Annotated in this window: 43 protein-coding genes (1 of these 43 cut by a window edge); 7 read left to right on the top strand and 36 right to left on the bottom strand. The window is 27.7% G+C overall.

What is annotated here, in order from left to right; all coding sequences use genetic code 11:
* The 26 genes from uvrC to ACY1IQ_RS07830 all read right to left on the bottom strand — a co-directional run.
* On the bottom strand, window positions 1-1,103 hold the 5' portion of the coding sequence (uvrC, locus tag ACY1IQ_RS07705) for an excinuclease ABC subunit UvrC (RefSeq protein WP_461613398.1). 772 nt of this gene lie to the left of the window's left edge; the window shows 1,103 of its 1,875 coding nt (coding positions 1-1,103); it begins with the start codon at window positions 1,101-1,103; the stop codon falls past the left edge of the window.
* A gap of 247 nt (window positions 1,104-1,350) precedes the next feature.
* The gene (locus ACY1IQ_RS07710) at window positions 1,351-1,953 is read right to left on the bottom strand and encodes a metal-dependent hydrolase (RefSeq protein WP_461613399.1); all 603 of its coding nucleotides are present in this window, start codon (window positions 1,951-1,953) and stop codon (window positions 1,351-1,353) included.
* Window positions 1,954-2,159: 206 nt separating this feature from the next.
* The gene (locus ACY1IQ_RS07715) at window positions 2,160-3,584 is read right to left on the bottom strand and encodes a peptidoglycan D,D-transpeptidase FtsI family protein (protein WP_461613400.1); all 1,425 of its coding nucleotides are present in this window, start codon (window positions 3,582-3,584) and stop codon (window positions 2,160-2,162) included.
* Complete coding sequence (locus tag ACY1IQ_RS07720; protein WP_461613401.1) at window positions 3,577-4,896, bottom strand: FtsW/RodA/SpoVE family cell cycle protein; 1,320 nt, start codon at window positions 4,894-4,896, stop codon at window positions 3,577-3,579. The genes ACY1IQ_RS07715 and ACY1IQ_RS07720 overlap by 8 nt, the downstream gene beginning before the upstream one ends.
* Window positions 4,897-4,918: 22 nt before the next feature.
* Window positions 4,919-5,353, bottom strand: coding sequence for an FHA domain-containing protein (locus ACY1IQ_RS07725; protein WP_461613402.1), 435 nt, complete (start codon window positions 5,351-5,353; stop codon window positions 4,919-4,921).
* 63 nt (window positions 5,354-5,416) lie between these two features.
* Window positions 5,417-8,239, bottom strand: a complete 2,823-nt coding sequence (gene uvrA, locus ACY1IQ_RS07730) for an excinuclease ABC subunit UvrA (protein WP_461613403.1) — start codon at window positions 8,237-8,239, stop codon at window positions 5,417-5,419.
* Between the two features lie 19 nt (window positions 8,240-8,258).
* Window positions 8,259-10,226, bottom strand: a complete 1,968-nt coding sequence (uvrB, locus tag ACY1IQ_RS07735) for an excinuclease ABC subunit UvrB (protein ID WP_461613404.1) — start codon at window positions 10,224-10,226, stop codon at window positions 8,259-8,261.
* Window positions 10,227-10,238: 12 nt separating this feature from the next.
* Window positions 10,239-11,525: a PDZ domain-containing protein gene (locus ACY1IQ_RS07740; RefSeq protein ID WP_461613405.1), complete on the bottom strand. Its 1,287-nt coding sequence runs from the start codon at window positions 11,523-11,525 to the stop codon at window positions 10,239-10,241.
* A gap of 422 nt (window positions 11,526-11,947) precedes the next feature.
* Window positions 11,948-13,216, bottom strand: a complete 1,269-nt coding sequence (locus tag ACY1IQ_RS07745; RefSeq protein ID WP_461613406.1) for a S41 family peptidase — start codon at window positions 13,214-13,216, stop codon at window positions 11,948-11,950.
* 293 nt (window positions 13,217-13,509) lie between these two features.
* Entirely contained in the window at window positions 13,510-14,400 is an 891-nt protein-coding gene (ftsX, locus tag ACY1IQ_RS07750) for a permease-like cell division protein FtsX (protein WP_461613407.1), read from the bottom strand.
* Window positions 14,390-15,076, bottom strand: a complete 687-nt coding sequence (gene ftsE / locus ACY1IQ_RS07755; protein WP_039636472.1) for a cell division ATP-binding protein FtsE — start codon at window positions 15,074-15,076, stop codon at window positions 14,390-14,392. The genes ftsX and ftsE overlap by 11 nt, the downstream gene beginning before the upstream one ends.
* Before the next feature lie 534 nt (window positions 15,077-15,610).
* Window positions 15,611-16,000: a hypothetical protein gene (locus tag ACY1IQ_RS07760; RefSeq protein WP_461613408.1), complete on the bottom strand. Its 390-nt coding sequence runs from the start codon at window positions 15,998-16,000 to the stop codon at window positions 15,611-15,613.
* Between the two features lie 1,519 nt (window positions 16,001-17,519).
* Window positions 17,520-18,461: a transketolase family protein gene (locus tag ACY1IQ_RS07765; RefSeq protein WP_461613440.1), complete on the bottom strand. Its 942-nt coding sequence runs from the start codon at window positions 18,459-18,461 to the stop codon at window positions 17,520-17,522.
* Window positions 18,458-19,285 (bottom strand): transketolase, encoded by an 828-nt coding sequence (locus tag ACY1IQ_RS07770; RefSeq protein ID WP_461613409.1) that lies wholly within the window; start codon window positions 19,283-19,285, stop codon window positions 18,458-18,460. The genes ACY1IQ_RS07765 and ACY1IQ_RS07770 overlap by 4 nt, the downstream gene beginning before the upstream one ends.
* Before the next feature lie 151 nt (window positions 19,286-19,436).
* Window positions 19,437-19,805 carry a type II toxin-antitoxin system PemK/MazF family toxin gene (locus ACY1IQ_RS07775; protein WP_039636465.1) on the bottom strand — a complete coding sequence of 123 codons (369 nt, stop codon included), beginning with the start codon at window positions 19,803-19,805 and terminating at the stop codon, window positions 19,437-19,439.
* A 16-nt stretch (window positions 19,806-19,821) separates the two neighbouring features.
* Window positions 19,822-20,085, bottom strand: a complete 264-nt coding sequence (locus ACY1IQ_RS07780) for a CopG family transcriptional regulator (RefSeq protein WP_461613410.1) — start codon at window positions 20,083-20,085, stop codon at window positions 19,822-19,824.
* Window positions 20,086-20,230: 145 nt separating this feature from the next.
* Window positions 20,231-21,394, bottom strand: coding sequence for an alanine racemase (gene alr / locus ACY1IQ_RS07785; RefSeq protein WP_461613441.1), 1,164 nt, complete (start codon window positions 21,392-21,394; stop codon window positions 20,231-20,233).
* A 68-nt stretch (window positions 21,395-21,462) separates the two neighbouring features.
* Window positions 21,463-22,089 carry a germination lipoprotein GerS-related protein gene (locus tag ACY1IQ_RS07790; protein ID WP_461613411.1) on the bottom strand — a complete coding sequence of 209 codons (627 nt, stop codon included), beginning with the start codon at window positions 22,087-22,089 and terminating at the stop codon, window positions 21,463-21,465.
* A gap of 95 nt (window positions 22,090-22,184) precedes the next feature.
* Complete coding sequence (locus ACY1IQ_RS07795) at window positions 22,185-23,090, bottom strand: NAD(P)H-hydrate dehydratase (RefSeq protein WP_461613412.1); 906 nt, start codon at window positions 23,088-23,090, stop codon at window positions 22,185-22,187.
* Window positions 23,080-23,466 (bottom strand): holo-ACP synthase, encoded by a 387-nt coding sequence (gene acpS / locus ACY1IQ_RS07800; protein WP_461613413.1) that lies wholly within the window; start codon window positions 23,464-23,466, stop codon window positions 23,080-23,082. Before acpS ends, ACY1IQ_RS07795 begins: the two co-directional genes overlap by 11 nt.
* Window positions 23,467-23,909: 443 nt before the next feature.
* Window positions 23,910-24,290 carry a DUF6514 family protein gene (locus ACY1IQ_RS07805; RefSeq protein WP_461613414.1) on the bottom strand — a complete coding sequence of 127 codons (381 nt, stop codon included), beginning with the start codon at window positions 24,288-24,290 and terminating at the stop codon, window positions 23,910-23,912.
* 589 nt (window positions 24,291-24,879) lie between these two features.
* Window positions 24,880-26,115, bottom strand: a complete 1,236-nt coding sequence (locus ACY1IQ_RS07810; protein WP_461613415.1) for a hypothetical protein — start codon at window positions 26,113-26,115, stop codon at window positions 24,880-24,882.
* Window positions 26,115-27,242: a DUF58 domain-containing protein gene (locus ACY1IQ_RS07815; protein ID WP_461613416.1), complete on the bottom strand. Its 1,128-nt coding sequence runs from the start codon at window positions 27,240-27,242 to the stop codon at window positions 26,115-26,117. The genes ACY1IQ_RS07810 and ACY1IQ_RS07815 overlap by 1 nt, the downstream gene beginning before the upstream one ends.
* 10 nt (window positions 27,243-27,252) lie before the next feature.
* Window positions 27,253-28,203, bottom strand: coding sequence for an AAA family ATPase (locus ACY1IQ_RS07820; protein WP_461613417.1), 951 nt, complete (start codon window positions 28,201-28,203; stop codon window positions 27,253-27,255).
* A gap of 292 nt (window positions 28,204-28,495) precedes the next feature.
* A complete protein-coding gene (locus ACY1IQ_RS07825; RefSeq protein ID WP_461613418.1) occupies window positions 28,496-29,644 on the bottom strand; it encodes a glycerate kinase family protein in 1,149 nt (382 codons plus the stop codon).
* Window positions 29,645-29,661: 17 nt separating this feature from the next.
* Window positions 29,662-30,915, bottom strand: a complete 1,254-nt coding sequence (locus tag ACY1IQ_RS07830; protein WP_461613419.1) for a GntP family permease — start codon at window positions 30,913-30,915, stop codon at window positions 29,662-29,664.
* A gap of 341 nt (window positions 30,916-31,256) precedes the next feature.
* Between ACY1IQ_RS07830 and ACY1IQ_RS07835 the strand changes: the two genes are divergently transcribed.
* Complete coding sequence (locus ACY1IQ_RS07835; protein WP_461613420.1) at window positions 31,257-33,809, top strand: FAD-dependent oxidoreductase; 2,553 nt, start codon at window positions 31,257-31,259, stop codon at window positions 33,807-33,809.
* Between the two features lie 210 nt (window positions 33,810-34,019).
* Here the strand turns inward: ACY1IQ_RS07835 and ACY1IQ_RS07840 are convergent, their stop codons facing one another.
* The gene (locus ACY1IQ_RS07840; protein WP_461613421.1) at window positions 34,020-34,361 is read right to left on the bottom strand and encodes a single-stranded DNA-binding protein; all 342 of its coding nucleotides are present in this window, start codon (window positions 34,359-34,361) and stop codon (window positions 34,020-34,022) included.
* Window positions 34,362-35,597: 1,236 nt separating this feature from the next.
* Entirely contained in the window at window positions 35,598-37,655 is a 2,058-nt protein-coding gene (locus ACY1IQ_RS07845) for a PAS domain-containing sensor histidine kinase (RefSeq protein WP_461613422.1), read from the bottom strand.
* 248 nt (window positions 37,656-37,903) lie between these two features.
* Here ACY1IQ_RS07845 and ACY1IQ_RS07850 point away from each other — a divergent pair, with 248 nt between their 5' ends.
* Window positions 37,904-38,920 carry an LCP family protein gene (locus ACY1IQ_RS07850; protein WP_461613423.1) on the top strand — a complete coding sequence of 339 codons (1,017 nt, stop codon included), beginning with the start codon at window positions 37,904-37,906 and terminating at the stop codon, window positions 38,918-38,920.
* 179 nt (window positions 38,921-39,099) lie between these two features.
* Here ACY1IQ_RS07850 and ACY1IQ_RS07855 read toward each other — a convergent pair whose 3' ends face one another.
* The 4 genes from ACY1IQ_RS07855 to ACY1IQ_RS07870 all read right to left on the bottom strand — a co-directional run bounded on the left by ACY1IQ_RS07855 (window position 39,100) and on the right by ACY1IQ_RS07870 (window position 42,257).
* Window positions 39,100-39,285: a hypothetical protein gene (locus tag ACY1IQ_RS07855; protein WP_461613424.1), complete on the bottom strand. Its 186-nt coding sequence runs from the start codon at window positions 39,283-39,285 to the stop codon at window positions 39,100-39,102.
* 76 nt (window positions 39,286-39,361) lie between these two features.
* A complete protein-coding gene (gene galU, locus ACY1IQ_RS07860; RefSeq protein WP_461613425.1) occupies window positions 39,362-40,228 on the bottom strand; it encodes a UTP--glucose-1-phosphate uridylyltransferase GalU in 867 nt (288 codons plus the stop codon).
* Between the two features lie 18 nt (window positions 40,229-40,246).
* Window positions 40,247-41,182: a type I phosphomannose isomerase catalytic subunit gene (locus tag ACY1IQ_RS07865; RefSeq protein ID WP_461613426.1), complete on the bottom strand. Its 936-nt coding sequence runs from the start codon at window positions 41,180-41,182 to the stop codon at window positions 40,247-40,249.
* 238 nt (window positions 41,183-41,420) lie between these two features.
* The gene (locus tag ACY1IQ_RS07870; protein ID WP_461613427.1) at window positions 41,421-42,257 is read right to left on the bottom strand and encodes a YihY/virulence factor BrkB family protein; all 837 of its coding nucleotides are present in this window, start codon (window positions 42,255-42,257) and stop codon (window positions 41,421-41,423) included.
* Window positions 42,258-42,749: 492 nt separating this feature from the next.
* Between ACY1IQ_RS07870 and ACY1IQ_RS07875 the strand changes: the two genes are divergently transcribed.
* The 4 genes from ACY1IQ_RS07875 to ACY1IQ_RS07890 all read left to right on the top strand — a co-directional run bounded on the left by ACY1IQ_RS07875 (window position 42,750) and on the right by ACY1IQ_RS07890 (window position 47,334).
* Window positions 42,750-43,556 (top strand): nitrilase-related carbon-nitrogen hydrolase, encoded by an 807-nt coding sequence (locus tag ACY1IQ_RS07875; RefSeq protein WP_461613428.1) that lies wholly within the window; start codon window positions 42,750-42,752, stop codon window positions 43,554-43,556.
* A 269-nt stretch (window positions 43,557-43,825) separates the two neighbouring features.
* Window positions 43,826-45,211, top strand: coding sequence for a radical SAM protein (locus ACY1IQ_RS07880; protein WP_461613429.1), 1,386 nt, complete (start codon window positions 43,826-43,828; stop codon window positions 45,209-45,211).
* A 602-nt stretch (window positions 45,212-45,813) separates the two neighbouring features.
* Entirely contained in the window at window positions 45,814-45,990 is a 177-nt protein-coding gene (locus ACY1IQ_RS07885; protein ID WP_291567874.1) for an HTH domain-containing protein, read from the top strand.
* Between the two features lie 348 nt (window positions 45,991-46,338).
* Window positions 46,339-47,334, top strand: a complete 996-nt coding sequence (locus tag ACY1IQ_RS07890; protein ID WP_461613430.1) for a phage lytic cycle repressor MrpR family protein — start codon at window positions 46,339-46,341, stop codon at window positions 47,332-47,334.
* A gap of 178 nt (window positions 47,335-47,512) precedes the next feature.
* On the opposite strand, the gene ACY1IQ_RS07895 is transcribed toward ACY1IQ_RS07890, so the two are convergent.
* Genes ACY1IQ_RS07895 through ACY1IQ_RS07905 form a run of 3 tightly spaced genes read right to left on the bottom strand, consistent with a single transcriptional unit; the run spans window position 47,513 to window position 49,743 of the window.
* Window positions 47,513-48,487 (bottom strand): hypothetical protein, encoded by a 975-nt coding sequence (locus ACY1IQ_RS07895; RefSeq protein WP_461613431.1) that lies wholly within the window; start codon window positions 48,485-48,487, stop codon window positions 47,513-47,515.
* The gene (locus ACY1IQ_RS07900; protein ID WP_461613432.1) at window positions 48,477-49,361 is read right to left on the bottom strand and encodes an ABC transporter ATP-binding protein; all 885 of its coding nucleotides are present in this window, start codon (window positions 49,359-49,361) and stop codon (window positions 48,477-48,479) included. The genes ACY1IQ_RS07895 and ACY1IQ_RS07900 overlap by 11 nt, the downstream gene beginning before the upstream one ends.
* Complete coding sequence (locus tag ACY1IQ_RS07905) at window positions 49,345-49,743, bottom strand: GntR family transcriptional regulator (protein WP_461613433.1); 399 nt, start codon at window positions 49,741-49,743, stop codon at window positions 49,345-49,347. The genes ACY1IQ_RS07900 and ACY1IQ_RS07905 overlap by 17 nt, the downstream gene beginning before the upstream one ends.
* Before the next feature lie 330 nt (window positions 49,744-50,073).
* Here ACY1IQ_RS07905 and ACY1IQ_RS07910 point away from each other — a divergent pair, with 330 nt between their 5' ends.
* Window positions 50,074-50,931, top strand: coding sequence for a 4Fe-4S binding protein (locus tag ACY1IQ_RS07910; RefSeq protein ID WP_461613434.1), 858 nt, complete (start codon window positions 50,074-50,076; stop codon window positions 50,929-50,931).
* Between the two features lie 73 nt (window positions 50,932-51,004).
* Here the strand turns inward: ACY1IQ_RS07910 and ACY1IQ_RS07915 are convergent, their stop codons facing one another.
* Complete coding sequence (locus tag ACY1IQ_RS07915) at window positions 51,005-51,223, bottom strand: hypothetical protein (protein ID WP_461613435.1); 219 nt, start codon at window positions 51,221-51,223, stop codon at window positions 51,005-51,007.
* Between the last annotated feature and the right edge of the window lie 90 nt (window positions 51,224-51,313).

The following is a 51,313-nucleotide window of genomic DNA, read 5'->3' on the forward strand; positions in this document are numbered from 1 at the left end:
ATTTTAAACATTTCTAAATCATGACTTGCATTTTTTTGAACCATGTCTAAAACTTTTTTCTTTTCACCTTTAATAGGCACTTTAATACTTACCTTATATTCTTTTTTCATAGAAAGATATTCCTCTAATACTTCACTATCTTCAATATGAGAAACATAAATCTGTTTAGGAATAAAAGCAGTTCCACCATAGAAACTTTTCATAAAATTACCTATAACCTCTCCTGGTTCTTCACTACCTGTATCATCTAATATAAAATGCTCTCTTCCTAAAATCTTTCCATCTCTTAAGAAAAAGATCTGAACACAACTATCTTTTTCATCCTGTGATATAGCAATAAAATCCTCGTTTTCAAAATGCACACTTATAATTTTTTGTTTTTCATTTATCTTTTCAATAGCTAAAAGCTTATCTCTAAGAGAAGCCGCTTTCTCAAAATCTAAGTTCATTGAAGCCTCTTCCATCTCTGTCTTTATCTTATTCACAATTTCTTTATCTTTGCCCGTTAATAAGTCTATAACATCATCTACAATCTTTCTATACTCCTCTTTAGAAATAAGCTTATCACAAGGAGCCTTACAAAGATTTATATGATAATTAAGACAAGGTCTTGAAGATACTCCATCTTTCTTTATAATTCTTTTGCAAGTTCTAAGCGGAAAAACTTTTTTAATTAAATCATAGGTTGTATATACTGCTGTAGCATCCGTATATGGTCCAAAATATTTTGCACCATCATTGCTCATATTTCTAGTGACAATAACTCGTGGAAAATCTTCATTTGTTGTTATTTTAATTAATGGAAAGTTCTTATCGTCTTTTAATAAAATATTATATCTAGGACTATATTTTTTAATTAAATTACACTCTAGTATTAAAGCTTCTATTTCTGAATCTGTAACAATATATTCAAATTCCGCAATATGCTTAACCATAGCCTTAACCTTTTCACTATGATTTTTAGAACTTTGAAAATATTGTCTTACTCTATTCTTTAAATTTTTAGCCTTCCCAACATAAATTACCTCTCCAAGAGAATTTTTCATTAAATATACTCCAGGACTATTAGGTAAATTTTTAAGATGGAATTGAAAGTCGAACATATTATCACCTCTTTAAGAAAATGCAAAATGCACAGTTCACAATGCACAATTAAGGATGAAATTATTTTTAGACAAAATAATTTCTTTAATATATTTTTTTGATTAGCAATACAATTGCTAATTGTGTGGTGAACACTGTTTGTCGCTACAGTTAATCAACTATAAATTTCTCAGCTTATGCTGAGAAATATCCTTAATTGTGAATTGTGCATCGTGAATTGTGAATTGAATTATCTCTACATCTTAGTTAAAAGAATTTAGGTAAGCTTAAAGATACATAAATAATGCTCAATAATATAACTATATTTTCAGTGACCTTTCCCCTAAAAGAATTGGTACTAAAAGCTAAGGGAAATTTAAACTTTTTATTATTTATTGGATATAAAACAGGTATACCTTGTTTTGTACACATATCACAAATTAAATGAGATCCATAAGTTGCTAAAAAATAGTAATATGTTTTTCCAAGATCATATGCAGTGCAGAAGGTTGCTAAAATTCCTGTAAAAATTAACATACCAAAAACACTATGAGTAAAACCTGTTCTATGAGTGGATAATCCTAAGAGAATTAAGGTTATTCCTATTACCTTCAATATTGGATCACTTTTATAAAAACTATCTATGTACAATGCTAACGTACCTAAAAAACAATAAAATATAACCTTTGTAGCATTATTTCTAAAAGGTAGTACATATTTATTGAAAAAACTTTTAGGATGGTCTGCATCAGGAAGCAATGCTCCTAATATGGAAAACACTAGACTTATTAATACATATTTCCCCGGCAATCTTTGACTTAAGAAAACAAAAACGCTTGCTCCTACACTTATGTGAGCTTTTCCCGTCATAACATCACCCCTTTAAATTTAAGAATCTAAAAATAACTATATATGGATACACAGTCTTAAAATAATGGAGAATTGAGAATTGACAGTTGACAATTCTCAATTGATTAAAGTTGTAAATTAAAATATTTAAAGGTAGCCACATTTAGCTATAAATTATTTTTTAAGATAGTTTATCTATATTATATACTTAATTCTTTAGAAAAATATTATTGATTAAAATAAGCACTTAAAATATCTTTAGCTACATCTGCTGCATTTCTGCCATAACCTTCGCCCTCTTCTAAAATTATAGCAAAAGCAATTTTAGGATTCTCATAAGGTGCAAAGCCTATAAACCAACTATGAGGAGTTTTATCTCCACTATCATGATCAGCTGTACCAGTTTTTCCACTAACCTGTACATTCCATAAATTAGCATTTTGTGCAGTACCTTGAGTTACAACAGATCTCATATACTTCTTTAATTTATTTGCATTTTCATTAGAAACTATATTCCCAACTTCTTTAGGTTCAATTTTAGAAACACTCTTTCCTTCTGAATTTACAATTTCTTTTACTATATTAGGTTCCATCATCACTCCATCATTTGCAATAGTGCTTGCTACTAAAGCCATTTGCATAGGACTTGCTAATACTCCACTTTGACCTATTCCACTTTGTGCTATATTCCCTGCCTCATATTTTTTATAAGTAGGAAATCTGCTATCTTCTAATATCAAAGTTCTTGATGGAATTTCTTTATTGAAATAAAATTTCTCTGCTGTAGATTTTAGTGCATCATTTCCCATTTCCATAGCAAGAGTACCAAAAACTACATTACTTGAATAAGTAAATGCCTGTTCTAAATTTATATTTCCTAAAGCATTTCCATTATAGTTTTCTAAAGAAGTAGTTTCATTAAAATATATTTTACCATTATCCTCAAAAGTCCTATTCTCAACTCCAGACATATTTTCTAGCGCTGCTAATGCAGTTACTGCTTTAAAGGTAGAACCTGGTGGATATAGTCCTGCTGTAGCTCTATTTAGAAATGGTGTTTCCTTATCTTTTGTCAAAGTATCCCATTGTTCAGCCAAATTATTAGGATCAAAAGTAGGCTTTGAAACCATAGCTAAAACCTCTCCTGTAGCTGGATCTAAAGCTACTACTGAGCCTTTGTAATTTCCCAATGCATCAAAAGCAATTCTTTGAAGATTTGAATCCAGTGTAGTCACAACACTATCACCAATTCTTGTTTCATTGGAATTAAGATTAAAATAATCCTTTATGGGCTTATTTTCCTTACCGCTTAATACCTTATCAAACTTTTTTTCTAATCCACTCATTCCATAGACTACATCATAATATCCTAACACATGAGCAAATTTTTCTCCTCCAACATACTCTCTAGTTTGTTCAAATTCACCTGTCTTTTCTCCTTTTGTAAGTGCATTCATATCTCTATCAAATATAGTTCCTCTTAAAACTTTATTTCGTTCTGCTTGCTGTCTATTATTAAAAACGCTTTCTATAAATTTATCACTTTTAAAGAGATATAAATAGTTTATATAGGATATGATAGCTATAAAAAACACCAGAAAAACTAATAAAACTGTTTTAATGCTTTTTGATATATTCTTATTACTACTCATAATTATTTCCATCCTCTGAAATTTTTTGAATTATACCGAGAGAAAAATATGTTATTAATAAAGATGTTCCCCCATAACTCACTAGTGGAAGCGTAATTCCTGTAAGTGGAATAGCTCCAGTAACTCCTCCAACTATAACCAATGCTTGAGAAGCTATCATTGTACTATATCCTACTGCTAAAAGCCTTGAAAATTTATCTTTAACATAAATTGCTGCCCTCATACATCTATAAAATAGTAAAAAGTATAGCATTAATATTGCTATTCCTATCAACATTCCCATTTCTTCACATATAGCAGAAAATATAAAATCCGTAGTTACAACTGGTACAAACTTAGGATATCCAAGTCCTAAACCGGTTCCAAATATACCACCTTCTGCCATAGAAATTAATCCTTGTACTAATTGAAGTCCTTCAGCATATCCATATTTCCAAGGATCCCTCCATATCATTACCCTAACTTTAACATGTCTAAATAAAAAATATCCTGCAATTGCTCCTAACACGAATAATCCCAAAGAAATTATTACATATTTCTTCTTTGAAGTAGCTATATATAACATAGTTACAGAAATTCCAAAAAAGATTAAGGCTGAACCCAAATCTGTTTGAAGCAGCATAAACACTAAGCATATCATAACAACTACTGCTGGTTCTAATAGGCTTAATATGTTATTAATAGTTACATTCTCCTTGTTACCTTCCTTCATAAAAATATTCTTTATATATTTTGGTGCTTCCCCATAATCTTTTAACGAAGAAGCTAAATAAGCAACAAGAGTAACTTTTCCAAACTCTGACGGCTGAAAACCAAAACCACCAATAAACACCCAGTTTTTAGCTCCACCTATTTCACTACCTAATAGTGTACCCATAGACATAAATACAAGTGTTACAATAAGATAAAAATATTTATAGTTACTAAAACTCTTTAAATCCGGAAGTATAACTACAGTTAAAATAAAAGTAGCTATTCCCAAAGTAAAAGATATCATTTGCTTTGCTGCCAAAAATGTTCTTGTACCATCTTCTATTACTCTTCCCCCAGATATAGGAAGATCTAATCTATAAAGCATAGCAATACCAATTACAGCTAATACATTTGAAAATAATAATATATATTTATCCCCATCTGGAAAAAATTTTTTTATTATAAAATGTGAATAAGCTAAAAGACCACACATTACTCCACCCATAACCAATGATCCTTTATCATAATTAGGAGAAATAAGAGTTACATTAACAAAAAGTATAATAGTTAACAGGTATGTAAGTCTTAAAACTCTTTTTTCTTCTCTTAAGCTATTCATGCCTTTCTCCTTTCATAACTCACTATTGGAGAACCTTAAATATAGAAGAGCCTACTTTAATTCTATCTCCTCTTCTTAAGGTTACTTTACTAGCTATTTTTACATCATTTACAAAGGTACCGTTAGTACTACCTAAATCCTCTAATATATACTCATTATTTCTCATATATATTTTCAAATGATGTGAAGAAACATATCTATCACTTAAAATAACCATATTATCCTCACTTCTTCCAATAGTAAGGTAATCATTTATTGGTATTACACCTCCATCTTGAAGTTCATAATTTTGTCCCTTATCCATAATTTCAAGACCAAATTTTACTGCATTAGATTTTTTAGGTCTTCTTTTTCCTTCATTTTTCATATCATTATACATAATCTTAAGGGCATAAACTATAATACAATATACTATTATGATGATTACAACTTTGAATATTAAACTTACATTTGCCATAAGACGTTAAACTCCTTCAAAAGTATAGAATTGTGACTAGCAATCTATGCTAGTCACAATTAATTATATCATTTTTTTAAGATATTGTCCTGTGTAAGAATTACTACAATTACAGATGTCCATAGGACTTCCTGTACATAGAATAGTTCCCCCTTTATCTCCACCTTCAGGACCTAAATCAATAATATAATCTGAACATTTAATTACATCTAAATTATGCTCAATTACTACTACTGTATTCCCACCTTCTACTAACCTTTGAAGTATAGATATAAGTTTATTAACATCATCTATATGAAGTCCTGTAGTAGGTTCATCTAAGATATAAAGAGTTTTCCCTGTACTTCTTTTTGATAGCTCATAGGCTAATTTTATTCTTTGCGCTTCTCCACCAGATAAAGTAGTAGAAGGTTGCCCTAACTTAATATATCCTAATCCAACATCCATTAGCGTTTGCATCTTAGTAGATATCCTAGGAATATTTTCGAAAAACTTTAGCGCTTCTTCAACTGTCATCTCTAACACATCATCTATATTTTTCCCCTTATATTTAACTTCTAATGTTTCTCTATTGTATCTTTTTCCCTTACATACTTCACAAGGTACATAAACATCAGATAAAAATTGCATTTCTATTTTAATTATTCCATCTCCTCTACAAGCTTCACATCTGCCACCTTTTACATTAAAGCTAAAACGTCCTGGCTTATATCCTCTCATTTTAGCTTCAGGTGTTACTGCAAATACTTCTCTTATTAAATCAAAAACACCAGTATAAGTAGCAGGATTACTTCTTGGAGTTCTTCCTATTGGACTTTGATCAATATTAATTATCTTATCTATTTGTTCATGCCCTAAAATTTCCTTATGTAATCCTGGAATTTTTTTAGAATTATTTATTATCTTATTAAGTCCTTTATAAAGTATTTCATTTACAAGAGTACTTTTACCTGAACCTGAAACTCCAGTTACAGATGTAAATACACCTAGCGGAAAATCTACAGAAACATTTTTTAAATTATTTTGCTTACCACCTATAATTTTAATAAATCTTCCATCTGCTTTTCTATATTCATCAGGCAGTTCTATTTTCTTTTTACCACTTAAATATTGTCCTGTAATAGAATTTTCACAATTCATAATATCTTCAATAGTACCAGAAGCTATTATCTCGCCACCATGTTCACCTGCTCTAGGCCCTATATCTACAATATGATCTGCTGCTTTCATAGTATCCTCATCATGTTCAACAACCACTAAAGTATTACCTAAATCTCTAAGATGTTCTAAAGTTTTAATCAACTTATCATTATCTCTTTGATGAAGTCCTATGCTTGGTTCGTCTAATATATATAGTACCCCCATTAAACTAGATCCAATTTGAGTTGCAAGTCTTATTCTTTGAGCTTCTCCTCCAGATAGTGTTCCAGCAGAACGAGTTAAATTTAAATAATCTAATCCTACATCTTTTAAAAAATTTAATCTATTTCTTATTTCTTTTAATATTTGAGCAGCTATTATCATATTTTTTTCTGAAAGTTTTAAGCTATCTAAATATGATATCTCATCTAGTATAGACATAGAAGAAAATTCATGTATATTTTTTTCTCCTACAGTAACAGACAAGGCTTCTTTGCTTAATCTTGCCCCCTTACATTTTGGACATGGATTATCACTCATATATTGCTCTATTTCTCTTTTTATGTAGTCTGAACTAGTTTCAAAATATCTTCTTTTTAAATTGTTTATAACCCCTTCATAGGCATGATTATAAACACCTGTTTTAAACTCTTTAGTATATTCTACTTTAATTCTATGTCCTTCTGTTCCATATAATAACACCTTTATAACTTCTTCTGGTAATTCTTCTATAGGCGTATCTAATGAAAACTTATATTCTTTTGATAGTGCTTTTAATACGGAAAATGTCCATGACTCTTCTTTTAAACTGCCTTCTCCAAAAGTTATAATAGCTCCATCCATGATACTCTTACTTCTATCAGGAATAACTAAATTCTCATCTATCTCCATAAGTGTTCCTAATCCATCACAGTTATCACATTTTCCAAAAGGTGAATTAAATGAAAACATTCTTGGAGATAACTCCCCTATACTTATACCACAATCTGCACAGGCAAAATGTTCACTGAATAATATATCCTCACCATCAATTATATTGGCAATAACTAATCCTTCTCCAAGTTTTAGCGCTGTTTCCAAAGAATCATTTAGTCTAGCTTCTATTCCATCTTTAATTACTAGCCTATCAATCACAATTTCAATAGTATGCTTTTTATTTTTTTCAAGCTTAATTTCATCCTCAATTAAATCTACTAAATTTCCATCAATTCTAGCTCTTACGTAACCATTCTTTTTGATGTTCTCTAGTATTTTCACATGTTCTCCCTTTTTTCCTCTAACAATAGGTGACAGGATTTGAAGTTTTGTTCTTTCTTCTAAACTCATAATTCTATCCACTATTTGATCCACAGTTTGTTGAGTAATTTCTTTACCACATTTAGGACAATGTGGAGTACCTACTCTTGCATATAATAATCTTAAATAATCATATATTTCTGTAACGGTACCTACTGTAGAACGAGGATTTCTACTTGTGGTCTTTTGGTCGATAGATATAGCTGGAGATAGTCCTTCTATATATTCAACCTCTGGTTTATTCATTTGTCCTAAAAATTGTCTTGCATAAGCTGAAAGAGATTCTACATATCTTCTTTGACCTTCTGCATACAATGTATCAAAAGCAAGAGAAGATTTACCTGAACCTGATAAGCCGGTAAAAACTACAAATTTATCTCTTGGTATTTCTAAATCAACATTCTTTAAATTATGAACTTTTGCTCCTTTTATAAAAATTTTATCTCTCATAATTTACTCCTTTTTAACTTTAAATTTCTTTTCTTAATTTAATAATTTCATCTCTAAGCTGTGCAGCTCTTTCAAATTGTAGGTCTTTTGCAGCTTGTTTCATTTCTTCTTCTAATTTGTTAATATAAGAAGTTAAATCTATTCCTCTATCTTTGTCATCACTAGTATATTCTACTGTTTCTTCCGCTACAGTTGAAATTTCTAATATTTCTCTTATATCTTTCATTACAGTTCTAGGAGTAATATTATGTTTTTCATTATACTCCATTTGTATTTTTCTTCTTCTATTTGTTTCTCCTATAGCTTTTTCCATAGAGTTAGTTATATTGTCACCATACATTATAACCTTACTTTCAGAGTTTCTTGCTGCCCTCCCTATAGTCTGAATCAAAGAAGTTTCTGAACGTAAGAAGCCTTCCTTATCCGCGTCTAATATGGCAACTAAAGCTACTTCTGGAATATCCAATCCTTCTCTTAAAAGATTAATTCCAACTAAAACATCAACTTCACCTTTCCTTAAATCTCTTATAATCTTCATTCTTTCAATGGTATCTATATCTGAGTGAAGATATGTAACTTTAACACCTAAGTCCTTAAAATATTTAGTCAAATCCTCTGCCATCTTCTTTGTAAGAGTTGTAACTAATACCCTAAAACCTTTATCTATGGTATTCCTAATTTCACTATATAAATCATCTATTTGACCTTTTATAGGCCTAACAATAACTTCAGGATCTAAAAGTCCCGTAGGTCTTATAATCTGCTCTGCCACATTTTCTGAATGTTCAGCTTCATATTTTGAAGGAGTAGCGCTAACAAATACAACTTGGTTTAAAATCTTTTCAAATTCCTCAAACTGTAATGGCCTATTATCATAAGCAGAAGGTAATCTAAAACCATATTCTACAAGAGAAGTTTTTCTTGATTTATCTCCACCATACATAGCTCTTATTTGGGGTAAAGTAACATGACTTTCATCTATAAATAACAAGAAATCATCCGGAAAATAATGTAATAAAGTTTGTGGTGGCGTACCCTTAGCTCTTCCATCTAATATTCTTGAATAGTTTTCTATACCAGTGCAATATCCAACTTCTCTTATCATTTCAATATCAAAGTTAGTTCTTTGCTTTAATCTTTGTGCTTCTAAAAGTTTGTCTTGATCTTTAAGCTCTTCTAATCTCACTTCTAATTCTTGTTCAATTTGAGATATAGCTAATTCTAATTTATCTTTTGAGGTGGCAAAGTGAGAAGCAGGGAAAATAGAGATATGTTTTCTACCAGCTATTATTTCTCCTGTTAATACATCAAATTCTCTAATTCTATCTACTTCATCTCCAAAAAATTCTACTCTAATACCCTTATTAGTGGATGATGCTGGAAATATATCTAAGACATCACCTCTAACTCTAAAAGTACCTCTTACAAAATTAATATCATTTCTTTCATATTGAATATCTACAAGTTGTCTAATTATTTCATTTCTTTCTTTTTCCATACCTTCTCTAATGGAAACAGTAAGTTTTTTATACTCTTCTGGATTACCTAATCCATAAATACAAGATACTGACGCAACTACTATAACATCTCTTCTTTCTAAAAGAGCAGATGTAGCAGAGTGTCTTAATTTATCAATTTCATCATTTATACTAGCATCTTTTTCTATATATGTATCGGTTTGAGCAACATAAGCCTCTGGTTGATAATAATCATAGTAAGATACAAAGTATTCAACAGCATTTTCAGGAAAAAATTCCTTAAATTCTGAACAAAGTTGTGCAGCTAAAGTTTTGTTATGTGCTAATACCAAGGTAGGTTTTTGAACTTTTTCTATTATATTAGCCATAGTAAAAGTTTTCCCTGAACCAGTAACCCCTAATAAAGTTTGAAATTTCTTACTTTCTATTATTCCATCAGATAAACTTTCAATAGCCTGTGGTTGGTCACCCATAGGTTTAAACTTAGAATGTATTTTAAATTCATTCATTTTCTCACCTCACTAATCATCAGAATCTTTTTTATTTTTTATCTTATTAAGAATTTCTTCAAAACTTTTTTCTACTTTCATTATTTTCTTTTTATTAGGGAAATCTCTAGGTACAATTACTACTCCCATTCTACTACCACTTTCAATTCTATTTTTATTAAATTCCACAATTTCCCCTGTTCTTCTCTTAATTTTAATCCATAGTGTAGAAGGTATCTGTTCCATAAATTGAAATATATCTTCATCATTTATCATTTTTATATCATTTATTTCTAATATCATATCCCCAGATTTTAATCCCATTTCACTTCCTAATGAACTAGGTGCTACATCTAATATCATTATTCCTTCGTCATTACTAACATAAATAGGTTTACCTTTAAGTTCTTTTTTTCTATCAAATACCGCAATCGCTTCATGAGCAAAAGGCATAAATAATAATAGTGCTATTTGATATATGAATCCAAAATTCCCCAAAGGAGATAGTATTATTAATGCTAATCCAAAAACTGAAATTAAAGTACCTGAAAATAAAGTTTTTTCTTTTTTACTTCTAGTAAAGGTAGAAGAATTGTATCCTACTACTGCATATATAGGTAGTAAACCTAAGGCTACAGTCTCAAAAAGTAGCTTGTTCACATTATGATTTAATATAGGCCACCAATTAGGTGCTATTACTTGACTTCCACCATTAGACGCAACAGTTTCCATTACCATTAGTACTATTGGTAATGCCCAATATCTTTTAAAAGCAAAACCTCCAATAATAGTATTATTTCTATTTCCAAACACCGGAATAGACCCTCTTTTGCCATCTAATATAACTAATATTCCTTCTACAAAATGCATAACACCAACTAAAGCAATTAAATTTACTATGTCTACATTAAAAATATTTAATGTGGGTATATTTAACATTTTAGATAGTAACGTAAATATTAATGAAAAAATTCCTAGTACTGCTCCTGAGTAAGATAAACATATAAATCTAGGATTAAATATCATTAAAATCATAGAAACCATGAAGATAATATAGACATTAGAATTTATATCAAAAGCAACTCCTAAGTATACTATTAATATACTTGCTATAGTTCCTCCAAAAATACCCATAACAATTTGTGATATAGTAAGCTCAAAAGCAGAAGTACTATTTTTCCCCATTATCATCTGCTCAATTCTTGCTGTTTTCTTATTTTGAATATAAAATATAAAGCTTAGTACAACTAGAACCAAAGCATGAGTTGGATTAACTATAGCATAGGATACTTTACTTAGCGTGTATTTTAATAACTCCATTCTTATAAGTCCCCCCATTATTAGTTATAAATACTTTTAAAATTGATATTAGGCATATAAAAGAAAATAATTAATTAAAGATGAGTCATATATTTTGCATCAAAGAAAGAGATATATTTTCACCATAACTACATTATGATAAAATTCTAATTATTCAATATTATGAATATAGATACTCATACTGAACAGTTGTTTTTTTAAATGCCTTACTTATATAAATTGTAGTTTTATTAGTTCCTTCAATTAGCAGCCGAGAATTAAAAATTTAAAATTAATTTTTCTATATTTGGAATTGAATATTTTAATCATTAGTATAATTTAGAATATATCTAATGTATATAAATTTAGTATCTGCCTACAAAAGGCAGATACTAATATTGTAACTCTTAATAAATCACCATTTTGAAATTTATAATGAACAATTACCTAACTTTTTCTTTAGCAATTTCTAATGCTTTCATGAATTGTGGATCATTGCTTCTATCATAAGGTCTTTCCCTTAATTCATCTGGATATTTTACTTCCACATCAGGTTTAATTCCTAATCCATGAATATTTTTTCCATTAGGTGTGAAATATTTAGAAATGGTAACCTTTAGTGCTGTGCCATCACCAAATCCATCTCTTTCTCTATAGAAGGTAGTTTGAACTACACCTTTTCCAAAGCTTTTTTCTCCAACTAAAGTAGCATATCCATAGTCTTGAAGTGCACCTATAAATATTTCTGAAGCACTTGCTGTACCACCATCAATAAGTACTGTTATAGGTAATCCTATATGATTTCCACCTACAGAATTATAGTCTTTTCTATTACCATTCTTATCTTCTGTGTAAACTATATTCTTACCCTTTGGAACAAATTGTGAAGTCATTTCTACTGTCTGATCTAAAAGTCCTCCTGGGTTTTCTCTTAAATCAACAATCAGACTCTTCATATCATTTTTTGTCAAATCTGCTAATGCATTAGAAAAGTTTTCAGAAGTATGTTCATCAAACATTGACACTTGAATATAACCTACACTATCTTCAATCATTTCATGTCTTACTGTTACCAGTTGAATTTCTTGGCGTACTATATTAAAATCCATCTTACCCTTTTCTTCTCTAGAAACTGTAAGTTTAACTTCTTCTCCTTCTTTTCCCTTCATCATGGAAGTTGCTTTTTCTAAGTCTTTTCCTGCAACTACATTACCATTGACAACTTCAATAATATCTCCTGGTAATATACCTGCTTGTTTTGCAGGCGAATTTTCGAAAGTAGTAATTACAACTATTTTATTTTCTTTAACACCTATTTGAATACCAAGTCCTACATAACTACCTGCTGTTTGAGTAGCAAAATCCTTAAATTCCTTTTCATCCATAAAAGTAGTATATGGATCTTTTACTGCCTCTACCATTCCCTTAGCAGCGCCTTCTACAAGTGCTTTATCATCAACTTCACCTATATAATATTTATCTATTTTATCTTTAACTGTATACAGCTTCTCAAAGGCCAATATATTTTCAAAGGTTTTTCTACTTACTAATACCTTTCCATTTGGTAGATTAAAAGATATAACATTTGTTAATACTGCTGTTATAATATTTGTTATAATTAAAAGTATAACGGTGTATGTAATATACTTCCTTTTAGTCTTCTTTTCTTTCTTCTGCCATTCAAAATTAAAATCTTTATTTTCATTACTCATTTAACTCACCTCTCAATTTAATACATATATATTATTTATGTAAATACCTAATAATTATAACATTTTTCAATAAAAATTTATCTCTTAATCATTTTCTCATAAGAACATATGTTTTGCAATGAATTTTTTAGCCACATAAAAAGAAAATAATCTGTCAAAAATTATGACAAAAAATATTCAACCATACTTACTAATTATTCTTTAAATATGCCTTAAACCAATAATTTTTTATAGATTAAAACAAGGCATGACATTATATTCTATCTTATAACGCCATGCCCAAAATTCTTCTATTAAACCTTTAAGAATTTTCTCATTGATATTATACTTGCAAGAGAACCAATTACCATTCCTCCAAGTAAAAATTCCCAAATTGTTACTTTTAATATATAACTTTTCGATACTAGGTTAAAACCTAATAGCATATCTGCAGCCTTTGTTTGTGCAAATCCATATAATCCATATAGTATTATAACAGAAATTAGAGCACCTAATATTCCTAAAAGTATACCTTCTATTATAAATGGCCACCTAATAAACCAATCTGTAGCACCTACGTATTTCATTATTCCAATTTCTCGTTTTCTTGAAAAAACTGTTATTTTTATAGTATTTCCTATTAAGAATAATGAAACTAAAACAAATACTAAAGCAGCAATTCCACCTATCATAGTTGCAGAATCAGTAAGCTTAGTTACCTGATCAATAAGCTGTCTGGCATCTTTAATTTTTTCTATTCCTGGAGCACCTTTAATCTTTACTAAAACATCATCTACTGCCTTAGGATTATCAACTCTAACTATGTAAGAACTTGGAAAAGGATTTTTCTTGTTAAATCCTGCTACTAACGCACCACTGTCATCTTGTAATTGTTCTTTCATCTTTTCCAGTGCTTGTTCCTTAGTCTCTAATTTAACTTCTAAAACACCATCTACTCCTTCTATTGTCTTCTTTAGTTTATCCTTATCTTCATTTTTTATATCATCTTTTAAATAAACTCTTGCTTCAACTTTTGAACCTAATTGATTTACTGCCTTATTAACATTTACTAAAGTTAATGAAACCACTCCTAGTATAAATAATGTAGCTGCAACAGTAGCTGCTGAAGCAATACTTAAAGTTTTATTTCTTTTTATACTTTTAAAAGCATCCTTTACAAAGTACTTAATAGAATCAAATCTCATATCCGTATTTACCCCTTTCTTCATCTCTTGCTACAGTTCCTTTTTCTATGGCAATAACTCTCTTCTTCATACTATCAACTATATCTTTAGCATGTGTAGCCATAACTACTGTAGTTCCTGCTCTATTGATATCACTAATAATATCCATAATTTCTAATGAAGTATCTGGGTCAAGGTTTCCTGTAGGCTCGTCCGCAATTAAAAGAGCTGGACTATTTACTATTGCTCTAGCTATTGAAATTCTTTGCTGCTCTCCACCTGAAAGTTCATGAGGGAAAGACTTATGTTTCTTAGAAAGCCCAACCATTGATAGAACCATAGGAACTTTTTTATGTATTTCTCTTTCACTTGCACCAATAACTCTTAGCGCAAAAGCAACATTCTCATATACATTAAGAGTTGGTATTAATCTAAAATCTTGGAATACCACTCCAATTTTTCTTCTATAATAAGGAATTTGTCTATGACTTAATTTAGTTAAATCTGTACCAGTGACAATTACGCTTCCTGCAGTAGGATCTACTTCTTTTAATAGCATTTTAATAAATGTAGATTTTCCAGCACCACTTGGACCAACTAAAAAAACAAACTCTCCCTTATTTATTTCTATATTCAAATTTGATAATGCAAGTACATTATTGTTATATACCTTAGTTACATTCTTAAATTCTATCATTTTTTTTCCTCACTCTCTTTGTAGCATTACTATTCCTTTCTCATGTACTAATTAAGTTAGAAATATTATAACATATTTTTTCCTCATAATATTAATAATAACAAAAAACTCGAAAAAAATATCGAAAAAAATAAAAAAACTAATGGAAGCATCATAATAATATTCCATTAATTTATAATAATTACATATAACTATATGTTTTGAAAATTTAATTCTATGATACCATAATTATAAACAAATAAAAATAAGTAATTTATGGAATAACCTGTATATATTTGTATGATACATATAAGATATAATTGTTTAAATTATATAAACTATGTTTTTTCCATGAATTTTGCGTTTTTCTTTATATGAAAAATACCATTTTACATGTTTCATTAGTGTCTTGCCTTAGATTCATTTCTTTATTAATTTTAAATTTAAATTAAAAACTTCCTAAAAACAAAAAACTGATGACGTTTCATTTTCGTCAACAGTTTTAACTAGTTAAATAATTATAATCATTTCTACATTAATATTTATTTTAATATATTAAGCTATATACCATAAAATTATATCTATTATTAATGAATAGCATAACATAAAGAAACATATTGATATTATTGAACCTATTAAATTAAAAAATTTATAATAATTTCTCCATTGATTTTGATAATTTAAAGGTTGCATATGTTGAGGCTTCATAAATGCCACAGCCCCTATAAATAAACCAAAACAAGACATCCAAATACCTATATTCACTGTACCTCTAAATAAGTTATAAATATTTATAGGCAAATCTTTTACTAAACAATATATTAGCCCTAAAACTGCTCCTAATATTAATGGAATTAAATATATTTTAAGTGAAATCTTAAAACTTGTAAAAATATCTTCAAATACTAATTGAGTCTTTGAACTTTGTTTTGTTTCATATTTCATCATTTATCACTCCCTTATTTAATTCGCAATGCACAGTTCAATATTATAGAATTTTATTAACAAAAGTCGAAATTTTAGAGCTAATTTACTTTTAAAGTTATCCAGCTACTTCTTATAAAGAACTCACAATGTATTGTTAGTAAAAAATCAATTTTCACCCTGTTATTAATTTTTCATTCTCAATCTTCCATTATTTTAAGTTGTGCATTGTCTTAAATTATGTATTGAAATGCTATGAAAAATAGCTATCTTAAACTATACATTAGCTTTTTAAATATTGTATTTATATATCAATATAAACATAATTTTTGATTATTCATTATTATAACATCTCTCCTCTAAAAAATCATTATTTTCTGTAAAATCTAGCTACAGAAGCTTGAAATACATTTTTCTTAAAAATATAAAAAAGTATATAAACTTAAAATTTAGTTTATATACTTTTTTATATTTTTTTATATTCTATATTTATATTCATATTTCTATTTCCTTTATCTTTCAATAGATTCTGATAAACCTTTAGCTGAAACAAATCCACCAAAAAGAATTACTTGAAAATTTATTTTTATCGTATTTATTACTTTTTATAATAAATTTCTCCTAACTTTAAAACTTTATTATTTGATTCTATCAACTTCTTCTGCTAAGTCTCTGCCATTAACTAATCCAGCAATAACTATTACTCCTAAAACTGTTTTTATTGTATTTATTAATTTCTTCATATAATCATCTCCCTAAAATTTATTTGTTAATTCATATTTATTAATCTTATATTTTAATTATAATGTATTAGTTAATATGAAGCCATTTAACATACACAAAGCTGCATATTAATATTACATTACTGTAATTTTCAATAATAATTTCTCCTTTGATTATCTAGTATATTAATACCCAAATACTTAATATTACTAATAATTTTAAATATTTCCTTTAAACCTCTTTCTATATTATCTATAATAAAGTCTATGTAATATTAAGATGTCTAAATAAATCTCAATTCTGACAAAAAATAAATAAAGAGTATATAAGCTAATTAAAAACTTTATATACTCTTACATTTTTATATGAAACCTTATGTTGTATTTTATTTTACAATTCATATTTTTATCCTCTTCACTAATACTTTATTCTTCAATTGATTTAGCTAACTCTTTTCCTGAAACAAATCCACCAATTATAAATGTTTTTAAAATTATTTTTATCATATCCATTAGTTTTTTCATAATTTTCCCTCCATATCTAAATTTTTATTTTTAATTATTTTTACTTCAACCTTATGATTTAATTATAAATTTTTGACACTAGCATAGCCATTTAACTATCTTACAAATTCACCTACTAATCTTACATTACTGTAATTTTAAAAAAATAAATAACAATAATGGATTATTTAATCATTTAAATCTCAAAATTTAGATAATACTAATCTAAGAACATAATTTAACTTTAATATATTGCCTTATTTTCTGCATAAAAAAACTTCACAAATATTACTTTGTGAAGCTTTCTATAATTTCTATTTTAATTCTAATCCTTTTTTAACTGATTTAACAATATCTGTTGCTGTTAGACCATAAGCTTTTAATAAATCTGCTGGTTTACCACTTTCACCAAATGTATCTTTAACTCCAACTCTAAGTACTGGAACTGGATGATTTGAAGTTACAACTTCACATACTGCTGAACCTAATCCACCAATCACATTATGCTCTTCTGCTGTTATTATTAGCCCTGTTTCTCTAGCAGCACTAGTTATAGCTTCTTTATCAATAGGTTTAATTGTATGTATGTTTATAACTTTTGCTTTTATTCCTTCTTCGCTTAAAGTATTTGCAGCTTCTAGAGCAGCATCTACCATTATTCCTGTAGCAATAATAGCAACATCTTTTCCTTCTCTTAATGTAACAGCTTTTCCTATTTCAAATTTATAATCAGTATTTGCATTTACTGCTGGAACCGCGCTTCTTCCAAGTCTTACGTAGCATGGTCCTTGATATTTTGTAACTGCTTCAATAGCTGCTTCTGTTTCAATAGCATCACTTGGACTTATAACTACCATGTTTGGTATACTTCTCATTAATGCTATATCTTCTATAGCTTGATGAGATGCTCCATCTTCTCCTACTGTTAATCCTGCATGAGTTGCACATATCTTAACATTTAACTTTGGATAGCATATTGAATTTCTTATTTGCTCAAATCCTCTTCCTGCTGCAAACATTGCAAAAGTACTTACAAAAGGAATTTTACCGCAACTTGCAAGTCCTGCTGCTACTGACATCATATTTGCTTCAGCTATTCCCATATTTAAAAATCTTTCAGGGCAAACTTTCTTAAAATCAGCTGTTTTTGTAGATTTTGATAAATCAGCATCTAAAACTACTATATTTTCATTTTCTTGACCTATTCTTGCAAGCGCTTTTCCATATGCTTCTCTTGTTGCTATTTTAGTCATTATGCTTCCCCTCCTATTTCTCTTAATGCTAAATCGCATTGCTCTTTATTAGGGGCAGATCCATGCCATCCCGCTTGGTTTTCCATAAATGATACGCCTTTACCCTTAATTGTTTTACATACTACCACTGTAGGTTTATTTGTTACTTTTTTAGCTTCTTCTATGGAGTTTTTAATAGCCACTAAATCATGTCCATCCTCTAATACTATTACATTCCAACCAAAAGCAGCAAATTTATCCGCTATTGGATTTGGGTTCATAACTTCAGATATATCTCCATCTATTTGAAGTCCATTATAATCAACAAAGGCTGTTAAGTTTCCCAACTTATAGTGTGCAGCACTCATAGCCGCTTCCCACACTTGACCTTCTTGAAGTTCTCCATCGCCTAAAAGAGTATATACTCTATATTCACTGTTATCTAGTTTTCCAGCCAATGCCATACCTACTGCTGTAGAAATACCTTGACCTAATGAACCTGTTGACATATCAACACCTGGAACATAGTTCATATTTGGATGTCCTTGAAGTATTGAACCTATCTTTCTTAATTTCATAAGTTCAGATTTTTCAAAAAATCCCTTTTCAGCTAATGTACTATATAAAACTGGTGCTGCATGCCCTTTGGAAAGTACAAATCTATCTCTCTTTGGATTTTTAGGGTTACTTGGGTCTACATTCATCTCATTAAAATATAATGTAGTTAAAATTTCAACTGCTGATAATGAACCACCTGGATGTCCTGAAGCTGACTCAGTTAACATTGTAACTATGTCTTTTCTTATCTCTTTAGCAATGTCTTTTAATTGGTCTAGTGTTCTTTCCATGCCTCTACCTCCTAGATTATCTTCTATAAACTATTATAACAATTTTATACTTTTTAACAACACTTACTTTAGACAATTCAAAATTCACAATCCCAAATTATTGAATAATATAGTTAATAAAGGAGTTGTGATTTTCACAACTCCTATATATTTAGTTATTTTTATTTTTATGCTTTAAATCTAAACTAAGCATTAAAGATGTATCAACTTTTTCCATATCATCTTTTGTCATATGACCTATTTTTTCTTTAAGTCTTCTTTTATCTAATGTTCTTATTTGTTCTAGCAAAACTACCGAGTCTTTATTTAATCCATACTCCTCAGAAGAAATTTCTACATGAGTTGGAAGTTTTGCCTTATTTATCTGAGAAGTAATAGCTGCGACAATTACTGTAGGGCTATATCGATTTCCAATATCATTTTGAATAATAATTACCGGTCTTACCCCACCTTGTTCCGATCCAACAACTGGACTTAAATCAGCGTAAAATATATCTCCTCTTTTCACAACAGTTGTCATTAGGCAATTCACTCTCCTAAAGCCTAGATTCATATTCTATGAAGTCACAAACATCTTGTTCCAAACCAAATTCTGCTATTTCTAAATTTAGTTCAGCCATAGATAAATATCCTTGCTTCATAGTCTCTATAAAATCGATGGAGTTTTCCTCCTCTATATATAGTATTATGGCTTCATCAATAAATTCACTATTTTTTTTATAATCTGCATTTAAACTTTTACTAATCTTTCCCAAAAGTGTTTTGGAGAGGTTCACACTTAATTTCTTTGAATCTGACATGGAAATTTAATACCTCCTATATAACTAATAACAACCATTATGTACAGTTTTAATTATAATTCAACAACTGTCAAGATGTCAAAGAAATTATGGGCTTTTTTCTACTTTCTACAACATTTTTTTACTTTTTCTGATAGTCTAAAAATTATACATAATTCCTAACTTTTATTACTTTACCACCTTTTATGTAAACTCTGGGCACTCTCTTGTTTATAGCACAAACAATTTCATAATTTATAGTACCTAAAAGTTCTGCTACATTATCAGCAGTAAATTTATTGTTATGGTCGTCTTCACCTATTAGTATAACCTCATTTCCAAGTTCTACACCATCAATGTTCGTTATATCTATCATACATTGATCCATACATATAGTACCAACTACTGGTGCAAATTTCCCATTAACAATAACTTTTGCTTTTCCGAAAAGTAATCTTGTATAACCATCAGCATATCCTACAGGAAGAGTAGCAATAACACTTTCTCTTTCCGTTTTGAATCTTCTACCATAACTTATATGTTCTCCTGGTGGTAAAGTTTTTATATGAATAATATTCGATTTTAATGACATTACTGGTTTTAACTTTATTTTATCTTTTACTACTTCATTTGATGGATAATATCCATATAATATAATTCCTGGTCTTACCGCCTCAAAATGAGTTTCTGGTAAATCAATGATTGCTGCACTATTTCCAATATGTCTATTATTAATTTTTATATTTAAATTTTTAAGTTTGCTGTAAAAGTCGTCAAAACGTTTCACCTGTAACTTAGTATATTCCTTGTCCCCTTCATCAGCTGATGAAAAATGTGAAAACAACCCCTCTATTTCTACGTTAGATAATTGACTAATTTTATAAATTTCATCAATACTTTTGTCATTTGGTAAGAATCCTATACGTCCCATACCTGTGTCCACTGCAATATGAATCTTGGCTATTTTATTTTTCTTACGAGCCATATTAGATAGCTCCTTGGCAAATTCATAGTTAATTACGGTCTGCTCAATATCATATCTTAATAAATTATCTATTAAATTAGGAGGTGTGAAACCAAGTACCATAATTGGTGCTTCAATTCCTGCTCTTCTTAATTCTACTGCTTCACTTATTACTGCAACTGCTAATCCATTGGCTCCATTTTGCAAAAGCACTGGCGCTATATCCACTGCTCCATGTCCATATCCATCTGCTTTTACTACTGCTATAACATTCTTACTTTTAGCAATTTTCCTTATCTCTCTCATATTGTAAGCTAGTTTATCTAAGTCTACTTCTGCCCATACTGGTCTTAAATGTCTAAACAATTTTTCCACCTCACAGTTAATTTAACTATCTTAATTTTCTATAATATCTCTAATTTGCCTTTTTGTAACTACATTCCTTCAAATTCATAATCTTCAATTTTTTCTAACTCTATAAAATTTTCATAAGTACATTTTACTTTTTCCTTACCCTTAATATCTAGAATACGGAACTCTTTTGGCAAACCGTTATTTAAATTGATATACATTACTCCTCTATGAATATTTTTATTTATCCCTGGAAGTAATAAATCAATAGCTAAACACTGTGTATTATCCACTTGATCAATAGAATAATTTATTTCTTCATTTGTATATAAAAGTCCTATAAATTCCCCTATAAAACAATACTTTAATACTTCATCAAAATCACTTGAAAGAGCATATTCTCTATTATTATGTTTATCTTTAACAACTAATTGATCGCTGTTAAAATCAAATACTCTCTCATCCTCTAATTCTAATATATATCTTGAATTCTTCATATAAGCTTGTTTACCCTTATAGGTCAAATTTTGCTTTGAATTATTCATTTCAATTATTACATCGCTTTTATACGCTTTTATATTTTTCAAATATTCAGTTATTTCCACTTCTTCTGTAACAGAACTTTTCAGCCCCCGTATCATGAAGAATATTATAGTTAAGACTATTAAACTGCCTATAGCTAGTAGTGAATTTCTTAATGGTTTATTCATAAAACATTCCTCCATATAAAGTAATACACTACTATATCTATTATAATTTTTTTAATACTATAACCAATTATTAAAGCTTATTAAATTTAAATTATTTATAACTTATCCATGAGCTTTTTAATACTATAAGGTAAGTACTCTATTAAGTGAGTAGCATTGACACAGAACATTTCTTCTGATAATAAATCTCCACAATACCCATGTATATATGCACCTAAATAAGTAGCTTTTAAAGGCTCATATCCCTGAGCTATAAAGGACGATATTACTCCTGTTAAAGCATCTCCCATACCACCTGATGCCATAGCACTACTTCCTGTAGTATTTATATAAACCACGGTTCCATCAGTAATTATAGTATTATACCCTTTTAGAAGTAAAATAACATTATGTACTTTAGCAAACTCTTTAGCTATTTTAACTTTATTTTCTTTAATTTCTTCTATTGTTAAACCTGTAAGTCTTGCCATCTCTCTTAAATGAGGAGTTAATATTATATCATTATTCTTATACTCTAAAAGTTCTAATTGTCCTTGCAACACATTTAATCCGTCAGCATCGATAACCATAGGACATTCACTTTTAGTTAAAATTTCTTTTAATATATTAAAGGTAAGTCTACTATTTCCCATTCCAGGACCAAAAGCTATTACATTACTTTTTTCAACAATATTATTAATCTTATCTGTCTCTTCAAAATTTACTGTCATTGCCTCACAAAGTTTTATACACATAATATCCTGAAGATCTTTATGAGTACATAGTGTAACTAATCCAGCACCACTTCTGACTGCTGCTTGAGTGGTTATGTAGGCTGCACCACTATACCCTTTAGAACCTGATATTACAAGTACTCTTCCATAATCACCTTTGTGTCCATCTATTTTTCTTTTCTTCAGTGAACTTATAATAAACTCCTCTGTTAACTTGATTTCTTTAAAATAAATATTATGTAGATTTGTAAAGATTGTATTCTTGAAGTTCTGAAGACTATTCCCCATTAAGCCTCACCTCCAATATAGCATAAGCAATTGCATTATCCTCACCATGAGAAATACTCAATTGCAAATTATACTCTCCCATTTCCTTTGCAATTAAATCAGCATTTCCAATTAAAGTTACTATAGGTTTTCCAAGAGCAGTATTCTCAACTATTATATCCTTAAAATTAAAACTTCTAAAACCTGTGCCTAAAGCCTTCGATACAGCTTCCTTTGCAGCAAATCGTCCAGCTATATATTCTGCTCTTAAGTTTCTACTTTTTAAATGCTTTAACTCAGAATCAGTAAAAATTTTTTCTAAAAATCCGCTTGTTCTATTCATAGCAGTTTCTATTCTTCGAATCTCAACTATATCCACTCCGATACCTACTATCACTGACTCACCTCCTTATAAATTTAATTAAGTGAAAATTAGTCTCTTTTCAAAATAATTAAAATATTTTAGCCATCTAAAAACAATTAGTTAAAAGGTCCAAAATATCGTATATAATACAACGAAACCTTGCTCATATAAAAACATCCACTAATTATTTTCTGATGTCTTAAAGGAGCTATTTACATCTTTTTAATTGACAACTCTCCTTTATCAATTATTTAAAATTTTTAATTTAATACATATTAAAATTATACTATTCTTATAATTTATACCCTTTTATCTATATTACCATGAATTTGAAAATTGCAACAGACCACTAAAATTAATTCTATTAAAATAAATTGTTATTATATAAGTTTATCTCCTTATTTCCTTTAGTTTTTGTATTTACAAAAAATAAGGGAGAAGTTCTCCCTTATTTAATATAAGAGACAATTTCTCTCTTATAACGCTACTATTTTTTTAAAATCTTCTATTTCCCTAATAAGTAATTCTTCATCAAAATCGTTAACACATTGATCAACATATTCTCCAATAACGTCTACTAGATGTATAGGAGATACTAGGTGTTGGTACAACATTTTCATTAAATTTCCTACTTTTTCTTTCTGAGGACTTATATACTTTATAAAATCTCTGCACTGGGATACTTTTTTTCCTTTTACTACATCTTCTCTTTCTACCTCTATACCATACGCTTGTACAATCTGAGTTTTTCCGTTAACATCTACACTATAATTACTTTCTAATAATTTATAGACATAGTTGTACTCTACATTTTTTTCAATTTCTACAGCTTGCGCTAAAGTTTCAACTACAACCACTTAGACGACCCCCTCAACCTAACTCTCTCTACATAAATAAATTGTATCACTAGAGGTCAAAAAATTATGTCATTTGCTGTAACGCTCATTTATATTTTATCCCTTTAAAATGACAGATTTGTATTCCTATTGATATTTATTAAATCTATGCTATAATGTTAGCAGTTAAATTATTCCTTTTTCATATGTTTTTATGTCGAAAAGCTAAAATTTTGTTGAAACTTTTTTGTTTAAAGTTTTTTACCTTTTTGTAAAATTATTACTTTACCTTTTTGGAGATTTAACCTTTATACAATTTTTACCTTTATAAATATATTATTTAATACAGTTTTCATCTTTAATCTCACATATTAGAATTTTCTCTTTATATATTAGCCATATTATTCATAATTGATATAATTTTTTATTTTTTGTTAAATATTTGAACTGATATTTTATAATATGTTTTATAGAATTCAATTAGTTCTTAAACTTTTTGTATAATATTCTCTTCACTCTGTATATTATGATTGAAAGTGATTTTTTGTAATAACTATAAAATCTCAATATGAATATTCTTTAAATTAAAGATTTTTAAAAGCATATTTTCTTATATTTGTTTTTTTATATTTTCATAACTATTTTTTACTTGTTGTAGATCTTCTTCGTTAAGTTCTTGTGTAGAAAACTTTGCTTTGTTATATATATTAGTCATATCATCTAAACCATCTACGTTATCTATCTTTACTTTTATTACATTTTTAAGTTGAGTAGCAGTCATATAAGTTTTATATATATCTGCCTTTTCCGTAATTTCTTCAAAGTTTTTATAATTATAAAGGATTTCTTCTCGTATATCTCCTTTTTTTCTAAATATCTTTTTTATAAATTTAGAAATGTAACTTGGTTTCTTCTCTTGACTTTTCTCATTTATACTCTCTACACACTCTACATAATTTTCATTAACTTTAACACCTATTGCAATTTTAGAAACTATTTTATATAAGAGATAAAGTACTATAATCAAAAGTACAATTTTAATCCATATAGGGTATTTTAATGTACTCTCTTCATATATAAATTCTCTTACTTTACTTGTATTTTCTAACCTATCTAACATCTCTTCTAAATGCTGATTTTTCATCATAATTTCTTTAAGGTTATCTACTATAAATTGCATAGGCTTTTCAAAAATTTTTACTATTAATGTTAAGATTAGATCACCAACAAAAGATACTCCTCCAAAAATCCATGTTATAATCTTGTTAAAAGCATTGAATGCATAATCTTGGCATAATGCAACTATCCCTAATACAATTCCCAAATTTACATATATAGAAGATTTACTTCTTATATTATACATATATCTTAAACTTTCTCTAAAGGTAATGATCATAAGTATTAGATAAAACATATAAGCTCTAAAAAGATATATTATCAACTCTGATCGAAACATTATTCCAATGATCCCTATAGGGACTATTAAATATAATCCATTAGTTAGAGTTCTTTTGCACTGATAATAATTTATGGTATCATTTTCTATATTTAAATTAAAAATCATAGTTGCAACTACAAATATTAAATTTACAATTATAAACGAATCTTTTAATATAAAATGTAAAATTAATATTGAAATTATTAAAGGAATTACTACCAATAAATATTTATTAACTCTTTTATAAATCAAATATTGCATTAAAAATACAGAAATTAAAGTTACAATAATTAATGAATATTTTATGTTATTTTGAAATATTATTTTTTCTATAAAGGCCCACATAATAAAGAAAAATATTGTTAATGTTGTAGTATATAGAGTTTTTACTTGTCTATACCAGTTCATTATCGATTCACTCCTTTAAAAGAAAGCTTTTCTATACCTTCAATAGGACTTATAGAATTATCATCTGAAATATCTATCATCTTAACATTAAATCCTTTATTCTTAATTTTAGATAGTATTCTCCTACTTTCATTATCTAAATAAGGGGTAACTACTACATAGGTGCAGTTTCTTTCAAACCTGTGTAAATTGCTTTGCAAGTATTCATTAAATTCTGTTTTAATCGTATAATCCACCCTAGCGCAAATTTCCATAATTTTTTTAAAGCTATTAATTTCAGGTGATACTTCGCTAGGAAAATTATCTGAATAAGATATAATTCTTCCATTTGTCCAAACTCCTGTAGGTATTCCTTCTTTTATAGCTTTATATGCTAACGATCCTATAATTCTAACTCCATTTTCAATAACATTTCTTTTTATATGAGACCAATGATCTTTATGGCATTGAATATTTAATATTAATATAAGTTGTCTTTCAGATGTGTAATCATATTCCTTCACCATAAGCTTGTTCATTTTCAAGCTAGACTTCCAATGTATATCTTTCATTCTATCCTCTACATTGTACTCTCTAATACCTTTTATATATAGCGGATCCTTGTGAATCCATCTTTTAACTGTATTATCTCCATTGAAATTAGTTGTATCAAAAACATATTTTTTTATAGGTATAAGCTTTGGATATACTAACACCTCTATAAAATCTTCTACTTCCTTAGTATCCACAGAAAATCCAAAAATATCACCTATAGTTATATTCATATCCTTTATTAAATAAGTACCACGATTTACTCCTATTAAGGTATATGTTCTTCTTCTTCTTTCAAACCATTTAATACTATATTTACTTATATGCCATAAACTATTTCCATCTTTAAAGTTTAATTTTTCACCACTATAAGTTATTCCATAAGGGATTTTTTCAGATATAACTAAAAAAGAGATAGGAAGATATTTATTATTTTCTATAACAGTGGTAATTTTAAAACTTTCACCTTCTATAATTCTATTGTTTTCAACTACACGAAATACTTTAAGATTATCAAAACCCTTAGTTCTTATTTTATATCCTATGTAAACTAAAAATATTGATAATGAAATTAAGAATAAATATATATATGCCATAATATCGCCTCTATAATTTCTCTAAAGGTGCTTCTATAGTATTTAATATGTCGTTTATTAATTTTTCGGCTTTATTATCATCTATATTTATTTCGCTTCTTAAAATTATCCTATGACTCATAATAGATGGAGCTAAAACTTTAACATCTTCAGGTATTACATAATCTCGACCATTGATTGCTGCATAAGCTTGACAACCTTTCATTAAATTTAATGTTGCTCTTGGACTACATCCTAATTCGATACTTTTATGCTTTCTTGTAGCAATTACTATATTTAATATGTATTCTTTAATTTCTTCGCTAACATGTATCTTACTATAGTTATTTTGAACATATTCTATTTCTTCCATAGTAATAACTGAATGTAAATTATTTAATGGATCAAATTCCATAAATCTATTCATCATATTTTTTTCTTCATTATAATTAGGATATCCCATAGAAAGTTTCATGAAAAATCTATCTAATTGTGCTTCTGGTAGTGGAAATGTACCAAATTGTTCTACAGGATTTTGAGTTGCTATAACAAAAAATGGTTTATTTAGTTTAATTGTATGTCCTTCCACAGTAATTTGTCTTTCTTCCATACATTCAAGCAATGCTGATTGAGTTCTAGGAGTTGCTCTATTTATTTCATCTGCCAACACTATTTGACTTAAAAGTGGTCCTTGCCTAAATTCAAATTCATAATCTTTTTGATTATAAAAATAAATTCCTGTTAAATCTGATGGTAATAAATCTGGTGTAAATTGAATTCTTTTAAAGCTGCAATTCATAGTTTTAGCTAAACTTTTAGCAAGCTTAGTTTTTCCTAGTCCAGGAACATCTTCTAATAAAACATGTCCAGAAGTTATAAATGCTGTTACAATTTTATCTATATTGTCCTCTTTACCTATAATTACTTTTCCTATATTATCTCTGATTTTTTCTCTAAATTGCTGAAATCTTAGAACCTCCAATGTTATTCCCTCCTAAACTTTGCTTTAAAAAATATTAAAATTTATCTTTGTATATAAAAAGTTAATAAATATTTAATTATCTATTTACTATTATACCTTCTCTTTTTCTGATTTAATAGTATTTTCCAACAATTAAAAGAATTGGTTTATTAAATTGCTTAATTATTATTTGCTAAACATTCTTAAACATATCATTGATTCTTAATGGTACCTTAAAATATAAAAACTAGAATTGTAAATCTTGAACTTTAACAAAAATTTTCTATCAATTCTCACAAAATAAAGCTGGACATTAACGTCCAGCTTTATTTAATACTAATAATCTTGCTATATTTTCTAAAGTTTTTTCTAAATTTTCTTTTCCATCTTCTAAAGCTTTTTCAAGAGTTGTTACTTCTTGAAGTATACTAAATATTGATACTACTCCCTCATCATAAATAGGCGCAATATCATTGCCTATTCTCCCTGCAACAACTATAGCTGGGACATTATATTTCTTAGCTATTTTACTTACACCTACAGGAGTTTTTCCAAAAATAGTTTGACCGTCTACACTTCCTTCACCAGTAATGACATAATTTGAATTTTTTATTTTTTCTTCTAATCCTGTATGATGAATTACAAGATCAATTCCACTTCTTAACTCACCATTTAAAAAAGCAAGTAATCCTCCTCCTAATCCTCCTGCAGCACCAGCACCAGGAGTAGTTGATATATCTACTTCCAACTGTTCTTTTATTTTCTTTGCATAATGCTCCAAGGATCTATCTAAAATTTCAACCATTTCCTTTGTAGCACCTTTTTGAGGTCCAAATATCTGAGATGCACCTTCGGGACCTATAAGAGGATTTTTTACATCACAAGCTACTTCTACAGTTAAATCTTTAATTCTAGAATCAAGATTAGAAATATCTATCTTATGAAGTTTATAAAGTTCTCCTCCACCTACATCTAATTCTCTTCCATTATCATCTAAAAGTTTTGCTCCCAATGCTGTGATCATTCCTGCACCACCATCATTAGTTGCACTGCCACCAATTCCAATAATTAAATGATTAACTCCTTTATCTAATGCTGCTTTAATAAGTTGCCCTGTACCATAGGTAGTTGTAATTAGAGGATTTCTTTTTTCTTTAGGCACAAGCATAATACCACTAGCACTTGCCATCTCAATAATTGCTGTATTGCTATTTCCTAATATACCAAACTGAGCTGTAATTTTTTCCATTAGTGGTGACATCACTTCTACATCATAAATTTCACCATTTGTAGCTTCTACTAATGCTTCTAATGTACCTTCTCCTCCATCTGCCATAGGTATCTTTATACACTCTACATCATCTATAATTTTTTTAATTCCTCTTTCCATAGCGTCACAGGCTTCCTTTGAGTTCATACTTTCTTTAAAGGAATCTGGAGCTAAAACAAATTTTAAAGTCATAAAATATCCTCCAAATTCTATAATATTCCATAAATAATTGTAGAAACAATAGTCATTGCAAGGCCTATAATACTTTCATATGCAATTAAAGTAAATCTTTCATTGGTATCCATAAATACACTTCCTGCAGTTGCATGAAAAAAACTCCCATGTGGAAGATGGTCTAATACTGTAGCTCCACTATGAATCATAGCCGCACTATTTAGTGGTTTAACTCCTAAGTTAATTAAAGTAGACCCAAACACAGAGGATGCCACTGTTGATCCTGACGTAGTTGATGCTGTAGCACCAGACATTAATATTCCTGCTATAGGCGCTAATAAAAAAGCTGGCAGCCCTAGTGTATCTACTATACCTATTATGGAGTCTTTTAGCTGCGAATTAGCTATTATTCCAGCTAATGCCCCTGTTCCTATAAGAAGTATTGCAACAGAACTCATCTTTTCTAATCCCCTAGCTGCATAAAGTTTTAATTGCTTTGTTTTACTCATAACTATCGTTCCTAATATTGCTCCAAACGGTAACGCTATAAGTGGGTCAATGGATATATTCATTATAGGTCTTAACGCAAGTAAAAATATTGATATTAATGGACCTATGATAGCTGAAAAGAAACTAGGCATACTACCATCTCTATCTTTTCCTTCTAAAGATGTTATTTTACTTCCTTTGTTTATTAGTATTCTCGCTAATATACAAGTTACAATAAATCCAACTATTGCAGGAATTATCCCTGAAGTTATAACTGATGTCAAAGATACTCCTAAATTTTGTGATACTGAGATAGTATTGGGATTTGGTGATATTATATTTCCTGCTTTTCCTCCACCTATCATAGCAAGCAATATAGATGGTTTTGAAAAACCACTTCTAGCACCAATGGATAGTGCAATTGGTGCTACAGTTATAACTGCAACATCAATAAAAACTCCCACAGCAGTTAATACTAAGGTTGCAATAGATAATGCTATAAGAGCATTTTTATCTCCTATAGTCTGTACTATGGTTTCTGATATTTTAACAGCTGCTCCCGATTCTATAAGTACTCCTGCTAAAACTCCTGCGGATATAATTCTAAGTACTGCTGGCATTATATTTTTTGCTCCATCAATCATAAGATTAGTAGTTCCTTGTAACCCTCCTCCCCCTAATAAACCACCTATTATAGCTCCCAACATTAAGCTATAAGCAGGATGAAGCTTTTTAAATATAAGAAATATTGAAATCGTTAATGCAATTAATGCACCTATGGTTGAAATTGTTATTTCCATAAATATATCTGATTTTTAAATATTAAATTAATTTTAAAAACTATAGAGATTAATAAAATTCTCTCAAAAACCAGACTCTTCACTTCCTTTCTAAAATAATATTTTAGCATTTTACTATAGGACATTGTCAATTTATATATTTTTGTTAATAATTAATAGTATTTAAAGAATATTTAAATACTATTAATTATTAACAAATAGTTATATAATATAATTAAATATTCTCAATTTATTTATAATATTTATTAAAGATAATTTTCTTAAATATATAACACAAACAGTAATCGTTTAAATGTATATATATTAAAAATAGTGTAATAAATGTAAGGAGAGATATGTTTATGAAAGCCTTAGAAGTAAAAAACGATATTTATTGGGTTGGAGCATTAGATCCTAATCTTAGAATTTTTGACGTAGTTATGTACACTCCTTTCGGTACGACATACAACTCTTATGTTGTTAAAGGCAGTGAAAAGACGGCTGTATTTGATACTGTTAAAATTAAATTTTTTGATGAATATCTTGAAAGATTAAAATCTTTAAACGTAGATGTAGAAAAACTAGATTATATAGTTATAAGCCATACTGAACCTGATCATGCTGGAAGTGTTGCCAAACTATTAGAAATAGCTAAGAATGCTAAAGTTGTAGGAAGTCCTGCTGCTTTAAACTTCTTAAAAAACATAGCTCATAGAAGTTTTGATTCAATTACTGTAGGAGATGGAACTTCTTTGAGTCTTGGAAATAAAACTTTAAAATTTATTTCGGCTCCATTCTTACACTGGCCAGATACCATATATACTTATGTAGAAGAAGATAAAATATTAATAACCTGTGACTCTTTTGGCTGCCATTATTGTAATTCAAAAGTTTTTAATGATCTAAATGAAAATAATAATGACTATCTTGAAGCCTTAAAGTATTATTTTGATGTAATTATGGGACCTTTTAAAAGTCACGTATTATCTGCTGTTAGTAAAATTAAAGATCTAAAAATAGATATGATTTGTCCTGGACATGGACCTATACTTAGAGATGAACCTTTAAAAATAGTGAACCTCTATAAAATATGGAGTGAAGAAATTAAACCTGAAAATGATAAACTTGATGTAACTATATGTTATGTTTCTGCTTATAGATACACAGAAAGTTTAGCTATAGAAATTAAGAAGGCAATTGAAGCTTCTGGAAGTTTTAATGTTCATGCTTTTGATGTAATTTACCATGATATTAATGAAATACTAGATAAAATAAATATTTCTCAAGGAGTATTATTTGGTACCCCAACTATAAATGGAGATGCATTAAGACCAATTTGGGATGTATTAGTTTCATTAAATCCTATAGTTCATGGTGGAAAAGTGGCTTCTGCATTTGGCTCATATGGATGGAGTGGAGAAGGTGTTCCTAATACTATGGAGAGAATTAAACAATTAAGATTAAATACCATCCCACCACTTAGAGTATCTTTTAAACCTACTGAGGAAGATTTAACTAAAGCTTATAGTTTTGGTGAAAGTTTTGCAGCAAGAATTCAAGAAAATATAAAAAAAGGTGTTAAGAATAGTAGACCTACTAGTAAAAAACGTTGGAAATGCGTAATTTGTGGAGAAATTTTCGAAGGAGATACTGCACCAGAAATTTGTCCTGTATGTGGAGCTAATTCTGAACAATTTATTGAAGTTACTGAAGAGCTAATCGCTTTTAAATCAGAAAACAATGATAAATATGTAGTGGTTGGAAATGGTATTGCAGGATACTATGCTGCTGAAGCTATAAGAAAAAGAAATAAAATTTGTGATATCGAAATAATTTCTTCTGAACCATATCTAACCTATTATAGACCTGCTCTTTCAGATGGAATTGTAGATGTACTTGATGATAAGGATTTTTATATTTCTCCATATGAATGGTATTCAGAAAATAATATAAAATTAACATTAAATACTAAAGTAGAAAAAATTAATCCTAGTGAAAAAACTGTATTAACTAGTAATAATACTATTATAAAATATAATAAGTTAATTATAGCTAATGGTAGTAAAAATTTTATTCCTCCTGTTAAAGGTGCAGATACACCTAATGTATTCACCCTAAGAGGATTAGATGATCTTAATAATATTAAAGCTAAACTAGCTAATTCTAATAAAATTGTTGTAATAGGTGGAGGATTATTAGGACTTGAAGCAGCTTGGGAATTTAAGCGAGATAATAAAGAAGTAACAGTGGTAGAATTTGCAAAACATTTACTAACAAAACAACTAGATACTCAAGGTAGTATTATATTAGAGGAGGCAGTAATTAACTCTGGAGTTAATGTGGTTTTAGGTGCTGCTGCTGAAGTAATAGAAGATAGAAATAATAAAAAGATTGTAAGATTAAATAATGGCAAAGAAATTGAAGCAGATATGGTTCTATTCTCTGTAGGTATTGTCCCTAATAAAAATATTGCAGAAGGCACAGACATTAAATTAAACAGAGGAATTGTAGTTAATGAAAAAATGGAAACATCTATTAAAGATATTTATGCTTGCGGAGATATAGCAGAAATTAACGGAATAGTTTATGGAAACTGGCCTGCTGCTATAGAGATGGGAAAAACTGCTGGTGCTAATGCAGTAGGAGATAATAAAAATTTTGTTGGTTTCCAAAGTCCAATTAGTTTTAATGCTATGAATATAGAAATTTTCTCTTGTGGAACAATCCCTCAAACTGAAGGTAAAGCTTTAGAACTCAAAGATACAAAAAATAAAACTTATAAAAAACTATTTTTTAAAGATGATATAGTAATTGGTGGAATATTAATGGGAGATACAAGTAAATCTGTTAAACTACTAAATGCTATTGAAAATTATATGGCTCTAAAAGAAATATTACAAGAAAATATATATTAGACTATTTAAAAATAACTAGTCAGTACTTATACTGATTAGTTATTTTATTTCATACAGTTTAAAAAGGCAGCAACAATATCGCTACCTTTTTAACTTATAGTTAACATGTTAAAGTATCTATTTCTGTAATTATTAAGGGTATTTTACAAAAAACTCTCCTATTTTATTAAATACTTATTATTTAATAAAAATTTAGTATTATTTTCATCTTTATCCTATATTTTCATTTTGTTTTTTGTAACTCATAAATTGGAACTCATCTGCAATAACTTCAGATATAAATTTTCTTTGTCCTTCATGATTTTCAAAAACTCTAGTTTGAAGTCTTCCAGTTACACTTATCATACTATTCTTATCTAAGTATTCGCAAACAATTTCAGCTTTTTTACCCCATAATACTATTGGGATAAAATCTACTTGTTTTTCTCCAGATGCAGTCTTATATGGTCTATCCACTGCTAGCATAATTCTAGTGAAAACCTTATTATTTTCATCCAGAGCTTTTATTTCTGGTTTTTTGGTTATTCTTCCAACTAAAACAATCCTATTCATAATTTCCCTCCAACTTATTTTAATACTAAATGAATTTTCATTAAGTATTCCTCATTTTTCTAAAATTATATCCATATTTTATCTTTATAAACATTATTTATATATTAATTAAAATAAATTTCCTCTCTAAAGTTTATAAAGATAATTTTTTTATTTTTTAACATTTACTTAATATAAAATATTAAATAAAGCTATATAGTTTGTACAAGGAATTTAAAACAAAATAACTAGCTAAAAGTAGAAGGGATATTTTACATCATATAAGAAAATATAATATATGAATAGGTGAAATTGTAAGCAAATATGCTGACATAATATTATGCAAAATAGACTAGTATGCATACTAGTTATTTTTTGAGATACCTAGGAAGCTACTTTAAGAATTAGATATGTATATCTCAACAAATTATCCCATTAAATTCTTAATTATATTGCAACTTGTTTTTTGCCAATAAAAAAACCTTCATCTAAGAAGGTTTTTTTATTCGTAACAAATATTTTATCATGTTCTTTTAAAGATTTATTAGGTATTATCTTTACAGTTAATTAGTTTTTAGAATCTCTATTAAGTATAAAGCTAAATTCACGCTTAACAATATGGGAAGAATTGCTAAATCATCTTATAAGATATTCTAAATATTTTAATACAAACAAGTTCCTTTATATTTTAAAAAGTATAGGGTTTTAATTATGGGTTTAACTTTGAACATATAACAATTTTTGAATTAGAATTTAAAGAACTTGTTTGTATTCCTATTTAGGGGGTAAACTTAGTGGTTATGGCGTACACTAAATTCACCTAGTTAATTCAGTTAATAATTAACTTCTTTAAGCATTAAGATAATCTCTATGGTTAAATTATATATGATAATGATTATCAACGTCAATACTTATTTGAAACTTTTTTTGAATTATTTATAGAATTTTTATTTAAACTATAGTCATGTGTTTATAATATAAAAATATTTTAATTAATACCTTTCTTAAATTCATAATTTACAATGCAAAATTTACAATTGCGGTTAAAATTGATTATTTTAAGAATTTAGTAAGAAGCTATGCTTTTTAACTATTTTCTAATAAAAATAATCAGTTTAAAAATTCTCATGCTTTCCTGAGAATTTACCATAATTGTCCACTGTCAATTTTTTAAGGTCGTGAATTAACATACCAAAGTATTAAGCTATATTCTGATATAAATTAAATTTTAGAGTAGTTTATCTATATATAATGTCTTTAACTATATATATCTGAAAACTCTATTTGAATTTTTTCTACGTTATAATCATGAGCACAATTATGCTCAATAAATTTAGGCTGTTTTTTAGATAATATATTTGGAAGTTCTACTATAAACTCACTACCATGACCTTCTTTACTTTTAACGGAAACTTGTCCACCGTGAGCTTCAACAATTGATTTTACTAATGATAATCCTATGCCACTTCCTTCATGATTTCTTGTAAATAATGGATCACTTTGAACAAACCTTTCAAATATACTCTCCTGCATTTCTTCTGAAATACCTATTCCATCATCTTTTACAGATATTTGGATAGTTTCTCCCTTATCATAAATATTTACCCATATATGTCCACATTCTTTAGAAAATTTAATAGCATTAGATAATAAATTCAATATAACTCTTTCCATATTTTCTCTATCTATTCCAATTATTTTTTCTTCTATATCTGTATCAAAAATTAAACTTAAGCCCTTGCTCTCAATATAATCTACTGTTGACATAGTAATATCTTCAACTACTTTTACTATATCATAGTTTCCAAAACCCATTTTTAAATATCCAACTTCTATTCTAGTAATGTCTATTAAGTTATTTATAAGCCTTAATAATCTATAACAATTTTGCTTCATTACAGATAAATATCTCTTAGTTGTTGATTCTTCTCCAACTAAACCGTTTTCCCTATGCTTATGCTGAAGTAATTGCACAACACTTAATATGATATTTAACGGTGTTTTTAATTCATGAGAAACATTAGCTATAAATTCTGTTTTAAGTCTATCATATTTTAAAGCTTGCTCTAGCTTATATTTATCTCTTTGTGCATTCTTTCTCTCTGTAACATCATAAACAACTATAATAGTAGACAAGCTGTCTTCGAATATAAAAGGTGATGCCCCTACTTCTACCTCTAATTCAGTTCCATCTGCTCTCATTAAACTTAATTGTCTAAATTCTATCTGCTTTAATTCATTAAATACATGGTCCCCCATTTCATACATTAAATGCTTATATTCCTCTGGTATGTATTTAGATGCATTACTATTTATCACGTCATTCATAGATTTTTCATTAAGCATATTTACAAGTGATTCATTAACAAACGTAATTTTTCCATTATTCAGAATAGCTACTCCATAAGGTAAAAATGCTAATAACCTTTTATAATATTCCTCATTTTTTATAAGCTTTTCTTCCATATGAACTCTTTTACTTATGTCTTTAGCTATTAACACACTAAATTCTTCATTATTTTCAAAGAAAGACATTGAAAATATATCTCCATATACCTCCTTGCCATCATAAGTCTTAAGCTTAACTTGTGATATCGGAAGTTGACTCTTTGAATGATTAAGTTCGGCAAAAATACTTTTATAATCCAATTTTAATGTCGAATCAAAGGTTATTAAGTCGTAAAATTTTTTACCTATTATCTCTTCCTCACTGTTTACATTTAAAAAGTGCTGTGCTTCTTTATTTGCAAAAATAATTTCTTCATCCTTTTTAATAATAATTATATTTGGAGAATATACTAAAATTTTTCTCATCATGTCGCAGTTTAGTGAGTTGCAACTTCTTCTTAAATTGTCTATCTCTTCTTTTCTTTTATAAATATGTTGAGGCTTTTCATCCTCCTTTATTACCTTATTTATAGAGTTTATGTATGTTTTACTATTATATTGTTCTTCTTCTATTGATGAAATTTTCTGCATAATTATTATAAAAGCACTTTCTTCATTGTACTTAATATTCCTAGATATAACGCTAAACTTTCCCTTTTCTCCTGATTTAAAGATTATATTTTTTGTGACCTTATTTAAAATATTGTTTTTTCTTAAGGTACCGTAATCTATAACTATTCCGTCACTACTATCAATAGTCATAACTTCATATAGCAACTGTTTTTCTATGTCTACAAAATTATTATATCCTATTAAGTTGCTAGCTATTGTATTGCAATATAAAAGCTTGTCATTCTCACCTAAAATTATTATAGCTTCTGATAAGAACTCAAATAACTCTATATCTTTGCTTTCTGTTAAAACCATATCCTCTCGGCCCCCACATAGTATTTAATTATATTACGACTATGAAATATCATATTTTTATAACATATTATATTTTACAATAAAATTAACAATGTACTTAGAAAAATTTTTATCTATTTTTCAACATTTTTTTCGCTGTTTATCGAAATTTGTATTATAATAATATTATTGATATTTAAAAAAATTAATTTTTAAATTCAAATTTGTAGTAATATAAAAATATAATAGTAAAAATAGGAGTTTATATTATGAAAAAAAATAAGAGTATTAAGAAAATAATATTTATAACTTTATCTGTTTTATTACTATGTTTAGGTGCAGTTTATGTCTATAGTTATTCATTATTAGATAAAATTAAAACGGTAGACTTTACTAATGATAAAAAAGAACTTGGAATAAATACTGAAAAAATTAAACCTAAAAATAGTGATGGCGATGATAACATTGATCATACTGAAGGTATTACTAATATAGCAGTATTTGGTATTGATAGTAGATCTACAGAAGATAAAGGTCGTTCAGATGCTATTATGATACTCACTGTAGATACAAAGCATAATAAGCTTAAGCTTACTTCTTTAATGAGAGATTCCTATGTGAACATAGAAAATCATGGATATGATAAATTAAATCATGCTTATGCTTATGGTGGACCATTATTAGCTATTAAAACTATCAATCAAAACTTTGGTACAGACATCTCAGATTATGTAGCAGTTAACTTTGAATCAGTAGTTGATGTAATAGATTATTTTGGAGGTATTGAACTTGAAGTAACACCTGAAGAAGCAGATCTAATAAATAAATATCAAAGTGACGCTTCTCAAATTACAGGTAAACAAATAGATCCTTTATATGGATCTGGAAAAGTTAAATTAAGTGGTATGCAAGCTTTATCTTATAGTAGAATTAGAGCCTTAGATGACGGAGATTTTTCCAGAACGCAAAGACAAAGAAAAGTTTTAGAAACCACTTTAAATGAAGCATTAAAATCTGATGTAACACAACTTCCAAAAACTATCTCTAGTATTGCACCCATGCTTACTACAAGCTTAACAAAAACAGAAATGATGTCTTTAGGAACTTCTGTACTTAAATCTGGAATAGCCCTAGAGCAACAGCGCTTCCCAGTAGATGGATATTGCAAATCTGAGATTATTGATGATGTATGGTATTTAAAATTTGATGAAGAAGAAACTGTAAATCAAATGATTGATTACTTATTCTTTGATATAACGCCAAAACCTAAGGATCCATTATTCTAAAAAAGTGCGACAATCTGTCGCACTTTTTTTAAACTAATTGTTTAATTTTCTTTTCAATTAATAAAACCGCAACTTTTAGCTACGGTTTTATTAATATATAATTACGCAAATATTAAATTGTTATTATTAACACTTTAATACAATTTTAAACTTTTAGTCCTAATGATAATTACCTATTATCAGTTAACTGTTGACAATGTATCAACTTTTTTATGTTGACATCTTTTACAGACTTTTATTTTACTTCCGTCTTCTAAAGTTATATCATATAAAACTTTTATCCTTTCAGCTTTGCATATAGGACAAGTCCCTCTACCTCTAGAAGGTAATTTCCATAATGCTTTTCCACGATATTGTTTTCCCATTTTAACTCCCCCACTTTACTTTTATAGTTTATTTTCTTTTCTATAAAATATTATTGCTTATGGGGTAATTTTATGACTATGATTTAACTATAGTTTTTAAATAATCCATAAAATTTTCTCTTAAATCTTCTCTTTTTAGTGCATATTCTACTGTAGCTTGTAAAAATCCTAACTTATCACCTACATCATACCTTCTTCCTTCAAAAATATAGGCATACATATCTTCTTTAGATATAAGAGTTTTTAACGCATCTGTTAGCTGAATCTCTCCACCCTTACCTGGTTTTGTATTTTCTAAGATTTCAAATATAGTTGGATTTATTATATATCTTCCCAATATAGCTACATTAGAAGGTGCTTCCTCCACTTTAGGTTTTTCAATTAAATCCTCTACTTTATAAAGCCTATCAGAAAGCTGCATTCCTTTAACTATACCATACTTATTAGTATCTTTTTTATCTACTTGTTGTACTCCTAATATTGTACAATTATATTTTTCATATTCATCTATAAGCTGCTTTAAGCAAGGAGTTTTACTCTCTACTACATCATCTCCCAAAAGCACTGCAAAAGGCTCATTCTTAGCAAAGATTTTAGCACATAAAATGGCATGACCTAACCCCTTAGGTTCCTTTTGCCTTACATAATGTATGTTTACTAAATTTGTTATATCATTTACTAATTTTAACAAATCTTCTTTACCACTATTTTTTAAATTTAACTCTAACTCAACAGCTCTATCAAAGTGGTCTTCAATAGACTTTTTATTGTGTCCTGTTATTATAAGTATTTCTTCAATTCCAGCTTCTACTGCTTCCTCTATAATATATTGAATTGTAGGTTTATCAACTATAGGTAACATTTCTTTGGGCATTGCCTTAGTTGCAGGTAAAAACCTAGTTCCTAATCCTGCTGCTGGAATAATCGCTTTTTTAACTTTCATATATAACTCCTCCTAAATCTATACGTTCATGATTATTTTAAGAATTGTTAAATTACCACTTATATAGTATTTCCCTAAAGTAGCTGGTATTAATACAATTTCTCCACAATTCAGCCACTCTTCATTATTATTATAAGCTACAATACCTTTTCCTTCTATACAAATGTATACATAAAAGCTTTCTTCACAGCTTTCCTCTTCTAAAATATTATTTATTTCATATTTCTCCACAGAAAAATATTCCATATTCTCATAATTAATTTTATTATATCCTTTAAAATTTTCTTTGCTTTCCTTTAACCGTTCTCCTACTATATCTAAGTTTATTACATCTAAAGCCTTATTTATATGAATTTCTCTTCCTCTATTATAATCATAAACTCTATATGTTACATCACTACTTTGCTGAATTTCCACTAGTACTATACCATTTCCTATGGCATGGAGTAATCCAGCACTAACATAATAAGCCTCTCCTTCTTTTACTTTAATTACATTTAAATATTTTTCCAAATCTCCACTAATTATTCCACTTTTAAATTCCTCTTTACTACAAGATTTATTTCCAAGAATTATATTAGAATTTTCTTCTGCTTTAAGTATATACCACAACTCTGACTTACCATTTTCATTTTCTACAGCTCTAGCATATTCATTGTTAGGATGTACTTGTATAGATAAATTCTCCTCTGCACTTATAAATTTTATAAGTATAGGAAAACTCTCTAAATCTATATTTCGTCCTAACAACTTTTCTCCTTCAATTTCTATGACTTCTTTTAAAGTTTTTCCTTTATAAATTCCATTTTCTATTATACTTAATCCATTTTTATGACAAGATAATTCCCAACTTTCTCCTATATTTCCTCTAGGAAGATCTTTTTTAAACTTTTCCAGGCCACGTCCTCCCCATATCTTTTCAAAGTAAACAGGCTTAAATTTTAATGGATACATGCCCTCCCCCTTATAAATTGCTTACAACTATAAAACTAGCCTAAAGATTTTATTATGAGCACAATAATTGTGGATATTTATTAATAATATATAAAATCTTAATTTTTCACTCCTCATTCATATGATTTTTTTACTATCATTGTATGTTAATTTTAGTGTCTTTCAATAATTTAAATAGGCTATCAAATCATATGATTTGATAGCCTATTAATAATATATTCCCTTATAAAATATAAAATTACTTGATAGATAGTTTTCTTTTTAGTTCTTTTTCATGACTTAAAATAGCATTTAACTCCCCACCTAATAAAATTATTATAGAAGTTATATAAAGCCATATCATTAAAACTATAATAACCCCTATACTACCATAAATAGCTGAATAGTTATTAAAGTTGTTTACATAGTAGGAAAATCCTAAACTTGAAATTATCCATCCTATAGTAGTAAAAATTGCTCCTGGCAAAACTTCTATCCATTTTAGTTTTCTGCAAGGAATAAAATGGTATATAGCTGCAAAAACAAATGTCATAGATACTAATGAAAATGGATATCTGAGCAAGTGGACATAATTAAATAAGGCTAATTCTATGCCTAGCCACTTCTTAATTGCATCACTTATCATTTGACCAAAAACTAAAAAGCTCAATATAAATATAATTACAAATACTAGTCCAATCATAAAGATTACTGAGATCAAAAGTATTTTAAAATAACTTCTAGTTTCTTTTTCCTCATAAGCTCTATTAAGCCCATATATTATAGCCCTAAAAGCTCTAGATGCAGTATATAGAGTAAATATAAGTGAAAAAGATAATAATTCACTATTTCTTGTTAGTAATACTTGTTTTACTGTATTTTCAACCAATACATATGCCTCTGTAGGCATTATGGTCTGAAGTGCCACTAAAACATTATTAGCATCAAGTGAGCTATGTCCTAAAAGTGTTAGTAAAAATATTAAAAAGGGAAAAAAGGAAAGTAGCATATCGTAAGCTAATTGAGAAGCTAAAGCTGATACATTATGCTGCTTATACTTTAAAATCATTTTGATTACATAATTAGTTATACACATAACACACTCCTTATCTAGAAAAGCTACCTAAAAACCATTAAATAAATTAAGTCCTTATAATATAATGATACTATAATATATTTTTATTATAACATTCTTAAATTATTCTTATAGTATAATATAGACATTTTTATAATACCCTTGGATAGAATAGGCTGGTAACTTATAGATAAACTACCTAAAAGTTAATTTATAACTAGTTAACTATGCCATTAAATATTTCAATTGACACGTTAGAATAATTCACAATTCACAGTTCACAATGCACAATTAATGATGAAATTATTTTTAAACAAAATAATTTCTTTAAATAGATTTTTTTCACTAGCAATACAATTGCTAGTTCTTCTACGAAAGAAGTTACTCTGTAACTTTTTTAAAAAATCAATTCAAAATTTCTCAGTGATAACTGAGAAATGTCCACAATTGTGAATTGTGCATTATGCATTGTGAATTGAATAAGGTTGTTAATTTTTAAAGGGAGAGATTTATATGAGGTTAGCCTTAGCACAAATTGGTATGGCTTGGGAAGAAAAAGAAGAAAATTTAATATTATGTGAAACTTTTATAGCTGAAGGAAAAACCAAATCTGTAGACTTAATTCTTTTTCCTGAAATGACTTTGACAGGTTTTACAATGAATACAGAAAAATTAGGAGAAGATGATAACTTCTCTGTGGAAAAAATGAAATTTTTTGCAAAAAAATACAATATAGCCATTGGTTTTGGTCATATTGAGAAAATATTATTGGACAATAAAGTTATGGGAAAAAATATTTATTCAATAATTTCAAGCAATGGTGAAGTATTAACCAGTTATAGTAAAATTCATCCTTTCTCTTTTGGTGAGGAAAATTTTCATTATATAAGTGGTGAAAAAATAAATACATGTAATATAAATAATATAACTATTTCACCTTTTATTTGCTATGATTTAAGATTTCCTGAAATTTTTCAAATAGCATCTAAAAATTCCCACCTAATCACAGTAGCAGCTAATTGGCCCGAAAAGCGAATAGAACATTTTAAAATATTACTTAAAGCAAGAGCTATTGAAACTCAATGTTATATTGTAGGAGTAAATCGTGTAGGAGAAGGAAATGGAGTAAGCTATAATGGTTGGTCTATGATAGTAGATCCCCTTGGAAGAGAGTTATGTAGTCTTAAGGACATAGAAGGATTGTTAATAGGAGAAATCGATAAAAAATTGGTTAATGAAGTAAGAGAAAATTTTAAATTAAAAAGCGATAGAAAAGAAGAACTATACTATAAATTATTTAAAGATACCCTAAAAGATTAAGTATAAGAATTTAAAATGAAGAATTGAGCTGAAAATCAATTCTTCATTTTTATTTTCTATAAGTATTTAGTATTAGATTTATATAATATATTAAAAATATTATTACTAATTATTCTTACATCTCAATCATATACTTAATACTAAGTACAAGTTAGTATTTAAAAATGACCTTGAGTCATAAACGTTAGTATTTGCTTAAATTATAGTTATACATATTTAATCCAATACTTTCAAAAATAATAATATTATTTCCTTAGGGGGTATATGTAATGGAATTTAAGGATAATTTTGAAAGAAAAGCAAAGGAAACAGTTTGTAAAACTGCCATAAAACTATTAGATAAAAATCCTGAAAAAAATATTGATAAACTATTTGGTATAGTTAAAAAAGCAGCTAGAGACGAATTTAGTAAAAAAATAGTAGACGATGTTTATGATATGTATTCAACTTCTCCACAAATTCAAGAATTTATGATAGATATTTTAAAAAATACTAATAAAAACTGTTTAAAAAAATTCTTCACTAATATGGTAGGAAATGCTCTTTGGTATGGTGTTCCTAAAAGAGAATCTTTAGGTGAAGATAACAATACTAAAATTCCTTTTACAATTTTAATTAGTCCTTCTATGAGATGTAATTTAAAGTGTACAGGTTGTTATGCTGCTAATTACAGTAAAAAAGATGATATTCCTTTTGAAGAAGTTGATAGACTAATCAAAGAAGCTAGAGATCTTGGAATATATTATATAGTTGTTCTAGGTGGTGAACCTTTCTTCAATGAATATATGATAGATATTTATAGAAAATATAATGATATGTATTTTATGCCATTTACAAATGGAAGCTTATTTAATGAAAAACTAGTAGATACACTTGCTGAACTTGGAAATGTTATGCCTATGCTTTCTCTTGAAGGAGATAGAGCTAGTACCGATAGTAGAAGAGGCATTGGAACCTTTAATTCCGTAATGAAGGGTATGGATTTATTAAAAGAAAAAGGTATACCTTTTGGTGCTTCTGCAGCTACAGCTAACAATAATATAGATTCTGTTACTTCAGAAGAATTTATAGATATGCTTATAGAAAAAGACACTAGAATGATATGGTATTTTATGTTCATGCCTATAGGTGATAATCCACTAAATGATATGAAGTATATGCTCTCTCCGGAGCAGAGATTAAAGCTTGGTGAAAGAACTAGAAATATAAGAGGCAATAAAAAAATATTCCCTATTGACTTCTTCAATGATGCGCCTTATGTAGGTGGATGTATTGCTGGTAAGTTTTACTGTCATATAAACTCTAAAGAAGATTTAGAACCTTGTATATTCTCTCACTTTGCCACAGAAAATGTAAAGGATAAACCCCTGCTACAAGCACTTAAAAATGATTACTTTAAAGAGCTTAGAAGAAGACATCCTTATAATAAAAATTTATTATTACCTTGTCCTATGATAGACAATCCTAAAGAAATTAGAGAAATTGTAGCTTTAACTGGTGCTAAACCTACTCATCCTAGTGCAGAAATGATGATTAAAGATAGTGAGTTTATAAGCAAACTGGATAAATTAGCAGAAGAATTTGAGCCATATGCAAATAAGGCTTTTAAAGAAGAATTTAATAACACTGGAAATTATGATATGTCTAAAGGCTAATACTGTATCTTTCATATACTATAGAAACATAGAGCTTGAAAAGCTAATGCATAAATGAGTATAACTATTTCTTTGAGCATTTCAATTCATAAATTAAAACGATGCATAACTTAAAATAATAGAAAGTTGATAATTGTGGTTGAAATTGGTTTTAATTAAACTAATTTCTTTAATTGATTTTCTTATGGCAATATAATTGTTAGTTTTTATTATAAAATTTATTGCATAACTTTAAAAAGAAATCAATTGAAAACTTCTCCAATTAAGGAGAAGTTCCCACAATTGTAAATTGTGAAATATATATCTTAAATTGAGTAATATTAATAAAAATACTAAAAAGTATTAAACATTTTTATGTATATATCAATCTAAATCTATATCTATGCCAATTATAAAAAATTTATAAACCATTTTAATTTTTATAATTAATGCTTTATTAATTTTAAAAAATCTTACAATCTATTTATAATTTAATTACACCAAAATTCTATGAAATTTATTACATTCTATCAAAATAATATTGATATTGTAAAAATCCATGCTATAATATAACTATCAAAATGATTATTAAATAATAATTGTTATTGTTTGGAGGTTTATATATGGATATTTTAGAAAAAGTTTTAGAAACTTTAAAAACTAATGGAGAACCTATGAAATCTGGAGAAATTGCAGAAAAAGCTGGAATAGACAAAAAAGACGTTGATAAAGCAATAAAAAAATTAAAAGATGAAGAGAAAATAGAATCTCCAAAGAGATGCTATTATGCAGCTAAGTAGCTGTAATCTACAATTTTATTTTAGTTGACTGATAATATTTCTGTGTTATCAGTCTTTTTTATTTACTATCAATTACATTATTAGCTTTTATTATAAGCATAACAAGTTAGTCTGTAACCAAAAAAATTTTAATTCAGAAATTTTCTCATTAAGGAAAAGTTTTTATAATTATGAGCTGTACATTTTACATTGAATAAATGATAATTGAAAATTGAAAAAACATCCAATATTTTTATGTATTTATTAAATTCAAATTTAGTATATAGAATACTCCTTTATTATAATGTATAATTGATTATAATTTGGTTTACATATAATTGGCAACATAATGAAAGGGGTATTGTATGGATGACCAGTTTAAAAAATAATTTAAAATACGCAAATAGTAATTTTAAAGAACATTTTATTGCTGAAATTGAAAAAAAATATAGTAATACTATGAAACTCCAGTACATTAATATATTTAAAAATGTACTAGAGCTTGAAGAACGTATATTTAAAAAAGATTTATATGACTTTACTAAAGATGAAATTAAAAATGCACTAAAAAATTTTAATGCAAAAACTTATAATTCTATTACTTCTAAATACAGTCTTATAAAAAAATACATACAATATGCAGAAGAGATGAACATAAAAAAAAGTGTTATGAATTTTTCAATTAAAGCAGATGAAATTAGAGGCCTTATATCTAGTGAAGCCTTAAAAAATAGATATTGTACACGAAATGAATTGAAAAAAGTTCTATCTGAAAAACTAATTAATGGAAGTGATAAAGCAATATTTATTTTATTATTTGAAGGGGTTATGGGAAAAGAATATTCTGAATTACTTACATTAAAAACTCATCAAATTGATTTAGATAATAAAATAATTAATCTAAAAAATAAAATTATTAATATCTCTAATTATACTAAAGATATCATTTTCCAAACTATAAATGAAGATGTATACTATAAGTATCTTGGAGATATTTGCAGCACAAATGAAAGTTATACTTTAGATATAAATAGTCCATATTTAATACGATTAAGACCTAAAAAAAATCAACTTGCTCCTCAGCCAATGAAAGTTGCAGGATTAAAACGTAGATTAGATGTATTGAAAGATATAATGGAAAAGCCTTTACTTACAGGACGTACTATTTATTTAAGCGGTCTAGCAGAAAGAATAGTAAAACATGAAATAACTATAAATAGAAAATTAAATACCAGAGAAATAAGAGAGTTCTTAAGTGATAATAATGAGACCGTTGAAACCGGTGATATGTTACGTATTTTAAAACTAATGAGAGAAAAGATTTTAAAGGATCTAGATCATAAAATGGAAATATCATTTTATTAAGACATATGAATTCATCTATTAATACCTCATTAAAATTAAATATATAGCTAAGAGGAAGACCTAAGAGGGAGACTTTCCCTCTTTCATTTTTTTATTTTTCAACTACTTCTTAGTCCAGAAAAATAAATTTCTAATTTCTTCTCCTAAGAAAAGAAATTAGAAATTGTTATTATATAAACTATTTATTATTATATCTATTTATTAGTCTTCCCTGAATTCTATAAGAAATTGGTAATAGGATTACTCCTATTAGATTTATTACAAGTTTATTGCTTTCTGTTAGAAGATTGATGTAACTTCCTTTACCTTTACTTGCTGTTAGTATCATAGCTATAATGGTCATAGCTACAATAGATATAAAAATTCCTATACAAAGCTTAAATACTACTTCACTAAACTTAACAGTAAATGCCTTATCGTAATCTTCTATAGTATTATTCTTAAATAACCATATAATTGCTATCCACATTGCTATAATAATTAATAATAAACATATAATATTTAATGAAAATTTATTTGATGGACCTTTCAACATTAATAGTTCTATAAACCTTAATGGTTGAATAAGTAAATATTCAAATATTTCACTTATAAACTTTACTTTATTATAAAGCAAATCTGAAAGCATTATTGGAGTAATTGCACTATATGGCACCCATACAAAACTTAAAATTAAAGCTAAAATACTATTTCCAACTAAACCCTGAAATAATAATGCCATAGTTACTACTATAAAAGCTAGACTTAGCTGAGATAAAAGAAATAAATTTATATCATGAAATGTTATATTAATTGCTTTATATTTTTCCACATCATTAAAATATGTTAATAATCTTATAGCATAATCAAATATTAAAGGTATCCATATAGCAGTTAATACTGCTATAATCTTAGTTATTAATATTTTAAGCTTTGATGTAGGAAGGCCTGACAGAAATCTCATATTTTTAAATTTGTCCCATCCAAAAGCTGCTGCTATCATAGCTATATATATTGCTGCTAAAGGTATTATCATTGGTTGGCTTATTATATTTTTATAATGATTATTTGAAGAAAATGACCTTGGAGCAATAATTAAAATAATCATTGAATATATAGTTAAAGCTTTAATATCCTGAAAATATATTGCTTTATTGAAATATTTATTTATCAAGACCTTCACCTCCCATGGTATCTATAAATAATTCCTCAAGACCTAAGCTTACTTCTTCAATATAAGTAGCTCCACAATTATTCAGTCTTTGTTCTAATTCTTTAGTATAGTTTTTAACAACTATACTATGAACTCTCCCCATTCTTTTTATCTTAATTACTTCATTCCATGATTCTAAATCTAAAAGTGCATCTTCTTTAAACATAACTTGAAGCTTTTTAATATTTTCCTTCATATTATCTAAGGAACTTGTATATTTAATTTCTCCTTTATTAATTATAGCTATTGAATCACAAATTCTCTCTAATTCATCTAGATTATGAGATGTAATTAAAATCGTAGTATTTCTTTCTGCTACTTCCTCTAGAATTAAATTTATAAACTGATTTTTTATTAATGGATCTAATCCTATAGTAGGCTCATCTAAAATCATTATCTTAGGCATTATACTAAGACCCATCATAATAAAGAAAATTTTTTTCATTCCTCTAGAAAGCTTTGAAATTCTATATTTTTCATCTATAGTAAATATATCATTTAAAGTGTTAAACCTTTCCTTATTAAAATTTTTATAAGCTCTTGAATAAAAGCTTATAACATCTTTTACTTTATAGTTAGAAAAAACACTATTTTCATCTTCCACGAAAGCTATTTCTTCTTTCATATTAATGTTCTCATAAATATGTTCTCCCATTATCTTTATACTCCCACTATCTACTTTATAAGCTCCTACTATAGTGTTAATTAAAGTGGTCTTTCCTGAACCATTAGGACCTATAATTCCAAATATACTTCCCCTGTCAATCTTCAAATTTATATTTTTTAAAATTTTTTTATTGCCAAGATTCTTATACAAGTTATTTATTTCTATCATTTAAATCCCCCCTAAATTCGTCATAAATATTTTCTAGCATATCAATTACTGCTTCTTTATCCATTCCCATATAGTGAGCTTCTAGTATAGTCTTTTTTAAATTCTCTTTAATTATTTTTATTTTATCTTCATCTATTTTAGGTTTGTAGCTTAAAGATACATATGTTCCTTTACCTCTTATAGTTTCTATTATCTTTTCTCTTTCAAGTTCTGAATAAGCTTTACTTACTGTGTTGGGATTAGTGGTAATCATTGAGGCCATTTCTCTTACTGAAGGTAATTTATCTCCTGGTTTAAGAATACTTTTAAATATATTTTCTTTAACTCCATTCACTATTTGCTCATAAATAGGAATATTACTTCTACTATCTATATTTATCAATATTTCACCACCCTTCTGTATTAACTGTATTATATCAACTAGTACACTTAATACATTTATAATATTATTAATATAACCTCTTGTCAATATAAATTTTTATTATACAAGCATAAATTATATTAAGAGTTTGTTACATTTATTAAATAAATTAAATATGTTAAAATAAATATAGATATTAATTTTAAGTTTATGGGTTTATATTATTGTGTAAATATAAATTTTATATTTTTTCTATTATATTGAGGCTATAAATTTACCTAAGAAACTTAAATTTAATTAATCTTTAGTATTAAATTTATTTTTTATATTACGTAAAAGGATGGGTTTTTTATGGATATCAAGGTTTCTACTGAAGAAAAAGCAGTATTAAAATCACAAGCTATTCTAGCTCAAAAGCAAGAAGGATATTATTCAATTAGAATATTAAGTGAAGCAGGTAATTTTACTTCTGATCAGCTATCAGCACTATCAAAAATTTCTTCAAAATATGGAAAAGGATATTTAGGGTTAACTACAAGGTTATGTGTTGAAATTCCATACATAAAATATGAAGATATAGAAGCTGTAAAAAAAGAACTTGCAGAAAATAACCTAATAAATGGAGGTACTGGCAAGAAAGTAAGGCCAATTACAGCATGTAAAGGTACAGTATGTGTTCATGGACTTTTAGATACACAAGGTTTAGCTTCTAATATACATAATGAATACTTTGGAAGAGAACTGCCTGCAAAATTTAAAATAGGAGTTGTAGGATGTCCTAATAATTGTGGTAAGGCGCAATTAAATGACATAGGAATAATACCTCATGTTGATATTGAAATTAATGAAAATAACTGTGTACTGTGTGGAAAATGTATTAAAGTATGCAAAGAAGGTGCTTTAGTAAAGGAAAATAAAAAATTAGTTTATAAAGAAGACCTTTGTGTACACTGTGGTAAATGTGCAACCGCCTGTGGACTTGGAGCTATTAAAAAGAAATCTGAAGGGGTAAAGCTATACCTAGGGGGAAGATTTGGCAGAAGAGCTAAAATGGGTGAACCATTGAATAAATTATTTAAGGAAGAAGAAATACTTCCAATGTTAGATAAAATTATGATTTACTACAATGAAAATGCCAATCCACTCGAAAGACTTTCTGCAATGATAGAGAGAATAGGATTTGAAGAAGTAGAAAAAAATTTATTATAGAAATTTAGAATTTTTGTTTTATATAAAATTAAAATAATTAAAAACTCCAAGAAAAATTTCTTGGAGTTTTTAATTACTGTAATTGATCCATTTGATTTTCTCTATTATCTTGTTTTTTCTTTATATTTGATAATGCAGAATCATCCATACGTTCTTTATTATGTTCTATATATTTATTTGTTTTCTCGTAGTTTGCCTTTAAATTTTTTAATTGCTCTTCAGTAGAGAGATTATTATCATAAGATATTTCACTTTCTAAATCATTTATCCTATTTTTAGTTTCATTTTTCATTGCTTTACACTCCTATTTCTTTAATAAATTTCGTTCTTTATTATTTTGTGATTTTCAATAGTAAAAATACTATTAAATTAATGGTTATAG

The organism is Clostridium sp. Marseille-QA1073, assembly GCF_054863625.1.

Coding starts and splice junctions, on each gene's coding strand:
- ACY1IQ_RS07710 (WP_461613399.1), bottom strand. CDS start 1,953: ATGACGGGAAAAGCTCACATAAGTGTAGGAGCAAGCGTTTTTGTTTTC.
- ACY1IQ_RS07715 (WP_461613400.1), bottom strand. CDS start 3,584: ATGAGTAGTAATAAGAATATATCAAAAAGCATTAAAACAGTTTTATTA.
- ACY1IQ_RS07720 (WP_461613401.1), bottom strand. CDS start 4,896: ATGAATAGCTTAAGAGAAGAAAAAAGAGTTTTAAGACTTACATACCTG.
- ACY1IQ_RS07725 (WP_461613402.1), bottom strand. CDS start 5,353: ATGGCAAATGTAAGTTTAATATTCAAAGTTGTAATCATCATAATAGTA.
- uvrA (WP_461613403.1), bottom strand. CDS start 8,239: ATGAGAGATAAAATTTTTATAAAAGGAGCAAAAGTTCATAATTTAAAG.
- uvrB (WP_461613404.1), bottom strand. CDS start 10,226: ATGAATGAATTTAAAATACATTCTAAGTTTAAACCTATGGGTGACCAA.
- ACY1IQ_RS07740 (WP_461613405.1), bottom strand. CDS start 11,525: ATGGAGTTATTAAAATACACGCTAAGTAAAGTATCCTATGCTATAGTT.
- ACY1IQ_RS07745 (WP_461613406.1), bottom strand. CDS start 13,216: ATGAGTAATGAAAATAAAGATTTTAATTTTGAATGGCAGAAGAAAGAA.
- ftsX (WP_461613407.1), bottom strand. CDS start 14,400: ATGAGATTTGATTCTATTAAGTACTTTGTAAAGGATGCTTTTAAAAGT.
- ftsE (WP_039636472.1), bottom strand. CDS start 15,076: ATGATAGAATTTAAGAATGTAACTAAGGTATATAACAATAATGTACTT.
- ACY1IQ_RS07760 (WP_461613408.1), bottom strand. CDS start 16,000: ATGAAATATGAAACAAAACAAAGTTCAAAGACTCAATTAGTATTTGAA.
- ACY1IQ_RS07770 (WP_461613409.1), bottom strand. CDS start 19,285: ATGGAAAGAACACTAGACCAATTAAAAGACATTGCTAAAGAGATAAGA.
- ACY1IQ_RS07775 (WP_039636465.1), bottom strand. CDS start 19,805: ATGACAACTGTTGTGAAAAGAGGAGATATATTTTACGCTGATTTAAGT.
- ACY1IQ_RS07780 (WP_461613410.1), bottom strand. CDS start 20,085: ATGTCAGATTCAAAGAAATTAAGTGTGAACCTCTCCAAAACACTTTTG.
- ACY1IQ_RS07790 (WP_461613411.1), bottom strand. CDS start 22,089: ATGAATAAACCATTAAGAAATTCACTACTAGCTATAGGCAGTTTAATA.
- ACY1IQ_RS07795 (WP_461613412.1), bottom strand. CDS start 23,090: ATGGGGAATAGTCTTCAGAACTTCAAGAATACAATCTTTACAAATCTA.
- ACY1IQ_RS07810 (WP_461613415.1), bottom strand. CDS start 26,115: ATGAACTGGTATAGACAAGTAAAAACTCTATATACTACAACATTAACA.
- ACY1IQ_RS07815 (WP_461613416.1), bottom strand. CDS start 27,242: ATGGCATATATATATTTATTCTTAATTTCATTATCAATATTTTTAGTT.
- ACY1IQ_RS07825 (WP_461613418.1), bottom strand. CDS start 29,644: ATGACTTTAAAATTTGTTTTAGCTCCAGATTCCTTTAAAGAAAGTATG.
- ACY1IQ_RS07830 (WP_461613419.1), bottom strand. CDS start 30,915: ATGGAAATAACAATTTCAACCATAGGTGCATTAATTGCATTAACGATT.
- ACY1IQ_RS07835 (WP_461613420.1), top strand. CDS start 31,257: ATGAAAGCCTTAGAAGTAAAAAACGATATTTATTGGGTTGGAGCATTA.
- ACY1IQ_RS07840 (WP_461613421.1), bottom strand. CDS start 34,361: ATGAATAGGATTGTTTTAGTTGGAAGAATAACCAAAAAACCAGAAATA.
- ACY1IQ_RS07845 (WP_461613422.1), bottom strand. CDS start 37,655: ATGGTTTTAACAGAAAGCAAAGATATAGAGTTATTTGAGTTCTTATCA.
- ACY1IQ_RS07850 (WP_461613423.1), top strand. CDS start 37,904: ATGAAAAAAAATAAGAGTATTAAGAAAATAATATTTATAACTTTATCT.
- ACY1IQ_RS07855 (WP_461613424.1), bottom strand. CDS start 39,285: ATGGGAAAACAATATCGTGGAAAAGCATTATGGAAATTACCTTCTAGA.
- galU (WP_461613425.1), bottom strand. CDS start 40,228: ATGAAAGTTAAAAAAGCGATTATTCCAGCAGCAGGATTAGGAACTAGG.
- ACY1IQ_RS07865 (WP_461613426.1), bottom strand. CDS start 41,182: ATGTATCCATTAAAATTTAAGCCTGTTTACTTTGAAAAGATATGGGGA.
- ACY1IQ_RS07870 (WP_461613427.1), bottom strand. CDS start 42,257: ATGTGTATAACTAATTATGTAATCAAAATGATTTTAAAGTATAAGCAG.
- ACY1IQ_RS07875 (WP_461613428.1), top strand. CDS start 42,750: ATGAGGTTAGCCTTAGCACAAATTGGTATGGCTTGGGAAGAAAAAGAA.
- ACY1IQ_RS07880 (WP_461613429.1), top strand. CDS start 43,826: ATGGAATTTAAGGATAATTTTGAAAGAAAAGCAAAGGAAACAGTTTGT.
- ACY1IQ_RS07885 (WP_291567874.1), top strand. CDS start 45,814: ATGGATATTTTAGAAAAAGTTTTAGAAACTTTAAAAACTAATGGAGAA.
- ACY1IQ_RS07890 (WP_461613430.1), top strand. CDS start 46,339: ATGACCAGTTTAAAAAATAATTTAAAATACGCAAATAGTAATTTTAAA.
- ACY1IQ_RS07900 (WP_461613432.1), bottom strand. CDS start 49,361: ATGATAGAAATAAATAACTTGTATAAGAATCTTGGCAATAAAAAAATT.
- ACY1IQ_RS07910 (WP_461613434.1), top strand. CDS start 50,074: ATGGATATCAAGGTTTCTACTGAAGAAAAAGCAGTATTAAAATCACAA.
- ACY1IQ_RS07915 (WP_461613435.1), bottom strand. CDS start 51,223: ATGAAAAATGAAACTAAAAATAGGATAAATGATTTAGAAAGTGAAATA.